The sequence below is a fragment of the Nocardioides sp. B-3 genome (assembly GCF_024703895.1).
GTDB lineage: Bacteria > Actinomycetota > Actinomycetes > Propionibacteriales > Nocardioidaceae > Nocardioides.
In genome coordinates, this window is sequence record NZ_CP087968.1 from 1,487,618 (window position 1) to 1,542,742 (window position 55,125).

General features: G+C 69.1%; 56 protein-coding genes, 4 tRNA genes, 1 other RNA gene and 18 pseudogenes (1 of these 79 running past the window's edge). 29 read left to right on the plus strand and 50 right to left on the minus strand.

What is annotated here, in order from left to right; translation table 11 throughout:
• Positions 1-453 precede the first annotated feature (453 nt).
• The 8 genes and pseudogenes from LP418_RS09785 to ffs all read right to left on the minus strand — a co-directional run bounded on the left by LP418_RS09785 (position 454) and on the right by ffs (position 6,847).
• Positions 454-1,494: pseudogene (locus tag LP418_RS09785) on the minus strand (aspartate-semialdehyde dehydrogenase).
• A complete protein-coding gene (locus LP418_RS09790) occupies positions 1,494-2,765 on the minus strand; it encodes an aspartate kinase (RefSeq protein ID WP_257956133.1) in 1,272 nt (423 codons plus the stop codon). Before LP418_RS09790 ends, LP418_RS09785 begins: the two are co-directional and overlap by 1 nt.
• A gap of 76 nt (positions 2,766-2,841) precedes the next feature.
• Positions 2,842-3,444 (minus strand): DUF5063 domain-containing protein, encoded by a 603-nt coding sequence (locus tag LP418_RS09795; RefSeq protein WP_257956134.1) that lies wholly within the window; start codon positions 3,442-3,444, stop codon positions 2,842-2,844.
• Positions 3,437-4,037, minus strand: a pseudogene (gene recR, locus LP418_RS09800) (recombination mediator RecR). The gene LP418_RS09795 and the pseudogene recR overlap by 8 nt, the downstream one beginning before the upstream one ends.
• Before the next feature lie 9 nt (positions 4,038-4,046).
• Complete coding sequence (locus LP418_RS09805; protein ID WP_257956135.1) at positions 4,047-4,457, minus strand: YbaB/EbfC family nucleoid-associated protein; 411 nt, start codon at positions 4,455-4,457, stop codon at positions 4,047-4,049.
• Positions 4,458-4,488: 31 nt separating this feature from the next.
• Positions 4,489-4,839, minus strand: a complete 351-nt coding sequence (locus tag LP418_RS09810; RefSeq protein WP_257956136.1) for a hypothetical protein — start codon at positions 4,837-4,839, stop codon at positions 4,489-4,491.
• Complete coding sequence (locus tag LP418_RS09815) at positions 4,836-6,698, minus strand: DNA polymerase III subunit gamma and tau (protein WP_257956137.1); 1,863 nt, start codon at positions 6,696-6,698, stop codon at positions 4,836-4,838. The genes LP418_RS09810 and LP418_RS09815 overlap by 4 nt, the downstream gene beginning before the upstream one ends.
• A 58-nt stretch (positions 6,699-6,756) precedes the next feature.
• Positions 6,757-6,847, minus strand: an RNA gene (ffs, locus tag LP418_RS09820) — signal recognition particle sRNA small type.
• 103 nt (positions 6,848-6,950) lie between these two features.
• On the opposite strand from ffs, the gene LP418_RS09825 reads away from it, so the two are divergent.
• Positions 6,951-7,040: transfer RNA gene (locus LP418_RS09825), tRNA-Ser, on the plus strand.
• Positions 7,041-7,117: 77 nt separating this feature from the next.
• Here the strand turns inward: LP418_RS09825 and LP418_RS09830 are convergent.
• The 5 genes and pseudogenes from LP418_RS09830 to LP418_RS09850 all read right to left on the minus strand — a co-directional run.
• Positions 7,118-7,291: pseudogene (locus LP418_RS09830) on the minus strand (tyrosine-type recombinase/integrase); the annotation flags it as partial.
• Positions 7,292-7,359: 68 nt separating this feature from the next.
• A pseudogene (locus LP418_RS09835) lies at positions 7,360-7,764 on the minus strand (tyrosine-type recombinase/integrase); the annotation flags it as partial.
• The gene (locus tag LP418_RS09840) at positions 7,704-8,345 is read right to left on the minus strand and encodes an N-terminal phage integrase SAM-like domain-containing protein (protein WP_257956138.1); all 642 of its coding nucleotides are present in this window, start codon (positions 8,343-8,345) and stop codon (positions 7,704-7,706) included. The gene LP418_RS09840 and the pseudogene LP418_RS09835, both read right to left, overlap by 61 nt.
• A 1-nt stretch (position 8,346) precedes the next feature.
• Positions 8,347-8,637, minus strand: coding sequence for a hypothetical protein (locus LP418_RS09845; RefSeq protein ID WP_257956139.1), 291 nt, complete (start codon positions 8,635-8,637; stop codon positions 8,347-8,349).
• Positions 8,588-8,935: a helix-turn-helix domain-containing protein gene (locus LP418_RS09850; protein ID WP_257956976.1), complete on the minus strand. Its 348-nt coding sequence runs from the start codon at positions 8,933-8,935 to the stop codon at positions 8,588-8,590. Before LP418_RS09850 ends, LP418_RS09845 begins: the two co-directional genes overlap by 50 nt.
• A 147-nt stretch (positions 8,936-9,082) precedes the next feature.
• Here LP418_RS09850 and LP418_RS32960 point away from each other — a divergent pair, with 147 nt between their 5' ends.
• Complete coding sequence (locus tag LP418_RS32960) at positions 9,083-9,235, plus strand: helix-turn-helix domain-containing protein (protein WP_442940250.1); 153 nt, start codon at positions 9,083-9,085, stop codon at positions 9,233-9,235.
• 401 nt (positions 9,236-9,636) lie between these two features.
• Here the strand turns inward: LP418_RS32960 and LP418_RS09855 are convergent, their stop codons facing one another.
• From LP418_RS09855 to LP418_RS09880, 6 genes and pseudogenes are all read right to left on the minus strand, one after another.
• Positions 9,637-10,704: a hypothetical protein gene (locus tag LP418_RS09855; RefSeq protein ID WP_257956140.1), complete on the minus strand. Its 1,068-nt coding sequence runs from the start codon at positions 10,702-10,704 to the stop codon at positions 9,637-9,639.
• Entirely contained in the window at positions 10,701-11,360 is a 660-nt protein-coding gene (locus LP418_RS09860; protein WP_257956141.1) for an ABC transporter ATP-binding protein, read from the minus strand. Before LP418_RS09860 ends, LP418_RS09855 begins: the two co-directional genes overlap by 4 nt.
• Before the next feature lie 3 nt (positions 11,361-11,363).
• Complete coding sequence (locus LP418_RS09865; protein ID WP_257956142.1) at positions 11,364-12,170, minus strand: peptidoglycan-binding domain-containing protein; 807 nt, start codon at positions 12,168-12,170, stop codon at positions 11,364-11,366.
• A 311-nt stretch (positions 12,171-12,481) separates the two neighbouring features.
• On the minus strand, positions 12,482-12,967 hold the full coding sequence (locus LP418_RS09870) for a hypothetical protein (RefSeq protein WP_257956143.1): 486 nt from the start codon (positions 12,965-12,967) through the stop codon (positions 12,482-12,484).
• Positions 12,968-13,616: 649 nt separating this feature from the next.
• Positions 13,617-15,022 (minus strand): annotated as a pseudogene (locus tag LP418_RS09875) (IS1380 family transposase).
• A 177-nt stretch (positions 15,023-15,199) separates the two neighbouring features.
• Positions 15,200-15,868 (minus strand): HAD-IA family hydrolase, encoded by a 669-nt coding sequence (locus LP418_RS09880; protein WP_336276051.1) that lies wholly within the window; start codon positions 15,866-15,868, stop codon positions 15,200-15,202.
• Between the two features lie 307 nt (positions 15,869-16,175).
• Here LP418_RS09880 and LP418_RS09885 point away from each other — a divergent pair, with 307 nt between their 5' ends.
• Positions 16,176-16,679, plus strand: coding sequence for a hypothetical protein (locus tag LP418_RS09885; RefSeq protein WP_257956145.1), 504 nt, complete (start codon positions 16,176-16,178; stop codon positions 16,677-16,679).
• A 218-nt stretch (positions 16,680-16,897) separates the two neighbouring features.
• Here the strand turns inward: LP418_RS09885 and LP418_RS09890 are convergent, their stop codons facing one another.
• The 3 genes from LP418_RS09890 to LP418_RS09900 form a co-directional block, all read right to left on the minus strand.
• A complete protein-coding gene (locus LP418_RS09890; RefSeq protein ID WP_257956146.1) occupies positions 16,898-17,329 on the minus strand; it encodes a hypothetical protein in 432 nt (143 codons plus the stop codon).
• Complete coding sequence (locus LP418_RS09895) at positions 17,330-18,379, minus strand: DUF4143 domain-containing protein (RefSeq protein ID WP_257956147.1); 1,050 nt, start codon at positions 18,377-18,379, stop codon at positions 17,330-17,332.
• A 242-nt stretch (positions 18,380-18,621) separates the two neighbouring features.
• The gene (locus tag LP418_RS09900; protein ID WP_257956148.1) at positions 18,622-18,774 is read right to left on the minus strand and encodes a hypothetical protein; all 153 of its coding nucleotides are present in this window, start codon (positions 18,772-18,774) and stop codon (positions 18,622-18,624) included.
• A gap of 521 nt (positions 18,775-19,295) precedes the next feature.
• Between LP418_RS09900 and LP418_RS09905 the strand changes: the two genes are divergently transcribed.
• The 5 genes and pseudogenes from LP418_RS09905 (at position 19,296) to LP418_RS09925 (ending at position 21,965) form a co-directional block, all read left to right on the plus strand.
• Positions 19,296-19,511 (plus strand): ArsR/SmtB family transcription factor, encoded by a 216-nt coding sequence (locus LP418_RS09905; RefSeq protein WP_257956149.1) that lies wholly within the window; start codon positions 19,296-19,298, stop codon positions 19,509-19,511.
• Entirely contained in the window at positions 19,508-19,633 is a 126-nt protein-coding gene (locus LP418_RS09910) for a hypothetical protein (RefSeq protein WP_257956150.1), read from the plus strand. The genes LP418_RS09905 and LP418_RS09910 overlap by 4 nt, the downstream gene beginning before the upstream one ends.
• 188 nt (positions 19,634-19,821) lie before the next feature.
• Positions 19,822-20,016 (plus strand): annotated as a pseudogene (locus LP418_RS32965) (SulP family inorganic anion transporter); the annotation flags it as partial.
• Positions 20,017-20,062: 46 nt separating this feature from the next.
• Positions 20,063-21,343 carry a SulP family inorganic anion transporter gene (locus LP418_RS09920; protein ID WP_257956152.1) on the plus strand — a complete coding sequence of 427 codons (1,281 nt, stop codon included), beginning with the start codon at positions 20,063-20,065 and terminating at the stop codon, positions 21,341-21,343.
• Between the two features lie 55 nt (positions 21,344-21,398).
• Positions 21,399-21,965 carry an adenylate kinase gene (locus tag LP418_RS09925; RefSeq protein WP_336276052.1) on the plus strand — a complete coding sequence of 189 codons (567 nt, stop codon included), beginning with the start codon at positions 21,399-21,401 and terminating at the stop codon, positions 21,963-21,965.
• Between the two features lie 339 nt (positions 21,966-22,304).
• Here LP418_RS09925 and LP418_RS30660 read toward each other — a convergent pair.
• From LP418_RS30660 to LP418_RS09965, 8 genes and pseudogenes are all read right to left on the minus strand, one after another.
• Positions 22,305-23,588, minus strand: a pseudogene (locus LP418_RS30660) (S8/S53 family peptidase); the annotation flags it as partial.
• Positions 23,589-23,889: 301 nt separating this feature from the next.
• Complete coding sequence (locus LP418_RS09935) at positions 23,890-24,624, minus strand: type VII secretion protein EccB (RefSeq protein ID WP_257956153.1); 735 nt, start codon at positions 24,622-24,624, stop codon at positions 23,890-23,892.
• 3 nt (positions 24,625-24,627) lie between these two features.
• The gene (locus LP418_RS09940) at positions 24,628-25,242 is read right to left on the minus strand and encodes a hypothetical protein (protein ID WP_257956154.1); all 615 of its coding nucleotides are present in this window, start codon (positions 25,240-25,242) and stop codon (positions 24,628-24,630) included.
• Positions 25,243-25,259: 17 nt separating this feature from the next.
• Complete coding sequence (locus LP418_RS09945; RefSeq protein WP_257956155.1) at positions 25,260-25,973, minus strand: EsaB/YukD family protein; 714 nt, start codon at positions 25,971-25,973, stop codon at positions 25,260-25,262.
• A gap of 234 nt (positions 25,974-26,207) precedes the next feature.
• Positions 26,208-26,498 (minus strand): WXG100 family type VII secretion target, encoded by a 291-nt coding sequence (locus tag LP418_RS09950; RefSeq protein ID WP_257956156.1) that lies wholly within the window; start codon positions 26,496-26,498, stop codon positions 26,208-26,210.
• 35 nt (positions 26,499-26,533) lie between these two features.
• Positions 26,534-26,842: a WXG100 family type VII secretion target gene (locus tag LP418_RS09955; protein ID WP_257956157.1), complete on the minus strand. Its 309-nt coding sequence runs from the start codon at positions 26,840-26,842 to the stop codon at positions 26,534-26,536.
• A gap of 134 nt (positions 26,843-26,976) precedes the next feature.
• Complete coding sequence (locus LP418_RS09960) at positions 26,977-27,522, minus strand: hypothetical protein (protein ID WP_257956158.1); 546 nt, start codon at positions 27,520-27,522, stop codon at positions 26,977-26,979.
• A 232-nt stretch (positions 27,523-27,754) separates the two neighbouring features.
• Positions 27,755-28,360, minus strand: a complete 606-nt coding sequence (locus LP418_RS09965) for a hypothetical protein (RefSeq protein WP_257956159.1) — start codon at positions 28,358-28,360, stop codon at positions 27,755-27,757.
• Positions 28,361-28,501: 141 nt separating this feature from the next.
• On the opposite strand from LP418_RS09965, the gene LP418_RS09970 reads away from it, so the two are divergent.
• From LP418_RS09970 to LP418_RS09985, 4 genes and pseudogenes are all read left to right on the plus strand, one after another.
• A complete protein-coding gene (locus LP418_RS09970; protein ID WP_257956160.1) occupies positions 28,502-28,774 on the plus strand; it encodes a hypothetical protein in 273 nt (90 codons plus the stop codon).
• 1,010 nt (positions 28,775-29,784) lie between these two features.
• Positions 29,785-31,599, plus strand: a pseudogene (gene eccCb / locus LP418_RS09975) (type VII secretion protein EccCb); the annotation flags it as partial.
• Between the two features lie 29 nt (positions 31,600-31,628).
• Positions 31,629-32,453, plus strand: a complete 825-nt coding sequence (locus LP418_RS09980; RefSeq protein ID WP_257956161.1) for an FtsK/SpoIIIE domain-containing protein — start codon at positions 31,629-31,631, stop codon at positions 32,451-32,453.
• Between the two features lie 206 nt (positions 32,454-32,659).
• Positions 32,660-32,965: a hypothetical protein gene (locus tag LP418_RS09985; RefSeq protein WP_257956162.1), complete on the plus strand. Its 306-nt coding sequence runs from the start codon at positions 32,660-32,662 to the stop codon at positions 32,963-32,965.
• On the opposite strand, the gene LP418_RS32970 is transcribed toward LP418_RS09985, so the two are convergent.
• Complete coding sequence (locus tag LP418_RS32970; RefSeq protein WP_442940154.1) at positions 32,849-33,436, minus strand: nuclear transport factor 2 family protein; 588 nt, start codon at positions 33,434-33,436, stop codon at positions 32,849-32,851. The two genes, LP418_RS09985 and LP418_RS32970, sit on opposite strands and share 117 nt — an antisense overlap.
• Positions 33,433-35,009, minus strand: a pseudogene (locus LP418_RS32975) (helicase HerA-like domain-containing protein). Before LP418_RS32975 ends, LP418_RS32970 begins: the two are co-directional and overlap by 4 nt.
• 65 nt (positions 35,010-35,074) lie before the next feature.
• Here LP418_RS32975 and LP418_RS10000 point away from each other — a divergent pair.
• Both LP418_RS10000 and LP418_RS10005 read left to right on the plus strand, forming a co-directional pair.
• Positions 35,075-35,372 (plus strand): annotated as a pseudogene (locus tag LP418_RS10000) (type II toxin-antitoxin system VapB family antitoxin).
• Positions 35,372-35,875, plus strand: coding sequence for a LytR C-terminal domain-containing protein (locus LP418_RS10005; RefSeq protein WP_257956164.1), 504 nt, complete (start codon positions 35,372-35,374; stop codon positions 35,873-35,875). Before LP418_RS10000 ends, LP418_RS10005 begins: the two are co-directional and overlap by 1 nt.
• 14 nt (positions 35,876-35,889) lie before the next feature.
• Here the strand turns inward: LP418_RS10005 and LP418_RS32980 are convergent, their stop codons facing one another.
• The 3 genes and pseudogenes from LP418_RS32980 to LP418_RS32990 all read right to left on the minus strand — a co-directional run bounded on the left by LP418_RS32980 (position 35,890) and on the right by LP418_RS32990 (position 37,275).
• Entirely contained in the window at positions 35,890-36,045 is a 156-nt protein-coding gene (locus LP418_RS32980; RefSeq protein ID WP_442940155.1) for a hypothetical protein, read from the minus strand.
• Between the two features lie 262 nt (positions 36,046-36,307).
• Positions 36,308-36,679, minus strand: a pseudogene (locus tag LP418_RS32985) (potassium/proton antiporter); the annotation flags it as partial.
• On the minus strand, positions 36,637-37,275 hold the full coding sequence (locus tag LP418_RS32990) for a cation:proton antiporter domain-containing protein (RefSeq protein ID WP_442940156.1): 639 nt from the start codon (positions 37,273-37,275) through the stop codon (positions 36,637-36,639). The pseudogene LP418_RS32985 and the gene LP418_RS32990, both read right to left, overlap by 43 nt.
• Before the next feature lie 370 nt (positions 37,276-37,645).
• Here LP418_RS32990 and LP418_RS10015 point away from each other — a divergent pair, with 370 nt between their 5' ends.
• The 10 genes and pseudogenes from LP418_RS10015 to LP418_RS10060 all read left to right on the plus strand — a co-directional run bounded on the left by LP418_RS10015 (position 37,646) and on the right by LP418_RS10060 (position 42,764).
• Entirely contained in the window at positions 37,646-37,906 is a 261-nt protein-coding gene (locus LP418_RS10015) for a hypothetical protein (RefSeq protein ID WP_257957320.1), read from the plus strand.
• Positions 37,843-38,577, plus strand: a pseudogene (locus LP418_RS10020) (FAD-binding protein); the annotation flags it as partial. The gene LP418_RS10015 and the pseudogene LP418_RS10020, both read left to right, overlap by 64 nt.
• Positions 38,578-38,653: 76 nt before the next feature.
• Positions 38,654-38,803 (plus strand): annotated as a pseudogene (locus LP418_RS10025) (hypothetical protein); the annotation flags it as partial.
• A gap of 15 nt (positions 38,804-38,818) precedes the next feature.
• Positions 38,819-38,968, plus strand: a complete 150-nt coding sequence (locus tag LP418_RS10030; protein WP_257957321.1) for a hypothetical protein — start codon at positions 38,819-38,821, stop codon at positions 38,966-38,968.
• 50 nt (positions 38,969-39,018) lie between these two features.
• Positions 39,019-39,874: pseudogene (locus LP418_RS10035) on the plus strand (aminotransferase class I/II-fold pyridoxal phosphate-dependent enzyme); the annotation flags it as partial.
• Between the two features lie 97 nt (positions 39,875-39,971).
• Positions 39,972-40,136 (plus strand): hypothetical protein, encoded by a 165-nt coding sequence (locus LP418_RS10040; protein WP_257957322.1) that lies wholly within the window; start codon positions 39,972-39,974, stop codon positions 40,134-40,136.
• A 100-nt stretch (positions 40,137-40,236) separates the two neighbouring features.
• On the plus strand, positions 40,237-40,662 hold the full coding sequence (locus LP418_RS10045) for a hypothetical protein (protein WP_257957323.1): 426 nt from the start codon (positions 40,237-40,239) through the stop codon (positions 40,660-40,662).
• 504 nt (positions 40,663-41,166) lie between these two features.
• Positions 41,167-41,592, plus strand: coding sequence for a hypothetical protein (locus tag LP418_RS10050; RefSeq protein WP_257956165.1), 426 nt, complete (start codon positions 41,167-41,169; stop codon positions 41,590-41,592).
• Positions 41,593-41,596: 4 nt separating this feature from the next.
• On the plus strand, positions 41,597-42,292 hold the full coding sequence (locus LP418_RS10055; RefSeq protein WP_257956166.1) for a hypothetical protein: 696 nt from the start codon (positions 41,597-41,599) through the stop codon (positions 42,290-42,292).
• Between the two features lie 91 nt (positions 42,293-42,383).
• Positions 42,384-42,764 carry a hypothetical protein gene (locus tag LP418_RS10060; RefSeq protein WP_257956167.1) on the plus strand — a complete coding sequence of 127 codons (381 nt, stop codon included), beginning with the start codon at positions 42,384-42,386 and terminating at the stop codon, positions 42,762-42,764.
• 149 nt (positions 42,765-42,913) lie between these two features.
• On the opposite strand, the gene LP418_RS10065 is transcribed toward LP418_RS10060, so the two are convergent.
• From LP418_RS10065 to LP418_RS10085, 5 genes are all read right to left on the minus strand, one after another.
• Entirely contained in the window at positions 42,914-43,372 is a 459-nt protein-coding gene (locus LP418_RS10065) for a VWA domain-containing protein (protein ID WP_257956168.1), read from the minus strand.
• A complete protein-coding gene (locus tag LP418_RS10070) occupies positions 43,333-44,067 on the minus strand; it encodes a VWA domain-containing protein (RefSeq protein ID WP_257956169.1) in 735 nt (244 codons plus the stop codon). The genes LP418_RS10065 and LP418_RS10070 overlap by 40 nt, the downstream gene beginning before the upstream one ends.
• The gene (locus tag LP418_RS10075) at positions 44,022-45,188 is read right to left on the minus strand and encodes an AAA family ATPase (RefSeq protein WP_257956170.1); all 1,167 of its coding nucleotides are present in this window, start codon (positions 45,186-45,188) and stop codon (positions 44,022-44,024) included. Before LP418_RS10075 ends, LP418_RS10070 begins: the two co-directional genes overlap by 46 nt.
• 127 nt (positions 45,189-45,315) lie before the next feature.
• Positions 45,316-45,403, minus strand: a tRNA-Ser gene (locus LP418_RS10080).
• Between the two features lie 49 nt (positions 45,404-45,452).
• Positions 45,453-45,827, minus strand: a complete 375-nt coding sequence (locus LP418_RS10085) for a hypothetical protein (RefSeq protein WP_257956171.1) — start codon at positions 45,825-45,827, stop codon at positions 45,453-45,455.
• A 116-nt stretch (positions 45,828-45,943) separates the two neighbouring features.
• Here LP418_RS10085 and LP418_RS10090 point away from each other — a divergent pair, with 116 nt between their 5' ends.
• The gene (locus LP418_RS10090) at positions 45,944-46,393 is read left to right on the plus strand and encodes a hypothetical protein (protein WP_257956172.1); all 450 of its coding nucleotides are present in this window, start codon (positions 45,944-45,946) and stop codon (positions 46,391-46,393) included.
• A 72-nt stretch (positions 46,394-46,465) separates the two neighbouring features.
• Positions 46,466-46,559 (plus strand) — tRNA-Ser (locus tag LP418_RS10095).
• 364 nt (positions 46,560-46,923) lie between these two features.
• Here the strand turns inward: LP418_RS10095 and LP418_RS10100 are convergent.
• The 8 genes and pseudogenes from LP418_RS10100 to LP418_RS10135 all read right to left on the minus strand — a co-directional run bounded on the left by LP418_RS10100 (position 46,924) and on the right by LP418_RS10135 (position 52,529).
• Complete coding sequence (locus LP418_RS10100) at positions 46,924-47,964, minus strand: LuxR family transcriptional regulator (protein WP_257956173.1); 1,041 nt, start codon at positions 47,962-47,964, stop codon at positions 46,924-46,926.
• A gap of 114 nt (positions 47,965-48,078) precedes the next feature.
• Complete coding sequence (locus LP418_RS10105; protein ID WP_257956978.1) at positions 48,079-49,185, minus strand: phosphoenolpyruvate carboxykinase (GTP); 1,107 nt, start codon at positions 49,183-49,185, stop codon at positions 48,079-48,081.
• An 89-nt stretch (positions 49,186-49,274) separates the two neighbouring features.
• Positions 49,275-49,832, minus strand: a pseudogene (locus tag LP418_RS10110) (phosphoenolpyruvate carboxykinase (GTP)); the annotation flags it as partial.
• Positions 49,833-50,110: 278 nt separating this feature from the next.
• Positions 50,111-50,386 carry a diguanylate cyclase domain-containing protein gene (locus tag LP418_RS32995; protein ID WP_442940159.1) on the minus strand — a complete coding sequence of 92 codons (276 nt, stop codon included), beginning with the start codon at positions 50,384-50,386 and terminating at the stop codon, positions 50,111-50,113.
• A gap of 358 nt (positions 50,387-50,744) precedes the next feature.
• Positions 50,745-51,455, minus strand: coding sequence for a phosphoenolpyruvate carboxykinase (GTP) (locus tag LP418_RS10125; protein WP_257956979.1), 711 nt, complete (start codon positions 51,453-51,455; stop codon positions 50,745-50,747).
• Positions 51,456-51,510: 55 nt separating this feature from the next.
• Positions 51,511-51,810: pseudogene (locus tag LP418_RS33000) on the minus strand (phosphoenolpyruvate carboxykinase domain-containing protein); the annotation flags it as partial.
• Between the two features lie 139 nt (positions 51,811-51,949).
• Positions 51,950-51,994 (minus strand): annotated as a pseudogene (locus LP418_RS33005) (hypothetical protein); the annotation flags it as partial.
• Positions 51,987-52,529 carry a hypothetical protein gene (locus tag LP418_RS10135; RefSeq protein ID WP_257956174.1) on the minus strand — a complete coding sequence of 181 codons (543 nt, stop codon included), beginning with the start codon at positions 52,527-52,529 and terminating at the stop codon, positions 51,987-51,989. The gene LP418_RS10135 and the pseudogene LP418_RS33005, both read right to left, overlap by 8 nt.
• A gap of 255 nt (positions 52,530-52,784) precedes the next feature.
• Between LP418_RS10135 and LP418_RS10140 the strand changes: the two genes are divergently transcribed.
• Positions 52,785-52,857 (plus strand) — tRNA-Arg (locus LP418_RS10140).
• 349 nt (positions 52,858-53,206) lie between these two features.
• On the opposite strand, the gene LP418_RS10145 is transcribed toward LP418_RS10140, so the two are convergent.
• On the minus strand, positions 53,207-53,737 hold the full coding sequence (locus tag LP418_RS10145) for a DUF6328 family protein (RefSeq protein ID WP_257956175.1): 531 nt from the start codon (positions 53,735-53,737) through the stop codon (positions 53,207-53,209).
• Between the two features lie 51 nt (positions 53,738-53,788).
• Positions 53,789-54,532 carry an ABC transporter permease gene (locus LP418_RS10150; protein WP_257956176.1) on the minus strand — a complete coding sequence of 248 codons (744 nt, stop codon included), beginning with the start codon at positions 54,530-54,532 and terminating at the stop codon, positions 53,789-53,791.
• Between the two features lie 106 nt (positions 54,533-54,638).
• Here LP418_RS10150 and LP418_RS10155 point away from each other — a divergent pair, with 106 nt between their 5' ends.
• Together LP418_RS10155 and LP418_RS33010 are read left to right on the plus strand one after the other, a co-directional pair.
• On the plus strand, positions 54,639-55,043 hold the full coding sequence (locus tag LP418_RS10155; RefSeq protein WP_257956177.1) for a hypothetical protein: 405 nt from the start codon (positions 54,639-54,641) through the stop codon (positions 55,041-55,043).
• 35 nt (positions 55,044-55,078) lie between these two features.
• Positions 55,079-55,125 (plus strand): annotated as a pseudogene (locus LP418_RS33010) (S8 family serine peptidase) (its annotated part continues 313 nt past the right edge of the window); the annotation flags it as partial.

The window sequence follows — 55,125 nt, forward strand, 5'->3', positions numbered from 1 at the left end:
GGAGACCGTCGTCGCCACGTCGGCAGCGGCGGAGCCGGACCCCGAGCCCGAGCCGCCGCGCGAGAAGCGCGAGTTCAGGCTCCCCGCCATCCCGGCACTCCGGGCGGCGTTGTTCGTCGGTGCGGTGATCGGCCTGCTCGCCGTACTCCTGACCTTCGCGTCCCTCAAGCTCTGCGAGCTCGTCCGCGGCACCGACTCCTGCGGTGGCCCCGGCCTGCTGCTGCTGGTAGCAACGCTGGTGATCCTGACCTACATCGGCGGCTGGCTGCTGCGCGGCTTCGGGATCGACGATCCGGGCAGCACGAGCTTCCTCGCAGGTCGGACTGCTCGCGGTGCTCGCGATGCTGTTCTTCCTCGACGTCATCTACAACTGGTGGATGGTCATCGTCATCCCGCTGGTCGCGATGGGGACCTACGCCCTCTCGTGGTGGGTGACCACGAGGTTCGTGGAAGTCAGCGACTAGCCGCGATCAGCTCCACGATCTGCACGGTGTTGAGGGCCGCGCCCTTGCGCAGGTTGTCGTTGCTGATGAACAGCGCGAGGCCGCGGTTGTCGGGGGACACCCTCGTCCCGGCGGATCCGTCCGACGTAGGACGGGTCCTTGCCCGCGGCGTACAACGGCGTCGGCACCTCGCGCAGCTCGACGCCGGGGGCGTCGGCCAGCAGCTCGCGCGCGCTCGGGCGTCATCGCCGAGCCGAACTCCGCATTGATCGCCAGCGAGTGGCCGGTGAAGACCGGCACCCGGACGCAGAGGCCGGAGACACGCAGCTCGGGCAGGTCGAGGATCTTGCGCGACTCGTTGCGGAGCTTCTGCTCCTCGTCGGTCTCGTTGAGCCCGTCGTCGACGATCGAGCCGGCGAGCGGGAGCACGTTGTAGGCGATCGTCTCGACGTACTTGTTCGGCTCCGGGAACGACACGGCCGAGCCGTCGTAGGCCAGCTCGCGCGCCTTCTCGCCCGCGGCGGTCACGCCGTCGAGCAGCTCGTCGACACCGGCGATGCCCGAGCCCGAGACGGCTTGGTACGACGACACGATCAGTCGCTCCAGACCGGCGGCGTCGTGCAGCGGCTTGAGGATCGGCATCGCCGCCATGGTCGTGCAGTTGGGGTTGGCGATGATGCCCTGACCGGCGGCCACCACGGCGTCGATCGCGCCGGGGTTGACCTCGGAGACGACGAGCGGGATCGCGGGGTCCTTGCGGAACGCGGACGAGTTGTCGATGACGATCACGCCGGCGTCGGCGAACTTCAGTGCCAGCGCGCGACGTGGTCGCACCCGCGGAGAAGATCGCGATGTCGAGCCCGGCGGGGTCGGCCGTCGAGGCGTCCTCGACGGTCACCTCACGGTCGCCGAACGGCAGCACGGTGCCGGCGGAGCGAGGGGACGCGAAGAAGCGGATCGAGTCGATGGGGAAGCCCCGCTCGAGCAGGATCTCGCGGACTGCGACGCCGACCTGCCCGGTGGCGCCCACGATGCCCGGGTTGATGCCCATCAGCGACCACTCCCGCCGTACACGACAGCCTCGACCTCGTCGGCGTCGAGATCGAACGCCGTGTGGGTCGCGAGGACCGCCCGGTCGACCTCGTCCTCGGTGACGACCACGGAGATGCGGATCTCGGAAGTGGAGATCATGCCGATGTTGACGCCGGCCGAGGCGAGGGCGGCGAAGAACTTGGCGGTGATGCCGGGGTGCGAGCGCATGCCCGCCCCGATCAGCGAGACCTTGCCGATCTTGTCGTCGTAGAGCAGCTTGTCGTAGCCGACCTCGGCTCGGATCCGGGCCAGCGCCTCCATGGCCAGCTGGCCGTCCGTGCGTGGCAGCGTGAAGGAGATGTCCGTCAGGCTGGTCGCGGCGGCCGAGACGTTCTGGACGATCATGTCCGGGTTGACCTGCGCCTCGGACAGCGCGGCGAAGATCCGGGCGGCTTCGCCGACCTTGTCGGGCACGCCGACGACCGTGATCTTGGCTTCGCTGCGATCGTGCGCGACGCCGGAGATGATGGCCTGTTCCATGATGCCTCCATCGGTGGGGTCGTTGACGACCCACGTGCCTTCGAGCTGGCTGAATGACGAGCGGACGTGGATCGGGATGTTGTAGCGGCGGCCGTACTCCACGCACCGCAGGTGCAGGATCTTGGCGCCGCACGCGGCGAGCTCGAGCATCTCCTCGTAGGAGACCTTGTCGAGCTTGCGGGCGGCCGGGACGATCCGCGGGTCGGCGGTGAAGACACCGTCGACGTCGGTGTAGATCTCGCAGACGTCGGCCTCGAGCGCCGCGGCCAGCGCCACCGCAGTGGTGTCGGTGCCACCGCGACCCGGGGTGGTGATCTCCTTGGTGTCCGCGCTGACGCCCCGGAAACCAGCGACGATGACGATGTGGCCGTCGGCCAGCGCGCTGGTGATCCGGCCCGGCGTGATGTCGATGATCTTCGCCTTGCCGTGCACCGAGTCGGTGATGACGCCGGCCTGCGAACCGGTGAAGGAGCGCGCGGTGAAGCCGAGGTCGGAGATCGCCATCGCGACCAGCGCCATGGAGATCCGCTCTCCCGCCGTGAGCAGCATGTCCATCTCGCGTGCGGGCGGGAGCGGGCTCACGGCGCCGGCGAGATCGAGCAGCTCGTCGGTGGAGTCACCCATCGCCGAGACGGCCACGACGACGTCATGGCCGGCCTTCTTGTTCTCCACGATCCGGCGCGCGACCCGCTTGATGGCGTCGGCGTCGGCGAGCGAGGAGCCGCCGTACTTCTGCACGACAATGCCCACGGTCTATTTCCTCGACGATCTTGTTGGACGACTGGTCCGTCAGGTCGACCGGGAGGGACGATCCGACCCGCCGATTCTACCGGGGCGGCTCGGCCTGCTCGTCCAACATCTCATGGGCGACGGTGAGCGCCTCGACGGTCTCCTCGAAGTCGGTGTCGAAGCGGTCGTGCGCCACGACGGTGAGCAGCGCGTTGAGCGCGGCGCCGGCGAGGTTGCCCCAGTTGTTGACGTAGGAGAACTGCCACCACCACAGCGCCTCCGCGACGTTGCCCAGCTTGTAGTGGCGCAGGCCGTTGTCGAGGTCGATCGCGATCGAGGTGAGGTCGTCGGAGAGCTGGCTCTGCACGACGTCGGGCAGGTAGGGGTCGAAGACGAAGCTGTAGGTGTCGACGCTGTCGAGCATCCGCGCCAGCGCCAGCCGCATGTCGTCGATGTCGGCCTCCGGGCCGACGTCGGGTTGGTACTCCTCGCGTGGCTGGAAGTCGAGCTGCGCCCCGAGCCGGGCGCCCGCCAGCAGCACCTGGCTGATCTCCAGCAGCAGCAGCGACACCGCCCGGGCGCCGTTGCCTCCGCGCGCGATGGCTCGCAGCGCCAGCAGGAAGCTCTCGATCTGGTCGGCGATCTGCGCGGCGAACTCGTCGTCCTCCGCCGTACGAATCTCTGAGGTCTGGTCAGTCATCTGCTGATCGCCTTCCTGCGAATGCGCGCCCGAGGGTCACTTCGTCGGCGTACTCGAGGTCGCCGCCCACTGGCAGTCCACTCGCCAGCCGCGTCACGCGCAACCCCATGGGGCTGAGCATGCGGGTGAGATAGGTCGCGGTGGCCTCACCCTCGAGGTTGGGGTCGGTGGCCGGGATGACCTCGGTGACGGCCCCATCGGCCAGCCGGATCATCAGCTCGCGGATGCGGAGCTGCTCCGGCCCGATGCCGTCGATGGGCGAGATCGCACCACCGAGCACGTGGTAGCGGCCGCGGAACTCGCGCGTGCGCTCGATCGCGACCACGTCCTTGTACTCCTCGACCACGCACAGCAGCGCCCGGTCACGGCGCGGGTCGCGGCAGATCCGGCACTGCTCGTCCTGCGAGACGTTGAAGCAGATCGAGCAGAACCGCACCTTGTCCTTGACCTCGATCAGGACGTCCGCCGGGCGGCGTACGTCGGCAGGCTCGGCCTGCAGGAGATGGAAAGCGATCCGCTGCGCGCTCTTGGGTCCGACGCCGGGAAGTCGACCGAGCTCGTCGATCAGGTCCTCGGACGATGCCTTCGTACAACGAAGGGCCCTAGAAGCCGAGCTGGCCGCTGGGCGGCCCGCCCTCGGGACCGCCGAGGCCGGGCAGCCCACCGCCGAGACCCTCGAGGCCGCCGGCGAGCGGACCCATGGCCTCGTTGGCGATGGCCTCCGCCTTCGCCTTCGCGTCGCGGTAGGCCGCGATGATCATGTCGCTCAGGTCGGCGAGGTCGTCGGAGTCGGTGCCGTCGAACTGGCCCGCGGTGATGTCGACGCCCAGCAGCTCCCCGACGCCGTTGACGGTGACCGTGACCGCGCCGCCGGCCACCGTGCCGGTGACCTTCTGCTCGGTCAGCCGCTCCTGCGCGTCCCGGAGCTGCTCCTGCATCTGCTGCGCCTGCTGGAGCAGCGCGTTCATGTCGAAGCCGCCGCCACCGAGGGCGTCGAAGGGGTTCTGGGTCATGGGGTCTCCCGGGCTGGTGTGGATGGCTTGCTCACGAGTGCTTGATCTCCTCGACGATCTTCGCGCCGAGGGCCTGCTGCAGCAGGGCGGTGCTGTCCATCCCCCGGGTGTCCGGGGCCGGGTCGTCAGGATCGGCTGCTGCATCGGCCAACGCGCCGTGGTCGACGGGCGTTCCCGACTCGGGGCCCGCGTCTCGTGAGCGCTCCAGCGCCTCGCGGGCGGCGGTGAGGCCGGACGAGCTGCCGGGTGCGGGTGCTTCGTCGCTGGCCCAGCTCGGCGGGGAGTCTGGCGCGGCCGACGGGGCTTCCTCGCTCGCCCAGCTCGGCGGCGACTCCGGCGCCGCGGGTGCCTGCTCGACCGGGGCCGTGGCCGACTGCTTCACGACGGGTCGACCGGCATCGGGCTGGGCGCTGGGATCGATGATCGCGTCGATCTTCCACTCCCGCGCCGACCACGTCGATCGCGGCCCGGCGCAGGATCTCGTCGGACCCGCCCGCCGGGGAACGAGTCCTTCGCACCGGCGTTGGTGAAGCCCAGCGTCAGCGTCCTCGCGTCGACCGCGATCACCTGCGCGTTCTGCGTCAGGTGGATCCGGGTGACGCGGCGCTTGGCCTTGGTCGCCTCGACGATGTCGGGCCACAACCGGCGTACGTCGACGAGGCTGAGGCTGCTCCCGGCCGTTGTCTCCGCCGGGGCGGGCGCGGTCGGAGTGGACGGGGCAGGCTGGGACGGGGCCGGCGTCTGGGCTTCCGCGGCTCGGACGGGTTCGTGCGTCGGTTCGTCGGCCGGCATGTCGTCGGGGGCCTCGTCGAAGCGCGGCGGGGCGAACATCGGCTCGTGTTCGCCGTGCTGCACCGGCGCGGTCGCCGGGGCGGGCATCGGGGCGGCCGGAGCAGCGGCGGGAAGGGCAGCGGCGGGAAGGGCAGCGGCGGGAAGGGCAGCGGCGGGAGGGGCAGCCCGGACGGGCGCGGGAGCCGCAGGCGCAGCCGGCGCCGGGGCGGGTGCGGTCGGAGCCGGGGCGGCTGGCCTCTCCGGCCGGACTGTCGGCGTACTCACCGAACCCGTGACGTCGATGCGACGCTCGATCCGGTCGAGGCGAGCCATCACGCCGTCGCTGGTGTCGTCGGCGCCGGGCAGGAGCACGCGCGCGCAGATGAGCTCGAGCAGGAGCCGAGGCGCCGTGGCGCCACGCATCTCGGTGAGACCTGACGCGACGATGTCGGCCGCGCGGCTGAGCTCGACGGCCCCGAAGCGCGCGGCCCGGGCGACGAGTCGCTCGCCGGCGTCCCGGGGCACGTCGAGGAGGCCACTCGCCGGGGCGTCCGGGACCGCGGCCACGATCACGAGGTCGCGCAGGCGACGCAGCAGGTCCTCGGTGAAGCGGCGTGGGTCACGACCGGTCTCGACCACCTTGTCGACCACCCCGAACACCGCGGCACCGTCGACGGCGGCAAAGGCGTCGACGACCTCGTCGAGGAGGGTCTCCGGCGTGAAGCCGAGCAGCGCCGCGGCCGGGTCGTAGGTGACGCCGGCGGGACCTGCTCCGCCCATGAGCTGGTCGAGCACGGAGAGCGTGTCGCGAGCCGATCCGCCACCGGCGCGCACGACGAGCGGCAGCGCGGCCGGCTCGATGGCGACCTGTTCGAGCGCACACAGCTGGCTGAGGTAGTCGGAGAGCTGGCGCGGCGGGATCAGGCGGAACGGGTAGTGGTGGGTGCGCGAGCGGATCGTCGGCAGCACCTTCTCCGGCTCGGTCGTGGCGAAGATGAACCGCAGGTGGGGCGGCGGCTCCTCGACCAGCTTGAGCAGCGCGTTGAAGCCCCGGTTGGAGACCATGTGGGCCTCGTCGATGATGTAGATCTTGTAGCGGTCGCGCACCGGGGAGAAGAACGCCTTCTCCCGCAGGTCACGCGCATCGTCCACACCACCGTGCGACGCCGCGTCGATCTCGATCACGTCGATGGAGCCGCCGCCCTTGCGCGCCAGCTCGACGCAGCTGTCGCACTCACCGCACGGATCCGAGATCGGTGCGCGGGCACAGTTGAGGGCGCGGGCGAGGATCCGGGCCGACGTCGTCTTGCCGCAACCGCGCGGCCCGGAGAAGAGATAGGCGTGGTTGACCCGGTCGTTGGCGAGCGCGTTGCGCAGCGGCTCGGTGACGTGATCCCGGCCGATGACCTCGGCGAACGTCTCGGGCCGGTAGCGGCGATACAGCGCCAACGGTGACTGGGGGGACTCCACGACCCGAACCCTACGCACCGGCACCGACAGCGACCACAGCGGAACGACCGGGAAATGCGAAGGCCCCCCACGTACCCGACAGAGCTCGTCTGCCCTTGCTGCCTTCCGGCCCCGGGGGAGTTCAACAAGATGCCGCCACGTGGGGGTTGGCGCAGAGTCTAGGTGAGGTGCGCGGCTGGTCCCAACCGGGCCCGCCCGTCGCCGTACGCACTCGATTTCACCCGTCGTCCACCGACCGGTACGCTCCTGCGCGGAGGATTCGCCTAGTGGCCTATGGCGCTCGCTTGGAAAGCGGGTTGGGTGTGAAAGCCCTCAGGGGTTCGAATCCCCTATCCTCCGCCAGTGGTAAACCGCGTCTGACACGGGCCTTCTTGGTCCAGGGTCAGAGTGCTTTCTCGGCCCATGTGCTGAAATATGTGCTAGGCCTCGTCGAGATGAGCCGCAAAGCGATCAACTGCGGCCTTCTGCATCGTCGGTGTGACGTGGCTGTAGATGTTCATCGTCGTAGTGATCGTGGAGTGCCCGAGGCGCTCTTGAACGACCTTCGGATGCTCCCCAAGCTCGAGCAGCAAAGTCGCGTGCGTGTGCCGGAGGCCCTTGAGGGTGACTCGAGGCAGTTCGTCCAGCTCGGCCTGCGCGCGTGGACGCGGGAGGTCCAGCGCCGGCTGACCTCGTTGGGCGAACGGATCTCGCCCGCGTCGTTGCCAAAGACGTAGGCATCCGCTCGTGCGAGGTTCAGCGAGATGGCTCCTCGCGCCGACTTGTACGCCTTGAGCACGGCAAGCGTCTCGGTGTCGAGGTCGAGGACTCGCGCCGATCCTGTCTTGGTGGTCTTCGCCTTGTTACGTGTGGTCACATCGGCGGCCCGCCTGATGCCGAGCCTGCCGGTGCTGAAGTTCAGATCGCCCCAACGCAGGGCCAGCGCCTCGGAGCGACGCATGCCGGTGTAGGCGATGGTGCGCCATAGCGGGAAGAGTTCGTCATCGAGCTCGTCGTGGTTCCAGCTCAGGAAGGCGTGGAGCTGCGGGCCGGTCCGGGTGATGATCTCCGGCTTCTGTGCGCACACTGGCTCGCGGTGGGTGGGTTGACGGCGCGCTTCTTCTTGGCGGGGTTCAGCAGGATCAGCCCGTCGTCGACGGCGGCGTCGAGCATCGCGGCGAGCAGGACGTGGACCTTGGAGACGGTGTTGGCCGACAGCGGCTTCCCGTACCCGGTCCTGTCGCGGCGGCCAGAGGTCTCGAGCTGTCGGTAGTGGGCCGCGATCCCGGTGGCGGTGAGCTTGTCGAGCTGGATTGCGCCGAGATAGGGGGTCACGTGGTTGCGGATGACCTTCTTGTAGCCCTCGATGGTGGAGTTCTGCAGCCGCAGCCCGGCGATCCAGTGTTCGGCGTAGTCACCGATGGTTGGGACCTTGGTCTGGAACCGCGCGTTGTTCTTCTTCTTCGTCAATGCCTCTGCAAGCACTCGTTGTGCGTCGTCGAGGCTCTTGAACCCACCACGAGTGAGCCGTGTATCGCCGAGCTCGGGTCGCTCGGGGTCCTTGGGGACGTAGATCTGGAACTTCCAACGCTGGCCACTTTGGGTTTCGTAAGACGTGATCGATCCAGCGTGCCGGGACCGAGAACGGCGAACCGGCTTCTCGGACATGTCAGGCCCACCCGTCGGCCGTGTCGTCACGAGGGGCAGGCAGGGCATCGGGGTCCAGCGCCATGAGCCGGACGCGAGCAGCATCGCGGCGTGCGCGGAACGAGGCCAAGCGCTCCTCGTAGGTGGCGCGGTGCACAGTGTTGCCTTCACGTCCGTCCTCGTACTGCATCATGAGGTTCTCGTAGTAATGGATGGAGCTGACCGCGGAGTAGTACTCGTCCTTCCAGTAGCGAGCGAGGTCCTCAGTGGTGAGTTTGGCCTGACCCCGGACCCAGACCTCGGATCTCCTCAAGGTTGAACTGGCCGCTGGGCACGCCGGTCGGCGGCGAGACAACTTCAAGTGGGGCCAGCAGTGCCGCCGGCGTCGTCTGCAGGATGAAGGCGAAGACAGTCAGGTCATCGACGTCCACCCGCCGGTCGCCGTTCTCAATCTTGCTCAACGCCGAAGGCGACATCGCCCGTCCGGTCTCCTTGACCCGCTCGGCAAATGTTCGCAGGTCCATGCCGATCGCCTGTCGCGCACTACGCAGGTTTGCCGCTGCCTGCGCGTTCGTGTTTCCAGCCGGATTTCCTCGTTGGCGTGACTCCATATAGGAAACGTACACCGTCGCTCTTGAAACAACAAGCGCGAACGTGTAATGTCGATGACCTTCACATGACGCGCGAGATAGGGAGATGCGACATGAGAGCAGCCACCATGACGATCCAGACGCTGCGGAGCGCACCCAGCCTCGGTTATTACCCGCACCGACGCCGCGGCAGCCCTTGGCGTCGACCCTCGGACGGTCACAGCAGGTATCGAGAACGGCACGATCCCGTCGGTCAGGCTCGGCCGCCGGGTCCTGATCCCGAGGGAGAAGTTCCTCAAGCTCTTCGATCCCGACGACTGACTGACTCGCTCTCGGCTCGGGCGCGGGGGGCAGACCCGTGGCGACGGTTGAGAGTTTCGGTTGGTGTCGCGCGGCCTGTCGTCCCGGTCGACGAGCGACCTCGCGGCGGCCCACCGGAAACGACCAGATTCGGCCGTTTCTGGGGTCGCGACAAGTCGCAGGGTCGGCCGAGCGCCAGTGGACGCCCCCTCACCGGACATTCGTCCGGACGGGCTATCCGGACAGCACATCGACCTTCGGACCGCTGACCTGCATCAGCCCGCGAACGGTTCGTCGGCTTGCGGGACGATGCGGCCGGAGTGCCCGGCGTCGGCGTCGGCGTCGGCGTCGGCGCAATCACACGCGGCGGTAGGCGTGCACTCGCTAATCAAGGAACACGAAGTTCGGCCAGCGGGTCGCGGCTAGCTGCCCAGCTGGCGGGCGCGACCGCTGCCGTGGTCGCCGTCACAATGAAAGCGGACACAACGGCGAACAGGTAGGTGAATGTAGGCAGCGGGTCGCCGGTTGCTGCAAGGACTGCCACTCCCACCGCAGTGCCCCCGGCGGCTCCTACAGCTGAGACCGGGGCAACTTGCGCGCTCATCAGGACCATGATCATGGTCCTCGTCGCACTCGAGGGCCCGTCTGCGGCCGAAGTCCTTACGACGCATGAGTGAGAGGCTCCATACATTCACGAGGATCGCGAAGGCTGACGCGATCAGTATGCCTAGAACCAGACTATGGCTCTGACGTGTGAGTTGTCCGTCGAGCGCTACGCGCAGCTCGGCCAACTGCTCAGATGTCCCTAGCGTCAGGTTTCCCGGATCTATGCCACTTAGCGAGTCGGTGACAAGTTCTGTGACCAGCGGCAGGTTTGCTGGTTGATCGGCCACGACGGTCAACATCGACAATCGCGCGGTCGAGTTGGTCTCCCTCGGCACGAGCACAACGGGTTCTATCGAGGACAGATGTTCGGGCAAGACGATGCGCCCACTAACGAGGCTCTCAGTTCCTTGGCTGTCGACGATCGATCCCCTGCCGGCGAGTAGTCCCATGGCCTCGACCGCGTCGGTGGTCGCCAAAGCTTGCGGAGATCCGGTGACGGGCGCGAGGGGTGTCACGGGCGAACCGGCTAGCCAACCGTAAACGGTTCTCATGGCGACGGGTGTGCCTCCACCGCTCGTTGAGGTGACATCGACGATCGGGCCGAAGCCTGTGACTTCCTCGATTACGTCTCCGTAGGTGCTGAGTTGGTCGACCGGGGTGGCGTTGAACTCGTCTTGTGGTGTTGAGATTCGGACCGTAACGGTCCGGGTGCCAACAGCGTCGATGTCGGCAAGAACAGCGGCTTCGGCTCCTGCGGATCGGCCAGCCGTGATGAGGACGACCGCCGCAGAACCGAGTACTACCAGCAGGGTCATGGCGGTGCTGACGCGTTGACTCCCGGCGGCGGCAACGACCTCCTTCAGCCATGCAGTGAAGGGCATCATTCACCGCTCTTGGATCTGAGGATGTGCTGGGAGTCGCTCCACGCCGCAACTCGTTGATCATGGGTGATGACGATCACTACGGCACCCTGATCAGCTTGCTCACGCAGCATGGCTAAGACCGTGTCCGCCGTGCTGGGGTCCGAGTTGCCTGTGGGTTCGTCAGCAAAGATGACCGTGGGGCTTCCGACGAGGGCCCTGCACATGGCGATCCGCTGGGCCTGACCGCCTGAGAGTTGTCCCGGTAACCGCTCGGGCGGCACGTCGACGCCCATCGCGGTCAACAAGTCGATGGCCCGCGCCTTGAGAGTGCTCGGGTCGATGCCCCTATAGAGCGCAGTCTCAAGCACATTTGCCATCACCGTTCGCGTGGGGTCGAGGGCGGCGTCTTGGAACACGAACCCGAACCGTCGGGCTCTAATCTTGGCGCGCTCTGCGTCTGACAGGTTGTCGACCCGCTGGCCGTCCAGAACGACGGCTCCTGCCCTCAGCTTCAGCATCAAGGCCAGCAGGTAGATCCGCGTGGACTTGCCGCAGCCGGACGGTCCGGTGATGGCCGAGACACTGCCTGCAGGAAAGACGGCAGACCAATCCTCGACGACTAGCGGGCCGCGCGAGGTGTATCCGAAGTCAACCTGGGTCGGCAACGAGATGGGCATCCGTCATTGGGTCGTCTCGACATCGCCCGGCACCCGCAACTTGGTGCCGGCAACGACTCCCTCTATCAGCGCCTGACCTCCGGATGTTGCCACAACGATCACCGCAACAGTCTCGCCGCCGTCAGTAACGACCGCAGTTGATCCGTCGGGCCCCACAACGAGAGCCGCAGTCGGAATCACCGGACCCGACGCGGGGGCAAGCACCGTGATGCGCGCCTTTACGGAGCTGTCTCCGGCGATGGCAACGGAGTCGCACTGACGACCGCAGATGCTCTTGCGATCGCCGATCGCGGCGAGGGTGGCCACTGCGGAGCCATCTTCGCGGGGTGCCCGGATGGCATCTATCTGGGCCGACCAGGAGTGGTCCTTCAAGTTGAGCGAGACTCTCATGCCCGGCTCGACCAAGGCGCGTTGCCCCGGCGGAAGATCGATCGAGAATGAAGGTGTCGCTGGCAACAACCGTGCCACCGTGTCTCCTTCGGTCAGCAGAGTTCCGACCACGCCCTTGCCGCCACCGGACGACTCACCGTTAAGCGTGTCCTCCCAGCCGACTACCGCGGGCAGCCTCTTGACGAACAGGAGACTTCCTAGGGGGACGGATCCCGTCGCACGTTGTCCGGTCGCCCGCTGCCACAGGTTGAGCTGCGCGAGGGTGGCCGAGTCGAAGAGACCGTCAGGAGCCGCAGTTCGGTGACCGGTCGCGACCAGCATCCGCTGGAGTTGGTTCACGTCGGCACCGCGAGCGCCCGGCACAAGCGCGCGGAACGTCGGCACCTCACCCACTGCAACAGCAACTGCTGCGAGATCCACCGTGTAGACGACGTCTCCCCGAACCGACTGTGTCGCCGCTGCCAACGAGTCGCTGAGTGAGCACCCCGCCCACTTGGTTCAAGAGTTGGTCGCCGCCGGTCCAAGCAGCGACGGCGTTCAGGTTGATCGACCCGGAGAGCTCTCGTTCCTGCACGTCAATGAGCGAAAAGGCGGCGCCCTCAGGCAGAGGCGGTGGGGGGCTGAAGATCGTACGCGCCGCCCAACCGAAGGTCGTGCCTGCCGCCAGCAATGCCACCACGATCGCGATCTGGCTGCGGCTCACAACCATGACGCCTCGGTGCATACCGGAGTCAAAGCTCGACCTGCGGACAGACCTTCTCCAAGGAAGTGAAATCATCTGCGCTCATCGACGGCACCGGGACGAAACCCCAAGGAAGCCACTGGTTCGCTCCGCCACCGGCGAAGAAGGAATCCTTCCATGCCTGAAAGCTTGGAGCCTTCGGGACGTCGTACCCCCGGTCGCGCAAGCACTCCGCAGATTCGACGACGGCGTCGTATCCGCTCTTCCAGCGCTCAGCAGAGACGTCCTCAGGCTGCTCGATGGTCTCATTCTGTTCTTGGCACTCGTTCGTGTCGGCGACATACGCGTCGTATTGCTCCTCGGAGACGCCCGGTGCGTACCAACTGTCGTCCTCATGAATCTCGATGTCCCAGCCTCGTTCGCGCATGCAAGCAACGCTGGCGTCCAGAAAATCGGAGGATTGCTTTGCCGCGTCGGTCTCGGGCCTTGGTTGCTGGGGGTCGCCGGAGCAGCCGGTAACCAGCAACCCGACCACCGCGCCAAGGAGGGCTATGAACAGCCTCCCGGGCGCGGTGGGCTCTGGAGCGTTGTGTGGCGCGGAGCGTTCAGTTGTCACAGAACCAAGCGAGGTTCGTCAGGGTGCCCGTGTTGGATGCCGAACCGCTGCTGGCGTACTCGACGCGCTGGCCGACCGGGACAGACCAGTACGCGTACTTCCGGGCCGCGGTGATGCCTCCCGTTCTCTGAACCGTGTAGGCGCCGCCGAGGTTCGGAAGGTAGGCGTTAAACGTGATGTTGTACTGGCCGTAGGCCTGCGTGGAAACGCTGCCGAAGTTGCACGTCTTCGCTCCCGAGGTTGCCCGAACCGGCCGTTGCCGTCCCCGCAGTCCCAAACACAATCGCGGTCGCGGTCGCGGTCGCTGCGAGAGTGACGATCATCCTCTTCATGTTTTCCTCCCCGTTCATAGTGAATGCCTGACTGGCAACAGAAGAATGGACCTTGAGCGCCTTCGCAAGGGCCAACAGAAGGCGAACGATGGCTTAACCTCGATCCACCGATGAGCAGGGGCTGACTGGTCGGGGTCGCTGACGACGGGTCATCGGGTGTGTGGGCGTGGCCATCCGTCTGGCCTCGCTGCCGGGTTGTTCCGGGTTGGTCTTCGTGCCGGTCTCGGCTGGGGTGGTCAGGCCGTCGGTGTTGGTGGTGGGCGTCCGCAGGCCCGGGTGAACAGGTCGCTCCAATCTGTCTCCCGGGGCCAGTGCGCCGGGAGGTGCAAGGTCACCCGGCGTGCGGAGGACGCGACCCGGGCCGGCACCGTGATGACTTTGCGACGGATCGTCGCGGTCGTGGCCTTGGCCAGCCCGGGGCTGGTCAGGGTCGCGGCGGCTCGGGTCAGGTTGAACGCCATCACGGCCAGCACGAGCCGAGGCTGCGTTGGCGGCGAACTTGCCCGAAGGCAGGTGCGCCAGCGCGGAGTGCTTCAGATCGGCGTGGACCTGCTCGATGATCGCGTGACCACGGTGGGTCTTGTCCGCGGCCACGGTGTCGGCCACGGCCGGGTCGGTGGTGGTGAAGAACGCGTGGAAGCGCCGGGTGTCGAACAACGTCTCCTGCCCTGCGTTCTTGCCCGGGTTGAGGTCCGGGATCCGGCGCACCACGAGCCGTCCGGGGACCTGCTCGGCCTTCTTCTTCGAAGTGAACGCGGTGAACCCAATCTCGGAGACCTCGGCGCGAGAGACCCGGGTCTGGGTCTGCTCGTCGAAGACCGCGTCGGTGTACTCGATGGGAGTCCACGCATCGTCACCGATGCTGGCGATCGCCGCCTTGACCTTGGGATCCATCCGGACGGTTACCGACACATCGGCGCCGCCGCGGATCGCGGCACCAACGGTGGCGTGGCCGTAGAACGCGCTGTCGGCACGCACCAACACCTTGGCCGAGGACAACGAGGCGACCGTCTTCAACGCGTCCGCGATCAGCTCGGCCGCGCCCCTGCGGCGAACCACACGAGCCCTTCCGCAGTCGCTGAGCCACGATCACCGGTGCGGACTGGGTTGTGGTCGCCGTGGCGAGGAGTGCGTTGAGTCCGCGGACGCCGGAGTAGCCGTAGCCCGAACCCTGCTTGGCGTAGCCGTGGACCTCGATGATGGTGTCGTCGATGTCGAGCATCACCCGCTCAGCGGTGCCAGCCGAGGAGACGACCAGCGGGGTCCGGGCTGCCAGCCGGCCCAGGAACCGGGAGGCCACGGCGTCGAGCTGACGGACGTGACCGAAGGTGAACGACCGCAAGAACGAACCCAGCGTTGAGGGTGCGTAGGCGTTGGTGAAGACCCGGCCCATCCCGCCGTGACGCAACAGCGCCATGTCGTCGATGGAGTCGGCGCCAGCGACCATCCCGGCGACCAGCGAGGTGACCTTCAAGCCGGCGTTGGCGCCCTTGTCGGTCGGCACGCTCAGATGCGTGTGAGCGAGTTCCCGGAGCCCGGCGGACCGGGCGAGAGTCAGGACCGGGACCAACCCGGCGGACGACACGAGATTCGGATCGTCGAACACCGCTGAGGTCGCGGCCGACGTGTGGCAAAGTTGCATCTACGAGATGCCCTTCGTACTTGGTGGAATTGGGACCCTGAAGAAGTCCGATTTTCCCAGCACGTAAGGGCATTCTCACTTCACGACGCGCTCACAACCCCAAGTTCATCGGTGGATCGAGGCTTAACAGCCCCGCGAGCCCATGGCCGAACGGGTCGTCCGGCCATGTCTGCAGGCTCAGGCCGTCAGTTGAGCGTCGACTCCATACCCTGCGAGCAATCCGATGAGGGCGTCGTGCCCCTGCTCGACGTCCCAGACCACGGCCCGGAGGCCTGCCACCAGCGCGCCCTCGACATTCCTGACACTGTCGTCGACGAATAGGATCGTCGACGGCTCGGCACCGATCCTGCAGGCGGCCTCGGTGAAGAAGGCAGGGTCGGGTTTGGCGACTCCGAGGTCGTAGGAGTAGCAGCTGATGTCGAAGACTTCGTCATACCCGAGCACCGTGCGCATGTGACCGCCCCGATGGTGCTCTCGGTTGGTGCCCGTGTGGACGCCGTACCCGTTACGACGCAACGCTTCAACGACCGCGAACGACTCCTCGATCCGCTCGATCCGGTGCCACACATCGCGGCAGAAGACATCGACCGGCTCCGTCACGCCGTACTCAACAAGCGTCGCGGCGAGCACTGGCAGATAGTCGCCCTCGCCGGCCAAGGTCGGGAGCTCGTCCCTAAACGCCTGCTGCAGGAACTCCCGCGCCCGGTCGCCCGGGTAGGGCTCCATTGCGGCATACAAGCCGCCCGGGGCGATCTGCAGAACCCCGTCAGCGTCGAATAGGACATGCCGGATCGCCGAAGCACCGAGCAGGTGATCGAGTGAGTCCTCCCGAGCTCGGCATTCCATATTGTCCGAGATCAACCTGACCCGTGGGTCTTCGTTCGCCACTCGCAGGAGCGTACATAGGACGGGTAGCGAAGGCTCCCGGCCGACTCTCACGCTCCTACCGAAAACGACCGAATCTGGTGCGTTGTGAGAGCCACAAGGTGAGGCGCCATATCGTCCCCACGGTTGAGAATGGCCGCGACGTGTGAAGGATGCACCTCCGCTAGGCATGGCAGGATCCTGCGAGCGTCGAAGTGCGGCTGGTGGCCACGGCTATCGTCGTTACCAGAATCCTCGTCCAGGGGCCACAGACCACGGAGGTCACGCGATGAAGGTGCAGGGCAATCCGCGCAACGCTGTTCGCGACGTCGTCATCGCCGAGTACAGCCCCGTTGAGGACTCCTTCGAGATCGTCAGGGAGAAGCACGTCGGCGGGGACGCAACGTTCGCTGTGACGTTCGAAGACAGAAAGGGTGCGCAGCGACAGGGCGTCTTCGGTCTGCGCGTGCATCGGGGAGGAGCGTGGCAGCGTTCCGGCGGCTTCATGGGAAGCGCGCATCTCACCGGTGATCGTGATGTCTGGCAGACGTGGGGAGGCTGGGGCGGAGGTTCGGGCGAGAGAGCCGTCTTCGGAGGCTGGGTCGCCATCCCGACAGCTGTTTCCGCCCGAGCCACCGACGCTATGCAGGGGCGGATCCTCGAAGACGTTGTGGAGGACGGGGTAGTGCTGTTCATGTACAAGGGGGAGTTCGGACTCGACAATGCCCGACTGGAGTTGCTCGACGCAGAAGGGCGGATCCTGAGGACGGGCCCAATGCATCGCAGACCCTGACGCGTTGGACCGCGAGTCCACCACGCTACGTTTGCCGCAGATGGGCGCTTCTCGCTGAACCAACTGTCAGCAGACGCAATTGCAGGAAGCGAGAGTTGCCTGACGCCGAGCTTGAATCGTCGGCATGTAACCGCGTGACACCCGTGTGAGTCAGAGATCTTCGCGCCGGCGTTGAATCAGTGGAACGCGTCCTACGCCGCATGGGCGCGATTGCCTTCTCAGGACAACGAGGCACGCTTTCGCAACTCGTTGACACATTGCATCGCTCGCTTGCGACGCGGCGCCCAACCATCCTTGGGACGCACGGCCACGGCGAACGCGAGCAGGCCAAGGAAGACCCAGACGATCATCCGGGCAAGTGCATGGGTCGCCTCAGAGTCGAACCTCCCCATGACGCTGGCGGGTACCATTGCCAATAGCGGCCCCAGCGGCGAAACGACCGTGAGTTCTGACAAACCATTCGCTTGGAGCCGGGGCGTCAGGGCAAACGTCGATGCAGACGGAATTAGCACCATAAGAGCGGCGGTCGCAGTGCGTCGAAACGTCACGGCAGCCGCCGTGGCAAGGATTGCGACATAGAGTTGAACGCCTAACGACTGCCATAGCGCGGCGAACGACAGGACACCTGTGGAACCGAAGGATCCGTGCATTCAGAAGCGAGAGGTTTGAGGAGCGGCTGTGGTGAGGGGATGCGAGGAGCGGGTGTGTGGCTGTGGCGGATGTGAAGGAATGGGGCAGGTGGAGTGGCGGGGAGAGGTGAGGTTTGACCGAGGTCGGGGGTGAAGGGCAGCGAGCAAACGGGGAGGGCGCAGACGCTGCCGGTGGGGCATATCCCCGGACACAGTTTGTCGGCCCGGCCTCAGGGGGCGAGGGCGGTCAGCGGGGCCGTGACCGTCCCGTCGTCGGTGACCGGGATGGGCCCGGTTCCCGTGACCACGAGTCGGAACGCCGGCTCTCCGATCGCAGAGGTGTCGACCTGTGCGATCACCGCCTGCAGCGAGGTGGCCCCAACGGTGAACTGCTGGCCGCCGAGCTTGACCTCGACCGCACCCCAGCGCCCGTCGGGGGAGCGTGATGATCGCGTCGATCTCCTTGTTGTTGGAGTCGCGATAGTGACTGACCTCGCCGTCGATAGGCGAGGCGAGCACGGTCAGGTCGTGAACGACGGCGCTCTCAAACAGTGTGCCGAGCGTCTTGAGGTCGCCCCGTAGCTGTTGGGGACCGGCACCGAGGGCCGCAGCGGCAAGGGCTGGGTCGACCAGGTGAAGCTTCGGTGAGGTACGCACCCTCGCGCGCGATCGCAAAGCCGGGGTCCACGGGCGCTGGGCCTCGACGATGAACAGTCGCTGGAGCAGGCCGACGTAGTTGCTGACGGTCTCCTCGTCGATCGCGGGCGCGACCGTGCGGATGTCGGCCGCGAGCGTCTTGTAGGTGACGTCGGAAGCGACCGATCGCGCGAGTGCGGCGACGAGTTGCTTGACCACCTCGGGCTCATGCCGGATGTCAGCGATGCGGTGGATGTCGGTGCGTGCGACGTCGTCGATGTAGCCACGCAGTCGATCCGATGCCTGAGGTGGTGAAAGCGCAGTCATCGCTGGGAAGCCGGGCCGCAGCAGGTTGTCGATGACGCTGTCGAGATCTGGGGCGGCGCCGAGATCGGTCTTGGGCAGGTCCCCGTCGAACAGCCCCGAGAGGCTCACTGCGCCTGTCGGTGCTTCGAGTTTCTCCCACCACGACATGGTCCGCTCACGCAGGCGCAGGAATCGTCCGGCTCCGGTGTGCCGGGTGACATCGTCCGGAGGAACCGAGGAGCCCGTGAGGATGAACCGCCCGGGCTCTGCAGCGGAGTCAACGGCACGACGTACGAGGTTCCACAGTTCCGGGGCGATCTGCCACTCGTCGAGCAGCCCGGGCGCCTCGCCTTCGAGGAGTGAGCGCGGCGCTACTTCAGTAGGCGCTGGGCGTCGGCATCGTCGATGAAGACGTAGGAGGCCGCGGCGTGCAAGGCCGTCATGGTCTTGCCGCTCGCGCGCGCCCCCTCGATCACCACTGCCCCCGAGGCCGCGAGGGCGCGTTGCACCGCGCTGTCGATCACGCGCGGCCGGTAGTCGCGTCCCAGTACCGCAGCCGTATCCATGACGCCACCGTACCGGTCTCAGGCCGCTATGCCGACGATTGCAGGGCTGCTAGGCGGATGATTGCAGGAGTTCTAACCGGATGTTTGCAGGATCTGTGGCCGGATGATTGCAGCCGCTGGCGGCATCTCATGTGCTAACTCATGTGCTACCGACCCTGTAGATCCGTGTACTACAACGATGTCACTTGATACGCCGACATGGATTTCACGCCTGATTTGAGCGTGAATCGGGGTTCCAGGGCTCGAACGTGTTCGGGGATGATCGCCAGTTCGAATCCCCTATCCTCCGCCAGTGACAGGTCCACGACCTGCGAAAACGCCGGATCAAGCCCACCAGTTTGAGCCGGCGTTCTTTCGTTCGCAGGAAGTTCAGTCTCATCTCCAGTCTCATCTCAACTTGAAGATGTTTGCAAGTCGTGTAGTCTTCATGCCACCGAGTCGTCGACGGCGCGGACACGAAGCACGGAGGGAGCCGGCTCATGAGCGTTCCGCTCTACCGGGCGAAGGCGGAGTTCTTCAGGACTCTCGGCCACCCCGCGCGCATCCGGATCCTCGAGCTGCTGTCCGAGCGAGACCATGCGGTGCACGAGCTGTTGGAGAAGATCGCCATCGAGCCCAGCAACCTCTCGCAGCAGCTGGCCGTGCTCCGGCGTTCATCCCTCGGTCATCTCCCACCGCCCGGGGCGGCGAGGTGACCTACTCGATCAGCACTCCGGAGCTGCGAGACCTCCTGTTGGCGGCGCGCAGCATCCCGGCGGGGCTGGTCCACGTGCAGGATGACGGCGATGCCCCGGTCCCCGGCACGCGTACGCAATGACACGCCCCTCCGCGTTCACCCCCGCACCCTCCCGGCCGGGCTCACCGCGGTAGCACGGCGCATCTCCGCGCTGCTCCCACGGGTCAGCGACTGGAGCCACGCGCGCCCGGGTCGTGATGTCACTGCGGGGCTGATGGTCGGCCCGGGTCGCGCTCCCGCTCGCCCCGGGCTTCGGCGTCAACTCCGGCATGGGCGCGGGTGCTGGCCTGATCACCGCGATCGTCGCCGGTGCCGTGGCGGCCGTCTTCGGTGGCAGCAGGGTTCAGGTCAGTGGACCCACCGGCGCGATGACCGTGGTGCTGGTGCCCATCATCGCGACCCACGGACCGGACGGGGTCCCGGTGGTCGGCCTGCTCGCCGGGCTGATCCCGGTCGCCCTCGGGTACGCCGGCGCCGGCCGCTTCATCCGTTACGTGCCCATTCCCGTCGTTGAAGGCTTCACCCCAGGGAATTGCGGCGATCATCGCGCTGCAGCAGCTGCCCGCCGCCCTCGGCGTCGACGTGCAGGCCGAGAAGGTGCTGGTGCTGGCCGCACACGCCGTCAGCGCCCGGGCGGCCCATCCGGTGTGGGTTCCCGCCGGCCCGGCAGTGGGCGTGACGCTCGCCATCGTGGCGGTCGGTCGGGTCCGCCCGGGCCTTCCGGCGTCCCTGATCGCCCCGGCCGCAGCGACCGCGGCCAACTCGTTCCTCGACCCGGGGGCCGCGACGATCAGTCGGATCCCGACCGGTCTACCAGCGCCGCGCCTGCCCACGATCGCCCTGTCCGACCCGGACGCCCTGCTGCTCCCGGCCGTGGCAGTGGCGGCACTCGCCGCACTTGAGAGCCTGCTCTCGGCCACCGTGGCTGACGCCATGAGTGTCGGCCACAGGCACGACTCCAACCGCGAGCTGGTCGGGCAGGGGCTCGCGAACCTTGCTTCGCCCCTGTTCGGCGGGATCCCGGCCACCGCGGCAATCGCCCGCACTGCGGTCAACATCCGGGCGGGAGCAACCTCGCGACTGGCCTCGCTGACGCACGCCCCGGTCCTGCTGGCGGTTGTCCCGGTCGCCGCCCGATGGGTCTCCGAGATCCCCCTCGCGGCGCTGGCCGGCGTCCTCATCGCGACAGCCATCCACATGATCCGGATCTCCAGCCTCCTCGCCCCGGCTCGCTCGACTCGCGGGGATGCCGCAGTCCCGGCCATCACAGCGGGCGCCACTGTCCTCTTCGACTCGGTCACCGCGGTGCTCCTCGGTCTGGTGGTCGCAGGATTCGTCGCCCTGCAACAGACCGCGAGGACCGCCCGTCTGGACGAGATGCCCCTCGACGAGGCTGATCACACCGACGAGGAGCAGTCCCTCCTCGATGAGCACATCGTCGCCTACCGCATCGACGGACCCCTGTTCTTCGCCGCAGCGCACGACTTCCTGCTCGAGCTCGCGGACGTGAGCAACATCCGGGTCGTGATCCTGCGCATGTCGCGTGTCACCACCATCGACGCCACCGGGGCGCACGTCCCGGCCGACATCGTCAGCCGACTCGAGGGACGCGGCGTCACGGTCCTTCTCTCCGGGGTCCAGCCCGCCCACGAACAGGTGTTGCGGGAGCTGGGTGTGTACGGACACCTCGCCCATGAGCGCCACCTCTTCGACGACACCCCGGCCGCGATCACCCACGCCCGACTGCATGCCTCCCGTGTCACGCACTCCCCTGCGGCTCCTGCCGAGTGAACTTCCCCCTCAACAGCTCGAACATCTCGAAAGGAACCACATGCGACTGATCCTCATGGGCCCGCCCGGCGCCGGCAAGGGCACCCGTGCAACCCGGATCGCGGACCGCTACGGCATCCCCGCCATCTCCACCGGCGACATCTTCCGAGCCAACGTCGCGGCAGCCACCCCTCTCGGCATCACCGCCAAGACATACATGGACGCGGGCGACTACGTCCCGAACGAGATCACCGATGCCATGGTCCGTGGCCGACTCGCGGAGCCCGACTGCGTCCGGGGCTTCCTCCCGGACGGATACCCGCGCACGGTCGAGCAGGTCAAGGAGCTCGACGCCATGCTCGCCGACCCGGCGGTGGAGCTCGACGGCGTCCTCATCCTCGCCGTCGAGCCGGAGGAGCTCATCCAGCGGTTGCTGCATCGCGCCGCGGTGGAAGGACGGGCAGACGACACCGACGCCGTGATCCGGCGCCGACAGGAGATCTACGCGGAGCAGACCGCTCCCCTCGCAGCCGAGTACAGCGCGCGCGGGCTGCTCGCGGAGGTCGACGGAACCGGGCGCGTCGACTACGTCACCGATCGGATCCACACCGAGGTCGCACGACTGCGCCGGCGCACGCGCTAGCGTCGCGAACCCGCCCCGCGTCAGCGGCGCGTCAACGACCGCAGCATGAAGGCCAGCGCCATCAGTGCTCCGCCGGCCAGCCCGAACCACAGCAGCAGGGCGCGTGAGGAACCGAAGAGGTCGAGCCGGGCCGGCGGGGGCGGCGGCATCGAGTCGCGCCGGTCCTGCTGGACCGAGCGCTCGATCTTCCCGCTCCTCCCGGGCGCCAGCGCGGCCGTGAGGGCGTCGTGGGCCCGGACTATCCCCGCCCCGGTCCGGGGGTTCGGTGCCAGCTCGGACCCTTCGGTGGTCGCCATCAACCGGGCGATGGTCTGCTTCGCAGTGTCCCGGGGATAGCGCGCGGAGCAGGGCCGCGACGCCGCTCACCTCGGCCGCTGCCCATGAGGTCGCCACCTGCAACACGTCGCAGCGCTGACCGTTGGCGTTGACGGAGATCGCACCGTACGTGGGCGCTGCAAGGTCGGTGTCCGCGTTTGGCACGACCGAGCCGACGGCCGTGCCACCGGGCGGGGGCGCAGCGCTGACGGCGAGGACGCCGGGATAGTCGGCCGGGTAGACGGGCGCGTCGTTGTTGTCGGTCCCCTTGAACGTCTCGGAGTCGGACTCGTCAGCCGCGTTGCCGGCCGAGGCCACCACGACCACGTCGCGCTTCAGCAGCTCCTTGATCGCCGCCCGCAGGTTGGGGTCGTCGGTCGGGACCGACAGCGCGATGTTGACCACCTTGAAACGGGTGCTCGGGTAGAGCGCGATCGCCTGCTGGATGCCGTCCACGATGCCCCGGGACGTCACGCTCTTCTCCCCCTGCGACACATCCGCCTCGGAGGCGTCGAAGACGCGGATGTCGACCAGCTGGGCACCCGGCGCCACCCCGTCGGGTCCCGCGATCAGGCCGCCGACGATGGACCCGTGGCCGGACAGCAGGACGCCCTGCACGCCGGGGATCCGGACTGCCGGAGCGACGTCCATCCCGAGTCCGGGTCGGATGCCGCTGTCGATGACAGCAACCTTCACGCCGCTGCCGTTGGTGATCTCCTGCGCCTCGGGCACGTGCATCCGCTCCAGCGGCGGGTTGCTCGTGACCTTGCTGCCGGCCACCAGCTCCGTGTCAGGAAGCACGGTCTCCCGGCACTCGACCGCCTCTGCGGCGTACGCCGACGTCAACCCCGTCGAGGCACCGACGCCGACGAGTGGCAGCACCGAGCCGGCCGGGCCGACCCCGAGCAGTGCCGCAGCGGAACGTCGTCTCATGATCCCTCGGCGACGTCCGCCGGCGGTGCGTCCGCGGGCACGCGTCGCGCCAGGTTGACCGAGAGCTGGACCTTGTCGTCGAAGAAGCGCATCCACACGCTCGGCACGACGGGGGCGGACGTGTCGCCGTAGCCGATGAAGTCGGGCACCTCGGGGCCGACCAGCTCGTACTTGTAGCCCGCGGAGTCGATGACATAGGGCGTGCCGTCGCTCGCCGGGTCGACCGATCCGGACTCGACGTAGGCACCGCCGGCGGGTTGGACCTCGACGTCCTTGCGGCCCCGGGCGAGCCCGTCCGAGGAGGCCTCGCCCGTGGGGTCGTCGGCGAGGGCGACGCGCGCCACCGTCGGCGTCGGGGTGCAGGACCGCGCACATCTCCAGTGCCGGGGCGGCATCCGGCAGCGTCCGCGGCCACTCGGCGGGGTATTCCGCGGACTGGAACTCGGCGTTCAGGTCTGCGTCGATCGTCTGCGCCTCAGTGCCGACCGCGCGATAGACCGTCGACGCGAACTCCTCCAACCGCTGGGGGCCGTCGTCGGCGAGCAGGTAGTAGCTCCCGTTGGGGGAGGCCAGCAGGTCACCGATCCTGAACCCGGACAGGTCGGCATCGACGACGCCGGCCGGGTAGTCAGCGGGGCCCGTCCCGGTGACGCCGAACGCCTCGACGGTCAACGGCTCACCGGGCGGGAACAGGTTGAGCCAGTCCCGGCTCACCTCGGGCGCCTGCTCGAGGGCGCCGAAGCCCAGCCGGTCGGCGATCGTGCCCGCCTGTGTCGGGTTCCTCGGCAGCTCGAACCGGTAGGCCCGTCCGTCCGGCCCGGCAACGTCTGGAGCGATGAGCGACACGGCCCCGCCGCTGCTCACCAGGAACGCGGTGCCGGTGAGCTCGTTGACCGCCGGCGTGCGTGCGACCGCGACACGGATCCCTTCGCCGGGCGCCGTACACGCCGTCCATCCGTCCCGGGATCAGGCCTTCGGGATCGGGCAGGCCGGCCGGCGCGTCGTCGATGCCGAGGTCCTCGCCGAGGGTGACCTCGCGGATGTACTTGTCGCGGACCCGGAAGGGCGTGAGGTCGGACTCGCCGAGCAGCAGCTGCGCGGAGATGTAGTTGGGGACGCGCCGGATGACGGGGTCGTCGCCGCCCTCGAGGACGACGTACTGCTCGCCGGTGTCCTTGCTGGTGACGAAGCTGCCGGCCTCGAGCCACTGCGAGTTGGGACGGCCGATGAGGAAGCCGGCGATGGCCGCGCCCGCCAGTAGCAACAGGGAGATGGCCACGCCACCGATGAGCACCCGCCCGGGGCGCACGGGCTCGACCTCGCGGCCGCCCGGCGCGCCGCTGATGAACGCGGTGACGAGGCGGCGCTTGCTGAAGGAGTGGGCCTCGACGAGGTCCTTCTTGGTGGCCACGTCTCAGCCCCGGATCGCGCTGAAGAAGCCGGCCGCCACGACCATCAGCGGAAGCAGGGACAGCAACGTCGCGGTTTCGACCGCGTCGCCGATCCGACCGCGGCGCACGGACGGCGACGCCGGCACCAGCGTCGACACGAGGAGTACGGCGCCGACGACCGCGAGAGCGATGGCGGCGCCCGCCCTCCAGCCGTCGTGGATCAGCAGCATCGACAGGGCCACGGAGACGAGCCCGAGGATGCCGGAGACGAGACCGGCCATCACCTCGGATCCGGCGCGGTACTGCCGGGTGCGGAACATGACGGCCGGGCAGCACACGGCCGCGAGGATGGTGCCGTAGACGCCGCGGCTCACGGCCAGTGGAGCCAGCAGCACGAGCAGGGTGCCGACGGTGGCCGACACGGCCGGGAGAATCTCGTGCGCGACCCGCGCATCGGCGCCCACCTGAGCGGGGTCGATCTCGTCGGGGTCGGCGGTGATGTCGTGCAGGGAGTAGATCTGGTCGACCTTCGTGCCGGTGACGCCCAGTGCCAGCCACGGGAAGATGCTGCCCGCCAGCACGACGAGCGTCATCAGCACCGTGAACACGACGCTGGGATCGAACTCGGCGACCTGCATGAGCAGGCCGCTCGCGGTCAGGATCGCCCCCGACGACGATCGCGGGGATGACCAGCGACCGTCCTTCCTTGAGCCCGGCCACGGCGACCACCCCGGCCAGCAGCATCGCGGCGCCGGCGGTGGACAGTGGTGCGCCGAAGAACCCCGCCGGCAGCGGCCACTGCCACGAGCCCAGCTCGCCGGGGGGCGAGCAGCAGCCCGGCGACGCCGGCGTAGAGCACGGCGATCAGCGCGACCGCGACACCCGCGTCGGGCTCGTCCTGACCGCGTGCCAGCACGATGCCGCCGACGACCAGCAGGCCCGCCGCGGTCGCAGCGGCGAGGCCGCCCATGACGCTCTCGCCCTGCAGGAGCAGTGCGAGTGCCCCGAGACCGAGCAGCAGGCCGCCGGCTGCGAGGGCCGTACGGCGACCCGCGGAAGCCTCCCGGGGCTGGAGCTCGTGCTCCACGACATCAGCCATGGCCTCGACGATGTCGTCGTAGACGCGGGGCGATTCGTCGTCGATGCCGGCGGTGACGGTGAGCAGTCCGCCGTCCTCGATGCCCCGGATCAGCAGGCCCGCGTCGTTGGCGAGCCGCCGTCCGTCCTGAGCCACGAGTCGGTATCCGCCGTAGACCGTGCTCGCGTCGAGGATGCCGACGCTGCGCGCCAGCTCGGGCACGAGCTCGGCCACAGGGACAGCACCGGGGAGGACGAGGTCAACGCGTCGGGAGCCCGAGGCGACGGTCACCCGAACGAGTCCGGATCCGACGGGCGTCGTCTGGCTCATGCTGTGGTCCCCCGTGTGGTTCGTGGGTCGGCGATGACTTCTCCGGGCCTCCGAGTGGCCCGCTCGCCGATCGGTTGCAGATTATATGGACGGGCGTTCGGCGACGACATGCCAGCGTGTTGGTCCCGGCATGACCAAAGCCGGTCGCCCCCGAGAGGGCGACCGGCTTGAAGAGCAGATCGATCGTGATGCGGATCAGAAACGGCCGGCGCCGCGAGCGTCTGCGGCCTTGTACTCCCGGTTGGACGTGTCCACGTTGGCGCTGGCCTGCTGGAGCAGGACGATCATGTCGGCGATCGCCTTGTCCCAGGTCGCCTTCGCCTCGCGGTAGGCCTCCTTGGCCGCACCGGTCCAGTCGCTGGCGAGCGGCTTCAGCTCGTCCTCGAGGGTGTCGAGTCGTGCCTGGATCTCCTTGGCCGCGGCCATGACATCAGCCGAGCCAGTGTCCAGCTTGCCGTGCTCTACCTTGATTCCGTCGAACGACATCTCTATCTCCTTCTAGGTCTGGGTGGTCGCGGCGATCAGCCGAGGCGGTTCTGCAGGTTCAGGTGGGCGTCGGACTGACCCCGGTCGGTCGCGACGTTGTCCTTCTCGGTCTCCTGCATGGAGGTTGCCAGCTGGTCGAGGGCCCGGAGGATCGAGTCCTGCTTCTCCTGCCGGGCCACCATCAGGTTGCCGAAGGACGAGGCGCCCCGGCCGCCCCAGCCGCCCATCATCTCGTTGACGCGGTCGCTCAGGGTGTTGCACTTGCCCTTGACGTCGCCGCGGGCCGTGTTGACGAACTCGGCTCCCTTGGAGAGCGCCTTCTCTGTCTGGCTGAGGTTGCTCATCTCAATCCTTCCCCCTCGGCGGGTCTGTCCCGCCAGAGTTCACTGTGTGGGTGGTGCTCTGAATGTCACGCTCGGGGAGACGTCCCGACCCCCCGCGCTGACATCGATGTACCCAGGCGAATCCGGGCTAAACATCAAGAAGTCATTTCCCACAGGGCACGGAAGAGACCGGACGCAACCACGGTCGAGGCGAAGGCAAGCGCACCGGTCAGGGACTCGGCGACCTCGGCCTTGCGCGACCACCACACCGAGCGCCACCCGCGACCGGTGGCGACCGCAGCCGCGAGGCTGATCGCACCGAGCAGAGTCACGACGACCGGGCCCCACGTCGTCCACGTGGAGGTCAGGTCGCTGATCTCGAAGGCGACCAGCCACAGCCAGCACGCGAGCCCCGCCGCGCGCAGCAATCGGCGTGCCGCCGTGTGGCGGTACTGCCGGGCAGCCGGGAGGATCGCCGCACCGGCGAAGAACGTCAGGCAGCGCGCACCGATGCGGTCCGGGTCGATGTTCGCGGTGTGCAGCAGCAGCGGCGCAGCGATCAGGGTGAGCAGCAGGATCGCTGCGCACGACGCGGTCACGGTCCCGGTGGCGTCCTCGACGAGGCGTCGCATCGCCGTCTCCGGGATCACCAGACGCCCGCGTCGGCTGCTGGTCTTGTCCCGGGCCGACCACGCCGTCACGGCCGGGCGGTCCAGGGTCGAGGAGCGCCTCGTCGGGTACGTCGATGGCGAGCGACGGAGCGAACCGCGCACCGAGCATGGCGAGGACCATCAGGACGGCCCACGAGACACGGTCGTTCCACTCCAGCAACGAGGGGACCGCACAGATCCCGAACACGAGGCAGCCGACGACGATCCAGACGGTCAGGACTCGGGTCGCGAGCATCCGACATGGCGAGGGTGATCGCGGCAGTCAATGCCGCGGCCGGGGGCGCCAACGGCGACCACGGCGCCCATGAGGTGGTCGCCGGGCTCGAAGAAGGCGGCGTAGGCAGCGGCCGCGGCGAAGGCCGGCGCGGCCGCGGTGCGCTGCTCGGCGTGCCGCCCCCGGGGCAGGGCGCCGGTGAGCGCGCACGCCATCAGGACCCCCACGGTGACGGTGCGCAGCCAGTCGTTGCCGGACAGAGCGGCGTACCAGGGCAGAGAGGCCGGCGGCTGCTGCCGCGAGTCCCATCACGACGGCAGCGACCTGCGGGGTCTCGGCGACCGCCCTCGCGGCCGTGCCGTCGTCCTCGCTGGCCCCGGCCCGCCGGACACCGGTGGCGGCGATCAGCACGGCACCCGACTCGACGCCCATCTCGGCGAGCGCGCGGTCGGCGCGCAGGTGTTCGCCGAGAGCGGTCTGCAGGAGCGGTATGGCGGTCATGCCGGCCCGGTCGGCGTAGGCCCGACCGACGTCGACGGGGGTCGCGCCGATCGGCACGACCATGTCCGGGACGCCCACGGGACCGTGCACGCTGATGGCGATCGTGGCGGCAGAGCCGGGCGACGGCATCAGTGGTGACACCGCTTCGGACACGTCTCCCCCTTGGACCGGCTGATCATCGGCTTCCGAGTTCGGCCGACGGTGTGCAGGGTAGTAGGTCGCCGGACACCCACCTATCATCGTGGCGAATGTCCGGGCATCGCCGGCCGACAGTGCTGGCGCTAGGGGAAACGCGTGAGCACTGCACTGCGAGGCGGGCAACGGCTCGACGAACCGGAGATGCCGGGCGGGCAGATCGTGCTGCAGCCGCCGCCGGAGCTCCGGGAGAACGAGGGCGCCAGCGGCGTCCTGATGAACGCGATCCCGATGCTCGGCAGCCTCGGTTCAATCGTCCCGGTCGCGACCATGGGCGGCGGCGGCAACCGCACCCGCAGCTTCCCCGGCGGCCGGCATGTTCCTCTTCGCCACGCTCGGCTTCATCATCGTGCAGATCGACCGGCAGCGTAAGCAGCGCGCGCAGCAGGTCACCGGCTCCCGCACCGAATACCTGCGCTACCTCGCGAACATCCGCAAGGTCGCGCGCAACGCCGCCGACCAGCAGCGCCGGGCACTGATGTGGCACCACCCCGAGCCGACCGCACTGCCGGCGCTCGCCGAGGAACGCACCCGTCTGTGGGAGCACGGTCCGGGTGACGCCAACTTCCTGCACGTGCGCTACGGCCTGTGTGCGCAGCCGCTGTCGCTGGAGCTGATCCCGCCGGAGAGCGCACCGGTCGACCGGGTCGATCCGGCGGCCGCGTCCGCGCTGCACCGACTCCTCGTCGTACACCGTCTGCAGCCCAACCTGCCCGCGTCGATCGACCTGCGCGCCTTCGACCGGATCGAGCTGTGCGGTCCCGAGGAGGACGCGCGCTCGGCTGCCCGCTCGATGATCTGCTCGGCCACGGCCTTCCACAACCCCGACCAGCTGGTCGTCGCGGTCCTCAGCTCCGAGGCCAACCTGACCCACTGGGACTGGGTGAAGTGGCTGCCGCACGCGCAGAGCGGCCGCGAGATGGACGCGGTCGGTCCGCGACGTCTGGTCGCCACCTCGATCGACGACCTCGGCCTGCTGCTGCCGCCCGACCTCAGCGACCGTCCGCGGTTCGGCGCCGACGAGCGCCCGCCCACACCGCACATCCTGCTCGTGATCGATGGCGGCCACCTGCCGCCCGGCAACCATGTCGTCCCGCCCGACGGCCTGCACGGCGTCACGCTGCTGGACATGCCGGCCCGCTGGGACGAGCTCGAGGACTCGACGCGGCTTCGGCTGCAGTTCGCCGGCGGCAAGCCCGAGCTCGACAAGCTGCCCGTGCTCGGTGTCCGCGTGCGCGAGGAGCCGGTCAAGGCCCTCATCGACCAGTGCGACCTCGCCACCGCCGAGGCATTCGCCCGACGGATCGCGCCGCTCAAGACCATCAGCGCCGACGCGTCCCTCCGGCGCGGCCGTCGACATCACCTCGGCCAACCCCGACCACATGGAGCTGCTCGGTCTCGGCGACATCCACACCTTCGACCCGGCCAGCTCCCGGCGCCCGCGCCCGGCGCGGGACCGGCTGCGGGTGCCGATCGGCATCGGCGACTCGGGCGGCCTGATCCACCTCGACATCAAGGAGTCCGCCCAGCAGGGCATGGGCCCGCACGGCCTGTGCATCGGTGCCACGGGTTCCGGAAAGTCGGAGTTCCTGCGCACGCTCGTGCTCGGTCTCGTGATGACGCACTCCCCCGAGCACCTCAACCTCGTGCTCGTCGACTTCAAGGGTGGCGCGACCTTCGCCGGCATGGCCGACATGCCCCACGTGTCAGCGGTCATCACCAACCTCGCCAACGAGCTCACCCTCGTCGACCGCATGCAGGACGCCCTGTCCGGCGAGATGGTCCGTCGCCGGGAGCTGCTGCGCGACGCCGGCAACTACGCCTCCATCCGCGACTACGAGAAGGCACGCGCCAACGGCGAGGACCTCGCCCCGATGCCGTCGCTGTTCATCGTGGTCGACGAGTTCTCCGAGATGCTCTCGGCGAAGCCTGAGTTCATCGACCTCTTCGTCGCGATCGGCCGGCTCGGTCGATCGCTCGGACTGCACCTCCTGCTCGCCTCGCAGCGCTCGGAGGAGGGCCGCCTGCGCGGCCTCGAGTCGCACCTGTCCTACCGCGTCGGCCTGCGCACGTTCTCCGCCGGCGAGTCGCGTGCCGTGCTCGGAGTCCCCGACGCCTACGAGCTGCCCGCGGTCCCCGGTCTCGGCTACCTGAAGCCCGACCAGTCGACGCTGCTGCGGTTCAAGGCGGCGTACGTCTCCCGGACCGCCGAGCGGACGTGCCCGGGTCAGCCGCGACGAGGGCGGTCACGTGCGCGGCATCCTGCCCTTCACGATCTCCGAGGTGCTCGCGCTCGAGCCGCTGGAGACCGAGGACGACGTCGCGCCGATGCCGGTGCAGCAGCAGGGCGAGCAGCCCTCGCTCCTCGACATCGCGGTCAACCGGATGATCGGCGTCGGCGACCCCGCCCACCGGTGTGGCTGCCGCCGCTCGACGTGCCCGACACCCTCGACGAGCTGATGCCCGACCTCGTCGAGGACCCCGAGCTCGGCCTCGTCTCGCCGCAGTGGCGCAACCTCAACGGCCCGGTCATCCCGCTCGGCACCGTCGACCGGCCGCGCGAGCAGCGTCGCGACACCATGACGCTCAACCTGTCCGGCGCCTCGGGCCACGTCGCCGTCGTCGGTGGTCCCCGCTCCGGCAAGAGCACGCTGCTGCGCACCATCGTCACCAGCATGGGTCTGGTCTCGACCCCGGCCGAGTCGCAGTTCTTCGTGCTCGACTTCGGTGGCGGCACGTTCGCGCCACTCGCTCGCTTCCCGCACGTGTCGGGTGTCGCAACCCGGTCCGAGCCCGATGTCGTACGCCGAGTGGTGGCCGAGATCCGGGGCGTGGTCGATCGCCGGGAGGCCTACTTCCGCGACCGGGGCATCGACTCGATCGAGACCTACCGCACCCGTCGCGCCCGGGGCCGCGCCGACGACGGCTGGGGCGACGTGTTCCCGGTCATCGACGGCTGGAGCACCCTGCGCGCGGAGTTCGACGACCTCGAGCTGGAGCTCCAGCAGCTCGCCGGGCGCGGCCTCACCTTCGGCCTGCACATCGTGGCCGCATCGACGCGTTGGGCCGACTTCCGCGCGGCCATGCGCGACGTCTTCGGCTCGAAGCTCGAGCTGCGGCTCGGCGACCCGGTCGACTCGGAGATCGACCGCAAGGTCGCGGCGCTGGTGCCGGCTGGCCGTCCCGGTAGAGGGCTCGTGCCGAGCAAGCTGCACTTCCTCAGCGCGTGCCGCGCGTCGACAGCGACGGCGACTCGGCCACCCTCGGCGAGGGCGTCGACCACCTCATCGACCGCGCCAACGCCGCCCGGAAGGGCGCACCCGGACCCAAGCTCCGGCTGCTGCCCGAGCTGGTCACGCTCGACAAGATCCGCGACGACGCCGTACGCCGAAAGATCGACGAGAAGCGCATCCTGATCGGCATCAACGAGAAGGAGCTCGCGCCGGTCGCCATCGACGTCAACGCCGAGCCGCACCTGCTGATCTACGGCGACGGGCAGTCGGGCAAGAGCGCACTGCTGCGCAACTACGTCAAGGAGGTCATGCGCACGCGCACGCCGAAGGAGGCGCAGATCGTCATCGTGGACTACCGGCGCTCGCTGCTCGGCGAGGTCCCCGACGAGTACCTCCTGAACTACCTGACCTCGGCCACCCGGGCCACGCCGACGCTGAAGGACATCGCGGCCTATCTCGAGAGCCGCATCCCCGGCCCGGACGTCACGCCCGACCAGCTGCGCAACCGGTCGTGGTGGACCGGCGCGGAGGTGTTCGTCGTGGTCGACGACTACGACCTCGGTCGCGACCGCCCAGTCCTCGCCGGTGCAGGCTCTCCAGCCGCTGATGGCGCAGGCCCGCGACACGGGCCTGCACCTCGTCGTGGCCCGCCGCGTCGGTGGCGCGTCGCGTGCGGCGTACGAACCGGTCCTGCAGTCGATGCGCGACTCGGCGATGCCCGGCGTGCTGCTGTCGGGACCGCGCGACGAGGGTGCCCTCATCGGCAACCTGCGTCCGCAGCCCTCCGCTCCCGGTCGGGCCCGCGTCGTCACCCGTGACAAGGGCATCGAGGTCGCGCAGCTGGCCTGGACAGACCCCACGATGTGAGCGACCGAGACGAGCGAGGCACGAGCGAGCGACCGAGCTCACCAGACAGGAATGTGAGTCAGCGCGTCTACGTCGACATGGTCGGCGACCTCTTCCACCCCGGACACGTTTCTCTCCTACGCGCGGCTCGTGAGCTCGGTGACCACCAGTCGTCGGCGTGCTCTCGGACGAGAGCGCATCGGCGTACAAGAGGCTGCCGATCATGACCCCGGCCGAACGCGTCATCGTGATCGAAGCCTGCCGCTACGTCGACGAGGTGATCCCGGACGCGCCGCTGCGGATCACCCAGGCCTTCTCGGACGAGCACGACCTCGGGCTCGTGGTGCACGGCGACGACGTCGACGCGTCAGGGGCGGCGGACGTCTACGGACCCGCCGTCACCGCTGGGCTGCTTCGCCTCGTGCCACGCACCGAAGACATCTCCACGACCGACCTGATCGATCGCGTGCGCAGCCGGACCTAGCTGTTTTCGCCGCGGGAACGGGCGCCCTGCTGGATCGTGGCGTCGCCCGGGGTGCGCGTCTTCTCGAAGATCCGCTCGTAGCCGGTGTGCGACATCCGCCAGCCGTCGGGCGTGCGGACGTAGCGGTCGGAGTAGAGCGCGGCGCCCTCGAGCGCGAAGTCGTGGGCGGGTGCGTAGACTCGGGTCGTGGAGGTGCCACGTGCCGGTCGCCTCATCGCCGTCGACGTGGATCTCCGGGTGGTGGCCATGGTGCATCGTGATCAGGTCGGGCACCAGCGACGAAGTGAGGAACTCCGGGATCGCGTCGCGATCGGCGCACTCCCGGGTCGGGTACGCCGCCGTCGCCTCGGGCACGAAGCAGGCCGCCACACCCGGCCAGTCCTTCGTGTCGACGCAGCGGAAGTAGGCGTACTTCAGCTGCCGGATCTCCTCGAGGTCCAGCAGCCGGCGCAGGTCGTCCCCGTGGGTCATCGTCGTCCGGACTTGAACATTCCGCGGGCGACCTCGCGCGCCGCCGTACGCATGAAGTCCTTGAAGGCACTGGACTTCACGACCGTCTCGAGCATGCCGTCCTCCTCCTTCTTCGCCTTGGTGGTGATGCGCTCGTTCTTCTGCTCGCGGGCCATCTCCTTGACCTTGACGTCCTCGGCCGCCTTCTTGGCACCTTCCTCGATGCGGGCGGCGAGCTTCTCGCGGGCGGACTCACGGTCGACGACCTCGGTGTACTTCGCGTGGAGCGGGCTGGCCTTGACGGCCGCCTCCATCGCGGTGGCGTCGGCCATCGCCATCAGCGACTCGGGCGCGCGCAGGCGGGTCCAGGGCGACGGGGGTCGGAGCGCCGCGCTCGTTCATGACGGTCACCACTGCCTCGCCGATGCCGAGGCTGGTGATCACCTCGCCGAGGTCGTCGTAGGCGGAGGTGGGGTAGGTGTTGACGGTCTGCTTGAGCGCCTTGGCGTCGTTGGGGGTGTGGGCGCGGAGCTGGTGCTGGATGCGGGAGCCGAGCTGGGCGAGCACCTCGTCGGGCACGTCGGTCGGGCTCTGGGTGACGAAGAAGACGCCGACGCCCTTGGAGCGGATCAGCCGCACCGTCTGGGCGATCTGGTCGAGGAACGCGTCGGACGCGTCGTTGAAGAGCAGGTGCGCCTCGTCGAAGAAGAACACCAGCTTGGGGCGGTCGATGTCGCCGACCTCGGGCAGGTCGTGGAAGAGATCGGCCAGCAGCCACATCAGGAACGTCGAGAACAGCGCCGGGCGGTCCTGCAGGTTGGGCAGCTCGATCAGGCTGATGACGCCCAAGCCGCTCTCGGTGACCCTGAGGAACTCGCTCGACTCGAACTCCGGCTCGCCGAAGAACGCGTCGGCGCCCCGGGCCCGGAAGGAGATCAGCTCGCGCAGGATCACACCCGCCGTCGCGCTCGAAAGTCCGCCGAGTCCCTTGAGGTCGGCCTTGCCCTCGTCGCTGGTCAGGAACTGCACGACAGCGCGCAGGTCGGCGAGGTCGAGCAGCGGCAACCCGGCCCGGTCGGCGTAGTGGAAGACGAGTCCGAGGCTGGACTCCCGGGTGTCGTTGAGGCCGAGCACCTTGCTCAGCAGCATCGGTCCGAACGACGTCATCGTGACCCGCATCGGTACGCCGATGCCCCGGCCTCCGAGGGCGAAGAACTCGGTCGGGGAAGCCGGTCGCGGTCCACTCCCGGCCGACCGACGTCGCGCGGGCCGTGATCTTCTCGCCGCCCTCGCCCGGAACGCTGAGGCCGGAGAGGTCGCCCTTGATGTCGGCCGCGAAGACCGGGACACCGTTGGCACTGAGCTGTTCGGCGAGGAGCTGGAGGGTCTTGGTCTTGCCCGTGCCGGTCGCGCCGGCGACGAGGCCGTGGCGGTTGAGCATCCCGAGCGGGATCCGGATCTTCACGTCGGACAGGTCGCTGGCGTTGAGCATCAACCCACCGAGCTCCAGCGCCGTTCCCTCGAAGGTGTAGCCGGGGGCGACCGCCGCCGCGATCGGGTCCTGCGTGGCCGGCGGCTCGGGAGTCTGCGTCATGGTCGAAGCGTAGTCAGGCCCGTCGCCGAAGGGCGTCGAGCCCGGCTCGTCTATATAGTCGCGGCGTGATCTTCAAACGGGTGGGCGATGGGCGTCCCTATCCCGCCCATGGCCTGCAGCCGCGCGGACTGGGCGAAGATCCCGCCGAGGCAGGTGCGCATCGACCACCTGATCACCACCAAGGACACCCTGCAGCTCGCCACGCTGCTCGACGACGACTCGACGTTCTACGGCGACCTCTTCGCGCACGTCGTGGAGTGGCAGGGCGACCTCTACCTCGAGGACGGCCTGCACCGCGCACTGCGAGCGGCCCTGCACCAGCGCAACATCCTGCACGCCCGGGTCCACGAGGTGGCGGCCTGATGACGGCATCGGTCAAGTCCGCACTGACGCTGCTCACCCTCGTCGGGCTGCTGCTCATCGCGGCCGTCTGGGGCTGGCAGGCGGCCACCAAGCCGCTCCCGAGCTCGGAGCCGCCGCCGCTGTGCACCGACGTCACCGTCAATGTCGGCGACCGGGTGTTCCACGACCAGGTCGCGGTCAGTGTCTACAACGGCAGCGACCGCAACGGCACGGCCGGCGCCACGATGGAGCAGCTCGAGGAGCGCGGCTTCGTCGGCGCCGACAGCGACAACGCCCCCGCCAAGATCGACGGCGTCGAGATCTGGAGCGACGAGCCCCGCAACGCGGCCGTACACCCGGTCGCGCGCCAGTTCAAGGGCGCGAAGGTCGTCTCGGGCGAGGAGCTCGGCCGCGGCATCGTGGTCGTGGTCGGCGAGTCGTTCAAGGCGCTGCGCGAGAAGGAGGTGGAGTCGGTGACCGCCGTCGAGACCTCCACGTTCTGCAGCCCGCCCGAAAGTCAGTAGGAGGCACGCCCTAACTAGTCGCGCTTCTTCGGATCGTCCAGCCACTGCGCCAGCCGGCCGCCGGAGGAGACCCGGCGCAGCCGCTCCTCGGTTGCCTCCCGCACCTTGCGCGGGGTCACGACCAGCAGGTCGTCGCCATGCCTCAGGACCGTCCGCAGCTCCGGCACCAACGCCCGGCCCCCGGCGGATCACCATCGAGACCGACACCCCGGGTGGCAGCCGCAGCTCGCCGACCTCGACACCGTGCATGCGCGAGCTGGGGGCGATCGTGACTCGGAGCAGGTCGGCCGCCACCTTCTCCAGCGGAGCGGCCTCGACGTCGAGCCCGCGTGGCTCGGACCGCCCGGCCACGCGCAGGAACCGCGCCGCCAGTGGCAGCGTGGGACCGGTGAGCATCGTGTAGACGACCACCATCACGAAGACGATGTCGAAGAGCCGGTCGGCGCCGTCGACCCCCTCGGCGAGCGGGATGGTCGTGAGCACGATGGGTACGGCGCCGCGCAACCCGGCCCAGGAGATGAACGACAGCTCACGCCACGGCATGGGCTGCACGACCGAGCTCACGAGCACCGAGAGCGGCCTCGCCACGAACGTCAGGATGAGCCCGGTGACGATGCCGAGACCCACGATCTCGAGCGTGATCCGACCGGGCGAGAGCAGCAGGCCGAGCATGACGAACAGCCCGATCTGGGCCAGCGACGCGAGGCCCTCGGCGAACGACCCGGTGGCGATCCGGTGCGGGAGCTCCCGGTTGCCGAGGATCAGCGCGGCGACGTAGACGGCCGCGAAGCCGGAGGCGTGCACGGCCGCAGGCTCCGCCGTACGCCACGAAGGCCGGGCAGAGGACCGCGAGCGGGTAGAGACCCGAGGACGGCAGCGCGATGCGGCGCATCACCCGGGCGCCGGCGAAGCCGGCCACGGCTCCGATCAGGGCACCGGCGGCGAGCTCGAAGACGATGAGGCCAGACACCGCCAGCAGCCCGCTCTCGGCCGCTGCGCCCGTGGAGATGACCGAGACCAGGGACGACCGTCGGTGCGTCGTTGAGACCCGACTCCGCCTCGAGAGCACCGGTGAGCCGCTTGGGCAGGGGCACGACGCGCAGCACGGAGAAGACGGCCGCGGCGTCAGTCGGCGAGCAGACCGCGCCGAGCAGGATCGCGAGCTCCCGGGGCAGGCCGAGCAGGAAGTGCGCGCCCACCGCGACCACCGCCACCGAGATGGCCACCCCCACGGTCGCCAGCGAGACCCCGAGCTTGATCGAGGGCCGCATCTCGCGCCAGTTGGTGGTGAGACCGCCCTCGGCCGGGATCAGCGCGAGCGCACCGAAGCCGAGCGCGTGCGCGAGCTGGGCGTCCTCGAACTCGATCCCGAGCCCGGCCTCGCCGAGCAGCACCCCCATCAGCAGGTAGAACAGCAGGCTGGGCAGCCCGACCCCCGGTCGACAGGCGCACCGCGAGAATCGCTGCCAGAGTGACCGGGGAGCCCACGAGCAGGAAGGAATCGAGCTGGTGGACGTCGAAGGTCACTCGCGCCTCATTCCTCGTCAGCTCGGGGTCGGGCACTGATCCTATCGGTGCCGCCCTGCCGCAAAACTGCAACGTGTTCTAGTCTGGGGCCATGGTCGACCGGGGCAAGGGCACCGCACTGCCGTCCGTCCTCGACGCGTCGGCGGTCGCGGACGCCGAGACGTTCGACGTCGTCGTGATCGGCTTCGGCATGGCCGGTGGGTGCGCCGCACTGGAGGCCGCGCGGGCGGGAGCGCGCTGCTGGTGCTGGAGCGGGCGGCCGTCCACGGCGGCACGTCCTCGATGTCCGGCGGGCACTTCTACCTCGGCGGCGGCACCGCCGTACAACGCGCCACCGGGCAGGCCGACTCCCCCGACGCGATGTTCGACTACCTGATGGCCGTCACGCCGTCGCCGGACGCCGCGAAGATTCGCTTGTACGCCGATGAGTCGGCCGCGCACTGGACTGGCTCGAGTCCCCGGGATTCGAGTTCGAGCGGTCGTTCTACCCGGAGAAGGCCGTGATCCAGCCCGGCACCGAGGGACTGATGTTCACCGGCAACGAGAAGGTCTGGCCGTTCCGCGAGCAGGCCACACCCGCACCCCGCGGCCACAAGGTGCCGCGCCCCGGCGACACCGGCGGCGGCGGGCTGGTGCTCGACCTGTTGGCCGCACGGCTCGCCGAGACCGACGCCGAGGTGCGCTTCGAGACCGGCGCGACCAACCTCGTGCAGGACGCGTCGGGTGCCGTGGTCGGCATCGCGTGGCGGCGCTTCGAGGAGACCGGCGTGGTGCGCGCGGCCTCGGTCGTCATCGCCGCCGGCGGCTTCGTGATGAACCCCGACATGGTCGCGGCCCACACCCCGAGCCTCGGCGCCAAGCTCTTCACCCTCGGATCGACGTACGACGACGGGTTGGGGCTGCGCCTCGGCAGGTCGGCGGGCGCCGCGTGGGAGCACATGGACGAAGCGTTCATCACCGCCCCCTTCTATCCGCCCGGCGACTTCGTGAAGGGCATCGTGGTCAACAAGGAGGGCCGGCGCTTCGTCGCCGAGGACTCCTACCACTCACGAACGTCCTACAACGTGATGAAGCAGACCGACTCCGCCGCCTACCTGATCCTCGACAGCGCACACATGGCCGAGCCGGCCATGCCGCTGTGCCCGCTGGTCGACGGCTGGGAGACGGTGCCGGAGATGGAGGCCGGGCTTGGGCTGCCGCCCGGCTCGCTGGTGGAGACCCCGGCGTCCTACAACGAGCACGCGGCCCGCGGTGAGGACCCCGACTTCCACAAGCACCCCCGACTGGCTGGCACCGCAGGACCGGGGGCCGTGGGGCGCCTTCGACCTGACACTCGGCACCGCGCTCTATGCCGGCTTCACCCTCGGCGGCATGGCCTGCGACGTCGACGGCCGCGTGCTCACTGAGGAGGGGACCGTGATCGACGGCCTGTACGCCGCCGGCGCCTGCGCCGCCAACATCGCGCAGGACGGTGCCGGCTACTCGTCCGGCACCCAGCTCGGCGAGGGTTCCTACTTCGGGCGGCGGGCAGGGCGTCACGCGGCTGCCCCTAGATTCTTGGCATGACCTCACGCCCGGCCGTTGCCCAGCGCGCCAACGTGCCGCCGTTCCACGTCATGGACCTGCTCGCCGCCGCGGCCGAGCGCCAGCGCACGCACGGCGACCCGGTCAACCCGGTGGCCGGCCAGCCCAGCACGGGAGCGCCGCAGCCGGTGCGCGACGAGGCGATCCGGTTGCTGTCCGGGTCCGACCCTCTCGGCTACACGGTGGCGGCCGGCGTGCCCGAGCTGCGGGCGGCGATCGCCGTACACCACAGGCGGCAGCACGGGATCGACGTCAGCGCGGACGACGTCATCGTCACCACCGGCTCCAGCGGCGGGTTCCTGCTCGCCTTCCTCGCGGCCTTCGAGGCGGGCGACCGCGTCGCGATGGCCCGACCCGGCTACCCCTGCTACCGCAACGTCCTGACCGCCCCGGGCTGCGAGGTGGTCGAGATCCCGACCGGGCCGGAGAACCGCTTCCAGCCGACGGTCGACCAGCTCGAGGCGTGTGGCGACATCAAGGGGCTCGTCATCGCCAGCCCGGCCAACCCCACCGGCACGATGCTGCTGCCCGCCGAGCTGGCGGCGATCGCGGCGTGGTGCGAGAACCGCGGCGTCCAGCTGGTCTCCGACGAGATCTACCACGGCATCGAGTACGCCTCGCCCGCGATGTCGCGCAGCGCCCGGGGAGACATCGCGCGAGGCGATCGTCTTCAGCTCCTTCTCGAAGTACTTCTCCATGACCGGCTGGCGGATCGGCTGGATGCTGGTCCCCGAGCGGTTGCGTCGAGCCGTGGACATCCTCACCGGCAACTTCACGATCTGCCCGCCGGTCATCGCCCAGTGGGCGTGCGTCGCGGCGTTCACCGAGGCGTCGTACGCCGAGCTCGACTCCCACGTCGAGCGCTACGCCGGCAACCGGCGACTCCTCTCGGACGGCCTCGCCTCCCTCGGCATCGACAGGCTCGCGCCGGCGGACGGCGCGTTCTCACGTCTACGCCGACGTCGGGCACCTGACCGACGACTCGATGGCGTTCAGCCGTCGACTGCTCGCCGAGACCGGTGTGGCGGTCACGCCCGGGATCGACTTCGACACCCGGGCGGGCGGGCGACACGTCCGGCTCAGCTTCGCCGGGCCGCAGGAGTCGATCACGGTCGGCCTCGAACGGCTCGGGTCCCGGCTTCTGGCATAGACCAGTTGAAGACGAACGCACCTTGCGGGTTTGGGAGCGGGAGCCAGTGGGAAGGGCGGTCAACAAGTACTGCACGGGGACGACGAGAAGGGTGTGATCGATGTACGGCGACTCCGCCGCATCGCGTAAGCGCGTCGCCCAGCTGCGTGAGCAGAGCGGCGACATCCGAGCTGCCGCCGACCGCCCGGTCGCCCGGGCCGAGAGCGTGCCGTGGCACGGTCGCGCTGCCGAGGCCATGCGCACGCGCATCAAGGAGCGCGCCAACCAGCTGCGCGTCGCCGCCGGCCACCACGAGACGGCGGCCGACTCCCCGGCTCGTCACGTCACCGAGGTCGACACCCGCAAGGAGGCGATCGAGTCCATCCAGCACAAGGCGGAGTCGATGACCACCGACGCCGTGTCGCGCATCGCCGCGCTGGACGAGGGCAGCACCCAACCTTCCGACGTCGATGCCGCGCTCGCGGCCTTCCTCCCTCCTCCGGCCGGTCACAAGGACTGGCTGACCGTTGAACTGCCGGGGCTCTGACATGGTGACCATCGACCTGACCACGCCGCCGCCGCCGGCCGCGAGCTTCCTCGACGGGCTGCCCCGTCGGCTGGCCCTCACGCTCCCCGAGCTCCGCCACGCCGCGAGCCTCGCCGGTGATGCGCCGCTCCCCTTCGACCCGGTCGAGACCTCCGGGTCCTCCTCAGGGGGTGGGCTGGAGGGTCGTCTGGGACAGACTCGCGGCTCCGCCGACGACAGTGCGTATGCCGCAGCGCTGGCCTCGCTCCACGACGCCGACGACTCCCTGCGCCGGCGCGGGACTGATCACCGACGACGGGATCGACCCCGGCCTGACCGGCGCCATCGGACTGCTCGCCACGCCCACGCTGGCGCTCGACCTCGACGTGGCCGCCCCGGGCACCCGTGTGAAGGCCCGGCACCGACAGGCCGGCAACGCCGTGGCGACGCTCGCCACCAGCGACGGCATCGTCTTCGAGCTGGCGTGGTTCTCCTCCGACCAGTGGCCCGGCGAGCTCTGCCCGGGTGGCAGACATCCCCGACGACATCCGACTCAGCGAGTCGTCGGTGCCCGAGGAGATCGACCTGTCGTTCCACCTCGTCGACGCCACTGGGGAGGCACTGCGGGCGGGTCGCGCCGACCTCGTCCCGGTGCTGATGCGCCAGCACGGCAAAGGCATCGTCGACGGTCAGGCCGAGCCCATCGACGACACCGTCGCCGCCACCGCGGTCGGAGCCATCCACACCGAGGGTCGCGGGCGCCTGCGGGTGCTCGCCGCCCGGGTGTCCGACGAGGCGACGACCGACGTGGGCCCGGTGTCGTGGGTGATGCTGGCCGACGGCTGGCACTCGCTCACGCCACACCGGGTCGATGACGAGTCGAGGCTGACCGTTCGCCGTACACACCCCGCCGATCTCGCCTCCGAGCTCGCGCCCGTCCCGCCCGGGTGACCGCATGACCAACGACGTGAACACGCCCCCGCAGACGGCCACGACCAACGACCGTGGCATGTCCGAGGTCGCGATCGAGGCCGACAAGTACCACCAGATGCTGGCGCTGGCCGACTTCTTCGACGCGTCCGGCTCCGACATGCGCGAGCGCGCCCGCCTCGGCACCGCGATCCTCACCGACCCCGACGTCGTCGAGTCGGCCGAGCTGTCGCCGGCGACCTACGCGCAGGCCGAGGAGGACATCCGGGCGGCCACGACCGGCAAGCAGGGACTCCTGACGCGCTCGGTCGAGCTCGACGCCGACGCCCTCGTCGTCCGCGCCACCGTCCTGACCTACCGCTGGATCGACGAGCTGCAGGCCGCCGCCTTCAAGACGCTCGGCTCCATCGCCGGGCGCGCCATCGGCTATCTCGCCCCCGAGGTCGCGCTCGGTGGCGCGATCGTCTCGGCCGGCCTGATCGAGACCGACTCGCTCGACCGCGACGGCGTCGCCGCCTACCTCAACGAGCTGGCCGACAGCCACCCCGAGCTGATGGACCACCTCACCGACGGCGGTGGCCTGCTCGACGGCCTGCAGATGCGCTCGCTGCTGACCGCCGGCGTCATGTCCTCCGACAGCGGCGCCGCTGCCCGCCCGCGGCGGGCTGCGCGCGCTCGGCGTCGACCCCTTCCCCGCCGACTCCGCCTCGGCACTGCGTGACGCCGCGGCCGGCTTCGCGGAGATCCCGGCCACCGATTCCGCGTCCGAGTCGGCCGGCGACAGCGCCGTACCCTCCTCGATCGAGGACCTCATGGTCAAGCTGACCAGCGCCGACCGCCGGATCAGCGTCCAGCGCATCGGCGCCGGCCGATTCATCGCCTACCTCCCCGGCACTGGATCCTTGACAGACATGGCCCACGAAGGCGGGCGGTTGCGACTCGTCGGCGCCGACAACGCGACCTACGTCCGACAGGTCGTGCGCGCCATCGAGCAGGCCGTCGAAGGCGAGACCGATGCCCGGGTCATGCTGGTCGGTTCGTCGTGGCAGCGGAGCCGCGGCCGCCGAGATCGCGTCGGCCGCCTCCTCACGGGCCTTCGTGGTCGACCAGGTCGTGACCGCCGGCGCCCCGTCGGCCCACGTGCCCTCGATCCCGGAGTCGACGCGGGTGCTGTCGCTGGAGGACCGGGCTGACCCGGTCGCCCTCCTCGGCTCGCTGATCAACGCCGACGTGGCCAACCGCGTCACCGTGGTCTACGACGGGGCCACGGCGGGCGAGCAGCCCTACGTGGCCGGCGGCCGCGCCGCCGACGAGGCGCAGCACCCGGGCCTCAAGGCGGAGATCAAGCGCATCCAGGGAGCTCGGCTACCTCGCGGGCTGAGTGCCCATCGAGATGGCAGACACGAACTCCTCGAGCTGGGTCAGGTTGCGGCACTCCACCATCGGCACGATCTCGCCGTAGGCCGGCGCCGCGCTGTCGCCCGTGCCCCAGTGGCGCGGGTGCTCGGGGTTGAGCCACCACGCATGCCGCACGGCGCCCTCGAGGTCGCAGCACGGGGCAGCGCCAGTCGCTGTAGTTGGAGCGGGCGTCGCCGAGGATGAGCAGGGAGGTCTTCGGACCCAGCGCGTCGGCGTGCTCCTCGGCGAACTTCGTGAACGCGCGACCGTAGTTGGTGCGCCCCCACAAGGCCGCGTGCGCCGCACTGGCCGCGAGGTTCTCCATCACCTCGACGACGTCGCCGCCCGGGGTGAAGTGGTGGGTCACCTCGTGCACGGTGTCGACGAACGTGAAGGCCCGCACCTTGTGGAACTGCTCGCGCAGCGGAAGACCAGCAGCAGGGTGAACTGCGCGAAGTTGGCCACCGACCCGCTGACGTCGCACAGGATGACGAGCTCGGTGCGGTGCGGCCGCTTGGGCCGGTGGTGCGTCTCGAGCGGCACGCCGCCGGTGGACAGTGACGCCCGGACGGTACGGCGAAAGTCGAGCGCCCCGCGTCGACGCGCGTGCTGCTGCTTGGTCAGCCGCGCGGCCAGCCTTCGAGCCAGTGGATAGATCTCGCGGCGCATCTCCTCCGTGTCGGATCGGCGCGCGGCGGTGAAGTCGAGCCGGTCGATCGTCGGGCGGACCACGATGTTGGCGACGTGCTCGGGCCCCTTCTCCTCCGCGATCCGCCGGCGCGCGTCGCCCTCGACGAGGTTCGTGAAGGTCCCGACGCGACGCCCGGCAACACGCTCGGCGTCCCCCTCGGCCATCCCCTCGGCCATCAGCCCGGCGACGATCTGCCCGATGAGCTGCTGCGGAGACACCCGTTGCAGCGCGGTGTACGCCGACCAGCTCGACAGTCCCGGGCCGCGACCGGGCATCGCGCCGAACCGGCCTACCGCCTCCACGGCCGGGTCCTGCAGCCGCTGGCCCTCAGCCTCGCCGGACTGGTCGGCCAACGCCTCGGTCAGCTCCTCCGGGAACGACGTGAGCGCGGCCCCGTTGTCCCGCACGCCACCCTGCGACTCCGGCTCCCCGGCCACGCCGGAGCCGACCAGCCGCGGGTAGTAGAGGTCGAAGATCGCATCGAAGGTGACCGCTGCGCCTGCTTCTTGACCAGCGTTGCGGCGTACACCGTGCGCACGACGTCGCGATCGCCCCACCCGATGTGGCGCATCGCGTCGATCGCGTCGAGGCCCTCGGCGAGCGACACCGAGAGGCCCGCCGAGCGCAGCGCCTCGACGAAACCGATGTGGGTGTCGAGCAGGGTCATGCCTGCGCCAGTCTCAGTTCCTTGACCGCGCGTCTGGTCGGAGGCGTGCTTGAGGACGACGCCGAGGGTGCGCCGGACGGCCTCCTCGTCGAGGTTGTCGATCTCCAGCGCGATCAGGGTGCGCGCCCAGTCGACGGACTCCGCGATCGATGGCGCCTTCTTCAGCTCGAGCTCGCGCAACCGCGCCACCACGTCGACCAGCTGCTTCGCGACGGCGTCGTCGAGACCGGGCACCTGCGAGGTGACGATCTCGCGCTCACGCTCGGCGTCGGGGTAGTCGAGGTGGAGGTAGAGGCAGCGGCGCTTGACCGCTTCGGACAGCTCACGGGTGGCATTGGAAGTGAGTACGACGAACGGCCGGCGCGTTGCCGAGACCGTGCCCAGCTCGGGGATGGTGACCTGGAAGTCGGACAGCACTTCGAGCAGCAGCCCCTCCACCTCGACGTCGGTCTTGTCGACCTCGTCGATCAGCAGCACCGTCGGCTCCTCGCGCCGGATCGCCGTCAGCAGCGGGCGAGTCAACAGGAACTCGTCGGTGAAGATGTCGTCGTGGGTCTCGCTCCGGGCCCGGTCGGACCCACTGGCCCGGATGCGGAGCAGCTGCTTCTTGTAGTTCCACTCATAGAGCGCGCGGGCCTCGTCGAGGCCCTCGTAGCACTGGAGGCGGATCAGCTCGGCGCCCGTCGAACGGGCCACCGCCTTGGCGAGCTCGGTCTTGCCGACACCCGCCGGACCCTCGACGAGCAGCGGCTTCTCGAGCGCACCGGCGAGGTAGGCCGTGGTCGCGGTGGGGAGATCCGCGAGGTAGCCGGCCTCGTAGAGGCGGGCGCTGGCGTCGTCGGGGCTGCTGAACCAGGTCACCTGCGCGAGCATAGGCGGCTGCCGATTCTGAATCGGCCGTGTCGTCATGTAACCGGCAGTTAGCCCAACTGACCGGCCGTTGCGCGGGCCGGTCAGATCATGTAAACGCCGGTTACATGAAGCGACTTGGCGGAGGAGGCGGGATTTGAACCCGCGGTAGCTCTCGCTACGACCGCTTTCAAGGCGGTTCCGATAGGCCGCTCCGGCACCCCTCCACGCGCCGCCCGAAAACGGCACCCGAGCATTCTAGGAGAAGGTGCTGAACTACTCCGAGCCGCCCAGCTCGATCTCGACGTCGTCGTAGGCCGGGTCGTGCAACCGCTGCAGGTGGTGGTTGATGTCGGTGAGCAGGCGCAGGCCGTGGTCACGGACCTCGTCGAGGTCGGGGCTCTCCAGCACCTGCGGGCCGAGCTCGCCGATCCGCGCCAGCAGCGCTCGACGCTCACGCAGCGCCGTACCACGGCGGGCGCTCAGCCGGGCCTCGTCGGGGTGCTCCGACTCGCGCATCAGCACGTCACGGACCCCGGTCATGCGCTGGCGCACCGTCCAACGCCAGTTGCCCGCGGCCACGCCGCCCGCCTCGCGAGGCGCATCGAGGGCCCGGTGCAGGTCTGACAACGCGGCAGTGGCGCTGGTCATCGCGGCCTCCCGAAGCTGGTTCCGTGACAGTGGTTGATCTCGAGTGTGACCCGCACCACAAGCAGGGACAAGGGCTGAGTTGGCACAACCTCGGACGCGTGTGTTCAATCTGCACCGTGCCGTCCGAATATCGAGTTGCTCCAGCCGTCGCCGCCCGACTGATGGGTGGGCTGCTGATCGCGATCTCGGTGCTGGTCTTCGTCACCACCGGGCTGGTCGCCTTCCTCGACCTGCACACGGCTCTGCTGCTCATCCCCGCCGTCCTCGGCATCTGCGCCTCGGCTGCCGGCGCGCTCGTGCTCGCCCGCCGGGGCTGGGTCGTGCGGTTCACCGACGACGGCTACCGCGTCCAGTGGGTGCGCGGAGTGGGAGTGGCCACGGCCCGGTGGAAGGACGTCGAGGATGCGGGCACCACGACGTCGGCCGGCTCTCCCGTGGTCGTCCTGCGCCTCCGCTCGGGCGGCTCGACCACGATTCCGGTCGAGATGCTGGCCGGCGACCGCGAGGAGTTCGTGCGCGACCTGCTGGGCCACCTGCGACGCGGTCAGGGCCTGCGGCAGCTCTGATCGGGTGCGATTCGGCAAAGGCCGGATGCGCCTAGTAACCTCATCCCTGCTCTGGCCTCGAAGGCCGGGCGTGGAGGCGTCGCCTAGTCCGGTCTATGGCGCCCGCCTGCTAAGCGGGTTTGGGGCTACAACCCCATCGAGGGTTCAAATCCCTCCGCCTCCGCCAAATCTCTGGCCCTCCTCCGTGGGGGCCAGAGCTCATTTCTGCACACCTTGCGAAATCGTGCAATGCACAGACTCGCAGTGGCTCGCATGCTGGACATCGGGCCCGGGTCACCGACAATGATGGCGAGTCTCGGACCGTGCTGAGCAAAAAGAGGATGAGAAAATGAACTCCGGACGACGTATTGCCGCTGCGGTCCTGGCCCGCGGCCCTGTCGATGGGGGCCATTGGTCTCAGCGCCGGTCCTGCCGCGGCGACGAAGGACACCTCATGGCCGGTCAAGAACTCCCCCACTCCGTGGGGGACACGTCATGGCCGACTTCATCGGCGTCGCTGGCCGACACCTCGTGGCCGACCTGAGGCGTCGCTAGACACTTTCACCGGACTGCTCCGGGGCATCCTGATGGGTTCCCGGGGGTGAATCCCGCCCGGTGACGCCCCGGCGCCCCATCTCGTAGCCGAGCTGGAAGCGCGAGTCGACCTCGAACTCCTTCTTGAGCTCCGAGACATAGCCGGCGTAGGTGCGCGGACTGACGCCGAGCCGCTTGGCGGCGACCGGGTCGGAATGACCGCCGATCAGCATCCGGATCGTCATGGCGCGCTGCTCGGCCTCGATCGCGCGCACCAAGGTCGCGTCACGGCTGGTGAAGGGCCGCCCCCGCTCCCGGGACCGCTCGAAGATGTCGACGAGATAGGCCACCAACGACGGTTCTCGTACGGCGAGGGCCACCGACTCACCGGCGTTGTTGCGCCCCGGCACGATCGCGATCCGTCGGTCGATGACGATCAGCCGGTCGAAGAACTCGTCGAGCGTGCGCACCTGCGCGCCCTCGACGGTCACGGCCGCGACGTACTTGTTGGTCGCGACCTGCCGTCGGGCGGAGTGCTGGTAGAGGGTGCGCATCATGACCCCGCGTCGCAGCGCTCCCACGTCCCGCTCGACGACCACGGGGAGCTGGTCGATGGCACGCCCCGTCTGCGGCTGGGCGGTCAGCAGCTCCTCTGAGGCATCGGCCACCAATGACGTGATGTAGGGGGTGATGGCGTCCCCGCGCAGCTCCGCGAACGGCCCCCGCAGCGCTTCGGGCGATCGTCGCCACGCGTGGGAGAGGCCCCGGAAGGCCTTCGCCCACTGGGCGGACTCCGCGAGCAGCTCGGCGCCCTGCTGGCCGAGCGGGGAGACCACGTGGGACTGGACGATCGCCGGGTCGACCGGGATCCAGCGGCGCTCGCCCTTGTCGAAGGTGACCGGGCCGATCTCCTTGAGCAGCGCGAACGGCTGGGCCGCCGCACCGCTCTCGTCGATGCGGGGGTCGTCCGAGGCGATCCCTGCCGAGCCGACGAGGTCCTCGTAGAGCTCGGAAGCGGCCGTCTCGAAGACGGAACGCTCCTCAGGTCCGTAGCTCACGCCAACCGCCTCCCTGTCATGACCGGGAGATCCTTCCACAAACGCACCTCCGGCCCGCCCGGATCGATGATCCTGACGGGCCGGGGTGGCCAAGCAGCTGGCTGGGTGTCTCGATCAGGCGCCGAGGCGCTCCTTGAGCACGTCGAGCTCGGTCCAGAGGACGGACGGCAGGTCGTCGCCGAACTTCTCGAACCACTCGGTGATCTGCGGGATCTCGGCCTTCCACTCCTCGACGTCGACCGCCGGGGCGGCCTCGATGGCCTCCGGGGTCATGTCGAGACCGTCGATGTCGAGCGAGCCCGGCGCCGGCACGTGGCCGATGGGGGTCTCGACCGCGGCAGCGGTGCCCTCGAGGCGCTCGATGACCCACTTGAGGACGCGGCTGTTCTCGCCGAACCCGGGCCACAGGAAGTCGCCCTCGTCGGAGAGGCGGAACCAGTTGACGTAGAAGATCTTGGGCAGCTTGGACTCGTCGTTGTCCTTGCCCATGTTGATCCAGTGGCTGAAGTAGTCACCGGCGTTGTAGCCGATGAACGGCAACATCGCCATCGGGTCGCGACGCACCGGGCCGACGGCACCGACGGCGGCCGCGGTGGTCTCCGAGGAGAGCGTTGCGCCCATGAACGTGCCATGGGTCCAGTCGCGGGCCTCGGTCACGAGCGGGATCGTCGTCTTGCGACGGCCACCGAAGAGGATCGCGTCGATCGGCACGCCCCGCGGGTCGTCGTACTCGGCAGCGAGCATGTCGCACTGCTTGATCGGGGTGCAGTAGCGACTGTTGGCGTGGCTGGACAGCTCGTCGCTGTCCGGCGTCCGGGGCTGACCCTTCCGGGACGTGGCCCGGGCCGGGGTGTTCTCCAGGCCCTCCCACCAGACGTCGCCCTCAGGGGTGAGCGCCACGTTGGTGAAGACCGAGTTGCCCTTGTTGATGGTCGCCATCGCGTTGGGGTTGGTGTGCTCGTTCGTGCCGGGCGCCACGCCGAAGAAGCCGAACTCGGGGTTGACCGCCCACAGCCGGCCGTCCTCACCGATGCGCATCCGGGCGATGTCGTCGCCGATCGCCTCGACCTTCCAGCCCGGGATGGTGGGCTTGAGCATGGCGAGGTTGGTCTTGCCGCACGCGCTCGGGAAGGCCGCGGCGACGAACTTCGTGACACCCCGGGGCGAGGTGAGCTTGAGGATGAGCATGTGCTCGGCCATCCAGCCCTCGTCGCGCGCCATGACGCTGGCGATGCGCAGCGCGTAGCACTTCTTGCCGAGCAGCGCTTGCCGCCGTACCCGGAACCGAAGCTCCAGATCGTCCGCTCCTCGGGGAACTGGACGATGTACTTGGTGTCGTTGCAGGGCCGGGGGACGTCGGCCTCGCCCTCGGCGAGCGGCTTGCCGACCGAGTGCAGCGCGGGGACCCACGAGACGTCCTCGCCGATCTCCTCGATCTTGCGCAGGACGTCGGTGCCCATGCGGGCCATGACGCGCATCGAGACGGTGACGTAGGCGGAGTCGGTGATCTCGACGCCGAACATCGGCTTCTCGGCATCCGGGTGACCCATGACGAACGGGATGACGTACATCGTGCGGCCCTTCATGCAGCCGGCGTAGAGCCCGCGCATGATGTCCTTCATCTTCTCGGGCTCCATCCAGTTGTTGGTGGGCCCGCAGTCCTTCTCGTCGACGGAGCAGATGAACGTCTTGTCCTCGACCCGCGCCACATCAGTGGGGTCGGAGGCTGCGTGGAACGAGTTGGGCTTGATCTCGGGGTTCAGTCGCGTGAACGTGCCGGTGCCCTCGAGGGCCGCGGTGAGCTGCTCCCACTCCTCGTCGGAGCCGGTGCACCAGTGGATGTTGTCGGGCTGGGTGAGCTCGGCGATCTCGTTGACCCACGCCGGGGATTCCCCGGTGAGTCGTCGGAGTGGACGTTTCTGAAATGGCGGTCATGCCTGCGGATTCCCTCTCGCGCATTCGCGGTGGTCGCCTCATGGAACGAAGGCGCCACCGGCCGTCGAGCGCATCGACGGTGGTGTCGTGGAGTGTTGATTCGAACCCCGTGCGGCAACGCTGCGGCGACGGTTGTCGCCGAGGCTAACTTGCGCCCTGCGGCGTACATATTGGATCGATCAAGGGTTGTGACGTAGGTCCCACGACCGCCTCAGATCGGCGCGTCCGGGTGGATGCTGCGGGTCTCGGCGCGCCGGTTGCGGGTGTCGATCCAGTCGCGGAAGTAGACCTTGGGCAGCAACAGGCCGGCGATGGTCACGAGCAGCTGGTCGCCGGCGTTGTGCCCGAGGCTGTCGTTGACCTGCTTGAAGTTGTCGAGGTCGAGCAGCAGCACCGCACCGTTGTTGCCGTGAGCGACGTGCCCGCTCGAGGTGGCGCTGCAGCTCGGTGTCGAAGCCGCGACGGTTGGCCAACCCGGTGAGGACATCGTGGTCGACGAGGTGGGCGAGCCGGTCCCGGTAGCGGCGGCGCTCGGAGACGTCGACGACGTTGACGACGTTGACGAGCAGGATCTCGGTCTCGGACCCGGGGCGACGCAGGAGCCGACTGCTGAGGGCGACGTGGATGTCCTCTCCCCGGTGGTTGCGCAGCACGCAGTCGGAGGCGCTGGAGCGGGTAGGGCGGCACCACGACCGTGGCGAGCCCGAGGCCACAGACCACGGCAAAGGTCGGACCGGGCGCGGCGACGGCCGGCCGCGGTCAAAACCGCGGCCGGCCGTCGTCATCGCTTCAGTCCCGAGCTGTCGCATTGCTCCGACCCTACAGATCGGAGCCTGCGCGCAGGGTCAGCCCGCGTCTTCCTCCAGCGCCTTGGCGACCCGGCGGTGGGCCTCCCAGATCGCCCCGGGCATGCGGTCGAACTGCTCGAGGTGCTCGGCCCGGTTGGCCATCTCCTGCTGCCAGCGTGCGTTGTCGATGCTCAGCAGCGTGTCGAGGTCCTCGGGCGTGACGTCGACGCCCTCGAGGTTGAGCTCCTCCTTGGTCGGCACGATGCCGACCGGGGTCTGGCGTCCCTCGACCTCACCGTTGCGCAGCTGCAGCAGCCACAGCAACGGGCGCAGGTTGTCGCGGTAGCCGGGCCACAGGAACCGTCCGTCGTCGCCACGCTGGAACCAGTTGACGTGCGCGAAGATCGGCTGGTCGCTCGCCGCCCCGACGATGTCGAGGTAGTGCTGCGCGTAGTCGCCCTCGCCGTACGCCATGAACGGGCGGTTGGACATCGGGTCGTAGTGGAGCACGCCCTCCTTGCCCTCGGCCGCCGCGGTCGCCTCGGCGCCGAGCGTGAGGCCGTCGTAGACGCCCTCGGCGAGGTCGTGGATCGCGCGGATCAGCGGCTCGCGGTCACGGGTGCGGCCACCGAAGATGATCGCGTCGATCGGCACGCCCGCCGCGGAGTTGTAGTCCTTGGCGATGTTGGGGACGTTGTCGAGCGTCGTGGTGAAACGGCTGTTGGGGTGGGCCCACGGCGAGGAGTCGCTGTCCTTGCGGTCCGCGATCGGGGCGCCGGTCCAGTCCGAGCCACCCGTGGACGGGCTCCGGGTGGCTGGGGGTGCGGCCCTCCCACCAGACCTCCCGGGTGTCCGGGTTGTAGGCGATGTTGGTGAAGATCGCGCCCGTGCCCGGGTCGACCGAGTGCAGCGCGGTCGGGTTGGTGTTCTCGTTGGTGTCCTTGGCGACACCGAAGACGCCGAACTCCGGGTTCATGCCCATCAGCTTGCCGGTGGTCTCGTCGACCCAGAGCCACGCGATGTCGTCGCCGTAGAACGACACGTGGTAGCGATCGCCGAGGGCGTCGGGCGCCAGCATCATCGCCGGGTTGGTCTTGCCGGAGGCACTCAGGGAAGCCGCCACAGATGTGGTAGTCCTTCCCGGTCTCCTTGTCGTGGATGCCGATGAGCATGTACTGCTCGGCGAGGAACTTCTTGCTCGCCCAGCCGTCGTAGGCGCCCCGGCGGAGGCCGTGCGCGATCTTGCCGAGCAGTGCGTTGCCGCCGTACGACGAACCGAAGTGCAGGATCGTGCGCTCGTCACCCACGGTGACGAAGTAGCGCTGGTCGGCGTCGGTGCCCCGGCCGAGGTTCTCCGGTGTCGCCGGTCACGTGGACGGCGCGGACGAACTGGTCGCCCGCGTCGTTGAGGTGCTCGGCGCCGACGCGTGCCATGCGCAGGATGTGCAGCACGACGGTGCGGGTGTCGGTCACCTGGACGCCGGTCGCCCACGGAGCGAGCTCATTGCCCGGGGGCGCCATCAGGTAGGGGATGACGTACATGGTCTTGCCCTGCGAGGCACCGCGCATGCGGTCCTCGAGCATCGGGATCATCTCGGACGCGGGGCGCCAGTTGTTGTAGACGCCCTTGTCCTTCTCGTCGTTGGACGCGACGATCGTGCGCTCCTCGGAGCGAGCGGTGTCCTTGTGGTAGCTGCGGGAGTAGTAGCGCCCCTCGCCTGCGGGCTGGAGCTCACCAGCCGCCAGCGCCTCCTCGATCAGTCGCGCGTCGTCCGCGGGGCTGACCACCTCGATCCGCTCGGCGCCGGTGAGATCGGCGTACTTGCGGACGTATTCGATCACCGCGGGATTGGTCAACCCCGGCTGCCGCCGGGGCTGCCTCGACATCTGCCATGTTCAGGAACTGCCTCTCGTGAGGTGCCGGGGCCGCCTCGTTCGCCCCCAGCCGCGCAACGTGCCTGACACCATAACGACCACCGGACCCGCGGAACGCGCCAGTCCAATTGGATCGTTCCGAACTGTGGGAGGTGGGCTGATTTCGGGTTGACGACAGGGGTCGGCTATTCTCTTCCGGTCGCGCTGTCCGCAGCGCGACATGCGCCTGTAGCTCAACGGATAGAGCATCTGACTACGGATCAGAAGGTTTGGGGTTCGAATCCCTACAGGCGCACAAACGAGGCTCACGACGAAGGACCCCCGGGATGTTTTTCCCGGGGGTCCTTCGCATTGAAGCTGCAGCGAGTGCGCCCGCGCTCGCTTGTCACAGCGGTGAGCCAGCCACATTCCTGCGCGAGATCTTGTGGGTACGCCACCCCTCCCTCGCGAGTCGGCGGGGAAACGCCGGGGCGGGGGTGGGCCAGCCACATTCCACGGCCCGAAAATGTGGGTCACTCACCGCTGCCCGAGCGACAGGACGCGCTCGAGGTTGGGCCGTGGGGCCTGCGCCCGGCGGCGTACGGCGATCTCGAGGTCGTCGGGCACTGGCGGGCCTATCTCGACGACCCTATGCGCTACCTGCGTCACGTCCTGTGAAGGTCGGTCCGGAGGATGCCCGCCGCCGTCGTCAAACCCGACGATGCGCGTCCCGGGCGACGACGCGGGGGATGCCGACGAGCAGCACGAGCAGCACGAGCAGCGAGATACACATGGCTACCACGGCCTCGGTACGACCCGGGGCGACGTCGACGGCGAGGAAGGCGATGCCCGCCAGCAACAGGGCGATGAGAGCCAGCGCGAGCCCGGTCAGCACGTGCGCCGCCTCGACCAGCTCCGGCTTCGCCCCGCCGCCGAAGACGCGGCGGTGGATGGCGACCGGCGCCGGGGTCACCCCCGAGCGTCAGGAGCGCCAGCGCCAGCACCCCGACGTACCAACGCTGCTGGAACGCATCGAGGTCGGTGAAGCGCGACTGGAAGGGCAGCGACACCGGGAACGCCGCGAGCAGCTGGACGCCCGTCTGGCTGACCCTCAGCTCCCGGAGCAGGTCGGACCAGTGCCGGTCCGCGCGCTCCTCGGGGGTCTCGTCGCGTCCCGGCCGGTCGTCTCGCGCCATTCGTCGAGCGTACGGCGAATCAGCGGCGCCGCACCCTCTCTGGGGGTGACCTCATGACTCCGCACGCGCCATCACGACGTACGGCGAACGGCCGGCCAACCTCGTCACCACGATCGCCGTCGTGAGCATCGCCAGTGCGATCCCGGCCAGCACCACGAGCTGGAACTGCGCGGCCACCACCGGGGACGCGCCGCCGAACAGCGCGCCCACGAAGGCCCCGGGCAAGGTGACGAGCCCCGTCGAGCGGGTCTGGTCGAGGGTGGGCAGCAGCGCCTCGCGCGCGGCCTCGCGACCGATCTCGTCGTAGGCCCGGGCCGGCGTCGCGCCGAGCGAGAGCCGGGCCTCGACCTCCTCGCGGCGCGCCCGCGCGTCGCGGACGAAGTTGCGACCGGACAGGGTGGCCGCGCTCATGGCGTTGCCGACGATGATGCCGGCCACCGCGACGACGTAGCGCGCCTCGAGGTCGACGAGGCGCAGCGCGAAGACGAGCAGCAGCGTGACGGACGCACCGGCGAGGACCCCGATCAGCGCGAAGACCCGGCCTCGCGGGATCTCGGAGATCCGGCCGCCGGCGGTCCACGAGGCCGTGCTCAGCATCAGCACCACGAACAGCGCGACCGTCCGGGGCACGGCGAGCACCCCACGCAGGATCAGTGCGATCGCGGCCAGCTGCACCACTGCCCTCAGCATCGCGGTCAGCGGGAGCCAGCCGAGCGGGACGCGGGCAAGGCGCGCCGGGGCGAGCGTCGAGAGCGTCACGACGAGCAGCCCGAGTCCCCACCACAGGTAGTGCACGGATCGATCCTGCCCGAACGTGACTCGTGGCGGGACCCTTCGTTGTACGTCAAGACTGGTCGGTCTGCGCGCTCGGTGCCGGACATCCCCACGGAGGTTGACGATCGTGCGACTCAAGACCACTCTCGCGCTGGGCGCCGCCGCGCTCGTCACGACGGCCAGTCTCGTGGCTCCCACCGGGCCCGCCGCCAACGCGGCCGAGGACCGCGCCAACGTGTCGGCCTTCCCGGCCAAGCAGCTGACCACCCTGTCCGGCTCCGTGCCGACCCCTGTGATGGTGCACGGTGCCACCCTCACCCGGGCCCAGTCGGCCGTCACCGCCACCGGGATGAAGAGGGTCACCAGCTTCCGCAAGATCGGCGTCGTCGTCGCGACCGGCACCGCGTCGCAGATCCGAAGCCGTCCGAAGCCAGCCCGGCGTGACCTACGTCGAGGGCAACCGGGGCATCGAGTTCTTCCAGGGACACCAGCAACGTCGCCACCCGCGGCTACGAGGCGACCCAGACCCTGACCGGCGCCGACGGCAACAAGCTGACCGGCAGGGGCGTGAGCGTCGCGGTCATCGACTCCGGTGTCGACCCGTCCCACCCGTA

What these genes read in the sequence shown, in the direction of transcription:
- LP418_RS09795 (WP_257956134.1), bottom strand. Translation starts at nt 3,444, where the DNA reads ATGACTGACCAGACCTCAGAGATTCGTACGGCGGAGGACGACGAGTTC.
- LP418_RS09805 (WP_257956135.1), bottom strand. Translation starts at nt 4,457, where the DNA reads ATGACCCAGAACCCCTTCGACGCCCTCGGTGGCGGCGGCTTCGACATG.
- LP418_RS09840 (WP_257956138.1), bottom strand. Translation starts at nt 8,345, where the DNA reads ATGTCCGAGAAGCCGGTTCGCCGTTCTCGGTCCCGGCACGCTGGATCG.
- LP418_RS09850 (WP_257956976.1), bottom strand. Translation starts at nt 8,935, where the DNA reads ATGGAGTCACGCCAACGAGGAAATCCGGCTGGAAACACGAACGCGCAG.
- LP418_RS09855 (WP_257956140.1), bottom strand. Translation starts at nt 10,704, where the DNA reads ATGATGCCCTTCACTGCATGGCTGAAGGAGGTCGTTGCCGCCGCCGGG.
- LP418_RS09860 (WP_257956141.1), bottom strand. Translation starts at nt 11,360, where the DNA reads ATGCCCATCTCGTTGCCGACCCAGGTTGACTTCGGATACACCTCGCGC.
- LP418_RS09880 (WP_336276051.1), bottom strand. Translation starts at nt 15,868, where the DNA reads ATGGAATGCCGAGCTCGGGAGGACTCACTCGATCACCTGCTCGGTGCT.
- LP418_RS09885 (WP_257956145.1), top strand. Translation starts at nt 16,176, where the DNA reads ATGAAGGTGCAGGGCAATCCGCGCAACGCTGTTCGCGACGTCGTCATC.
- LP418_RS09890 (WP_257956146.1), bottom strand. Translation starts at nt 17,329, where the DNA reads ATGCACGGATCCTTCGGTTCCACAGGTGTCCTGTCGTTCGCCGCGCTA.
- LP418_RS09905 (WP_257956149.1), top strand. Translation starts at nt 19,296, where the DNA reads ATGAGCGTTCCGCTCTACCGGGCGAAGGCGGAGTTCTTCAGGACTCTC.
- LP418_RS09925 (WP_336276052.1), top strand. Translation starts at nt 21,399, where the DNA reads ATGGGCCCGCCCGGCGCCGGCAAGGGCACCCGTGCAACCCGGATCGCG.
- LP418_RS09940 (WP_257956154.1), bottom strand. Translation starts at nt 25,242, where the DNA reads ATGCAGGTCGCCGAGTTCGATCCCAGCGTCGTGTTCACGGTGCTGATG.
- LP418_RS09950 (WP_257956156.1), bottom strand. Translation starts at nt 26,498, where the DNA reads ATGTCGTTCGACGGAATCAAGGTAGAGCACGGCAAGCTGGACACTGGC.
- LP418_RS09955 (WP_257956157.1), bottom strand. Translation starts at nt 26,842, where the DNA reads ATGAGCAACCTCAGCCAGACAGAGAAGGCGCTCTCCAAGGGAGCCGAG.
- LP418_RS32970 (WP_442940154.1), bottom strand. Translation starts at nt 33,436, where the DNA reads ATGACCCACGGGGACGACCTGCGCCGGCTGCTGGACCTCGAGGAGATC.
- LP418_RS10005 (WP_257956164.1), top strand. Translation starts at nt 35,372, where the DNA reads ATGACGGCATCGGTCAAGTCCGCACTGACGCTGCTCACCCTCGTCGGG.
- LP418_RS32990 (WP_442940156.1), bottom strand. Translation starts at nt 37,275, where the DNA reads ATGGGGGTGCTGCTCGGCGAGGCCGGGCTCGGGATCGAGTTCGAGGAC.
- LP418_RS10040 (WP_257957322.1), top strand. Translation starts at nt 39,972, where the DNA reads ATGGCGTTCAGCCGTCGACTGCTCGCCGAGACCGGTGTGGCGGTCACG.
- LP418_RS10045 (WP_257957323.1), top strand. Translation starts at nt 40,237, where the DNA reads ATGTACGGCGACTCCGCCGCATCGCGTAAGCGCGTCGCCCAGCTGCGT.
- LP418_RS10055 (WP_257956166.1), top strand. Translation starts at nt 41,597, where the DNA reads ATGACCAACGACGTGAACACGCCCCCGCAGACGGCCACGACCAACGAC.
- LP418_RS10060 (WP_257956167.1), top strand. Translation starts at nt 42,384, where the DNA reads ATGGTCAAGCTGACCAGCGCCGACCGCCGGATCAGCGTCCAGCGCATC.
- LP418_RS10085 (WP_257956171.1), bottom strand. Translation starts at nt 45,827, where the DNA reads ATGACCAGCGCCACTGCCGCGTTGTCAGACCTGCACCGGGCCCTCGAT.
- LP418_RS10105 (WP_257956978.1), bottom strand. Translation starts at nt 49,185, where the DNA reads ATGGCGCGCGACGAGGGCTGGATGGCCGAGCACATGCTCATCCTCAAG.
- LP418_RS32995 (WP_442940159.1), bottom strand. Translation starts at nt 50,386, where the DNA reads ATGTCCTCACCGGGTTGGCCAACCGTCGCGGCTTCGACACCGAGCTGC.
- LP418_RS10145 (WP_257956175.1), bottom strand. Translation starts at nt 53,737, where the DNA reads ATGGCGCGAGACGACCGGCCGGGACGCGACGAGACCCCCGAGGAGCGC.